52 protein-coding genes and 1 pseudogene (1 of these 53 running past the window's edge) are annotated in these 57,671 nt (G+C 58.0%); 20 read left to right on the top strand and 33 right to left on the bottom strand.

Features of this window, described 5'->3' with window-relative positions; genetic code table 11:
- The first annotated feature begins 354 nt into the window (after positions 1–354).
- On the top strand, positions 355–1,113 hold the full coding sequence (locus K5D32_RS04985) for a hypothetical protein (protein ID WP_221577525.1): 759 nt from the start codon (positions 355–357) through the stop codon (positions 1,111–1,113).
- Positions 1,114–1,163: 50 nt separating this feature from the next.
- On the opposite strand, the gene K5D32_RS04990 is transcribed toward K5D32_RS04985, so the two are convergent.
- Positions 1,164–1,646: a GAF domain-containing protein gene (locus tag K5D32_RS04990; RefSeq protein ID WP_221577524.1), complete on the bottom strand. Its 483-nt coding sequence runs from the start codon at positions 1,644–1,646 to the stop codon at positions 1,164–1,166.
- Entirely contained in the window at positions 1,643–2,533 is an 891-nt protein-coding gene (locus tag K5D32_RS04995; RefSeq protein WP_025261258.1) for an ATP-binding protein, read from the bottom strand. The genes K5D32_RS04990 and K5D32_RS04995 overlap by 4 nt, the downstream gene beginning before the upstream one ends.
- Before the next feature lie 87 nt (positions 2,534–2,620).
- On the opposite strand from K5D32_RS04995, the gene K5D32_RS05000 reads away from it, so the two are divergent.
- Complete coding sequence (locus K5D32_RS05000) at positions 2,621–4,981, top strand: ATP-binding protein (RefSeq protein ID WP_221577523.1); 2,361 nt, start codon at positions 2,621–2,623, stop codon at positions 4,979–4,981.
- On the opposite strand, the gene K5D32_RS05005 is transcribed toward K5D32_RS05000, so the two are convergent.
- Together K5D32_RS05005 and msrB are read right to left on the bottom strand one after the other, a co-directional pair.
- The gene (locus tag K5D32_RS05005) at positions 4,974–5,459 is read right to left on the bottom strand and encodes a glutathione peroxidase (protein WP_025261260.1); all 486 of its coding nucleotides are present in this window, start codon (positions 5,457–5,459) and stop codon (positions 4,974–4,976) included. The two genes, K5D32_RS05000 and K5D32_RS05005, sit on opposite strands and share 8 nt — an antisense overlap.
- A gap of 109 nt (positions 5,460–5,568) precedes the next feature.
- On the bottom strand, positions 5,569–5,964 hold the full coding sequence (gene msrB, locus K5D32_RS05010; protein WP_198726953.1) for a peptide-methionine (R)-S-oxide reductase MsrB: 396 nt from the start codon (positions 5,962–5,964) through the stop codon (positions 5,569–5,571).
- A 191-nt stretch (positions 5,965–6,155) separates the two neighbouring features.
- On the opposite strand from msrB, the gene K5D32_RS05015 reads away from it, so the two are divergent.
- From K5D32_RS05015 to K5D32_RS05025, 3 genes are all read left to right on the top strand, one after another.
- Positions 6,156–7,367 carry a pyridoxal phosphate-dependent aminotransferase gene (locus tag K5D32_RS05015; protein WP_198726956.1) on the top strand — a complete coding sequence of 404 codons (1,212 nt, stop codon included), beginning with the start codon at positions 6,156–6,158 and terminating at the stop codon, positions 7,365–7,367.
- Positions 7,368–7,621: 254 nt separating this feature from the next.
- Entirely contained in the window at positions 7,622–8,509 is an 888-nt protein-coding gene (gene htpX, locus K5D32_RS05020; protein WP_221599406.1) for a protease HtpX, read from the top strand.
- 170 nt (positions 8,510–8,679) lie between these two features.
- On the top strand, positions 8,680–9,447 hold the full coding sequence (locus K5D32_RS05025) for a class III extradiol ring-cleavage dioxygenase (RefSeq protein ID WP_221594487.1): 768 nt from the start codon (positions 8,680–8,682) through the stop codon (positions 9,445–9,447).
- Between the two features lie 70 nt (positions 9,448–9,517).
- Here the strand turns inward: K5D32_RS05025 and K5D32_RS05030 are convergent, their stop codons facing one another.
- Together K5D32_RS05030 and K5D32_RS05035 are read right to left on the bottom strand one after the other, a co-directional pair.
- Positions 9,518–11,221, bottom strand: a complete 1,704-nt coding sequence (locus K5D32_RS05030) for a DEAD/DEAH box helicase (protein WP_221577521.1) — start codon at positions 11,219–11,221, stop codon at positions 9,518–9,520.
- 415 nt (positions 11,222–11,636) lie between these two features.
- Entirely contained in the window at positions 11,637–12,398 is a 762-nt protein-coding gene (locus K5D32_RS05035; protein ID WP_221577520.1) for a spermidine synthase, read from the bottom strand.
- 161 nt (positions 12,399–12,559) lie between these two features.
- Here K5D32_RS05035 and K5D32_RS05040 point away from each other — a divergent pair, with 161 nt between their 5' ends.
- Positions 12,560–13,906 (top strand): class II 3-deoxy-7-phosphoheptulonate synthase, encoded by a 1,347-nt coding sequence (locus tag K5D32_RS05040; protein ID WP_221577519.1) that lies wholly within the window; start codon positions 12,560–12,562, stop codon positions 13,904–13,906.
- 499 nt (positions 13,907–14,405) lie between these two features.
- Here the strand turns inward: K5D32_RS05040 and K5D32_RS05045 are convergent, their stop codons facing one another.
- Both K5D32_RS05045 and K5D32_RS05050 read right to left on the bottom strand, forming a co-directional pair.
- Positions 14,406–15,608 (bottom strand): winged helix-turn-helix domain-containing protein, encoded by a 1,203-nt coding sequence (locus K5D32_RS05045; RefSeq protein WP_221599407.1) that lies wholly within the window; start codon positions 15,606–15,608, stop codon positions 14,406–14,408.
- Positions 15,609–15,673: 65 nt separating this feature from the next.
- Entirely contained in the window at positions 15,674–16,420 is a 747-nt protein-coding gene (locus tag K5D32_RS05050; RefSeq protein ID WP_221577516.1) for a sulfite exporter TauE/SafE family protein, read from the bottom strand.
- Between the two features lie 192 nt (positions 16,421–16,612).
- On the opposite strand from K5D32_RS05050, the gene K5D32_RS05055 reads away from it, so the two are divergent.
- The 3 genes from K5D32_RS05055 to K5D32_RS05065 all read left to right on the top strand — a co-directional run bounded on the left by K5D32_RS05055 (position 16,613) and on the right by K5D32_RS05065 (position 18,793).
- The gene (locus K5D32_RS05055; protein WP_025261269.1) at positions 16,613–17,086 is read left to right on the top strand and encodes a MarR family winged helix-turn-helix transcriptional regulator; all 474 of its coding nucleotides are present in this window, start codon (positions 16,613–16,615) and stop codon (positions 17,084–17,086) included.
- Positions 17,087–17,328: 242 nt separating this feature from the next.
- Entirely contained in the window at positions 17,329–17,748 is a 420-nt protein-coding gene (locus K5D32_RS05060; RefSeq protein ID WP_025261270.1) for an organic hydroperoxide resistance protein, read from the top strand.
- Positions 17,749–17,773: 25 nt separating this feature from the next.
- Positions 17,774–18,793, top strand: a complete 1,020-nt coding sequence (locus K5D32_RS05065) for an alpha/beta hydrolase (RefSeq protein ID WP_221577515.1) — start codon at positions 17,774–17,776, stop codon at positions 18,791–18,793.
- Positions 18,794–18,861: 68 nt separating this feature from the next.
- Here K5D32_RS05065 and K5D32_RS05070 read toward each other — a convergent pair whose 3' ends face one another.
- Together K5D32_RS05070 and earP are read right to left on the bottom strand one after the other, a co-directional pair.
- On the bottom strand, positions 18,862–19,431 hold the full coding sequence (locus tag K5D32_RS05070) for an elongation factor P (protein WP_025261272.1): 570 nt from the start codon (positions 19,429–19,431) through the stop codon (positions 18,862–18,864).
- A 99-nt stretch (positions 19,432–19,530) separates the two neighbouring features.
- The gene (earP, locus tag K5D32_RS05075; protein ID WP_221599408.1) at positions 19,531–20,664 is read right to left on the bottom strand and encodes an elongation factor P maturation arginine rhamnosyltransferase EarP; all 1,134 of its coding nucleotides are present in this window, start codon (positions 20,662–20,664) and stop codon (positions 19,531–19,533) included.
- 117 nt (positions 20,665–20,781) lie between these two features.
- On the opposite strand from earP, the gene K5D32_RS05080 reads away from it, so the two are divergent.
- The 4 genes from K5D32_RS05080 (at position 20,782) to K5D32_RS05095 (ending at position 22,768) form a co-directional block, all read left to right on the top strand.
- On the top strand, positions 20,782–21,168 hold the full coding sequence (locus K5D32_RS05080) for a hypothetical protein (RefSeq protein WP_221577513.1): 387 nt from the start codon (positions 20,782–20,784) through the stop codon (positions 21,166–21,168).
- Between the two features lie 3 nt (positions 21,169–21,171).
- Positions 21,172–21,654 carry a transcription elongation factor GreAB gene (locus K5D32_RS05085; RefSeq protein ID WP_221577512.1) on the top strand — a complete coding sequence of 161 codons (483 nt, stop codon included), beginning with the start codon at positions 21,172–21,174 and terminating at the stop codon, positions 21,652–21,654.
- A 110-nt stretch (positions 21,655–21,764) separates the two neighbouring features.
- Positions 21,765–21,971, top strand: coding sequence for a hypothetical protein (locus tag K5D32_RS05090; protein WP_025261276.1), 207 nt, complete (start codon positions 21,765–21,767; stop codon positions 21,969–21,971).
- Positions 21,972–22,228: 257 nt separating this feature from the next.
- On the top strand, positions 22,229–22,768 hold the full coding sequence (locus tag K5D32_RS05095) for a PaaI family thioesterase (protein WP_221577511.1): 540 nt from the start codon (positions 22,229–22,231) through the stop codon (positions 22,766–22,768).
- An 80-nt stretch (positions 22,769–22,848) separates the two neighbouring features.
- Here the strand turns inward: K5D32_RS05095 and K5D32_RS05100 are convergent, their stop codons facing one another.
- Entirely contained in the window at positions 22,849–24,126 is a 1,278-nt protein-coding gene (locus K5D32_RS05100) for an aromatic amino acid transport family protein (RefSeq protein ID WP_025261278.1), read from the bottom strand.
- Positions 24,127–24,331: 205 nt separating this feature from the next.
- The gene (locus K5D32_RS05105) at positions 24,332–25,822 is read right to left on the bottom strand and encodes a DASS family sodium-coupled anion symporter (protein WP_221599409.1); all 1,491 of its coding nucleotides are present in this window, start codon (positions 25,820–25,822) and stop codon (positions 24,332–24,334) included.
- Between the two features lie 256 nt (positions 25,823–26,078).
- Here K5D32_RS05105 and K5D32_RS05110 point away from each other — a divergent pair, with 256 nt between their 5' ends.
- Positions 26,079–26,615, top strand: a complete 537-nt coding sequence (locus K5D32_RS05110) for an RNA polymerase factor sigma-70 (RefSeq protein ID WP_025261280.1) — start codon at positions 26,079–26,081, stop codon at positions 26,613–26,615.
- Positions 26,616–26,839: 224 nt separating this feature from the next.
- Positions 26,840–27,406: a TetR/AcrR family transcriptional regulator gene (locus K5D32_RS05115; protein ID WP_221599410.1), complete on the top strand. Its 567-nt coding sequence runs from the start codon at positions 26,840–26,842 to the stop codon at positions 27,404–27,406.
- Between the two features lie 88 nt (positions 27,407–27,494).
- Here K5D32_RS05115 and K5D32_RS05120 read toward each other — a convergent pair whose 3' ends face one another.
- The 14 genes and pseudogenes from K5D32_RS05120 to mtnA form a co-directional block, all read right to left on the bottom strand.
- Complete coding sequence (locus K5D32_RS05120) at positions 27,495–27,827, bottom strand: ComEA family DNA-binding protein (protein ID WP_221577507.1); 333 nt, start codon at positions 27,825–27,827, stop codon at positions 27,495–27,497.
- A gap of 174 nt (positions 27,828–28,001) precedes the next feature.
- Positions 28,002–30,005 carry a nucleoside-diphosphate sugar epimerase/dehydratase gene (locus tag K5D32_RS05125; protein WP_221599411.1) on the bottom strand — a complete coding sequence of 668 codons (2,004 nt, stop codon included), beginning with the start codon at positions 30,003–30,005 and terminating at the stop codon, positions 28,002–28,004.
- 102 nt (positions 30,006–30,107) lie between these two features.
- The gene (locus K5D32_RS05130) at positions 30,108–31,124 is read right to left on the bottom strand and encodes a glycosyltransferase family 4 protein (protein ID WP_221594478.1); all 1,017 of its coding nucleotides are present in this window, start codon (positions 31,122–31,124) and stop codon (positions 30,108–30,110) included.
- 55 nt (positions 31,125–31,179) lie between these two features.
- Positions 31,180–31,266 (bottom strand): annotated as a pseudogene (locus K5D32_RS26220) (NAD-dependent dehydratase); the annotation flags it as partial.
- A gap of 50 nt (positions 31,267–31,316) precedes the next feature.
- Positions 31,317–32,747, bottom strand: a complete 1,431-nt coding sequence (locus K5D32_RS05135; RefSeq protein ID WP_221577504.1) for an MBL fold metallo-hydrolase RNA specificity domain-containing protein — start codon at positions 32,745–32,747, stop codon at positions 31,317–31,319.
- Positions 32,748–33,168: 421 nt separating this feature from the next.
- Positions 33,169–33,411 (bottom strand): lipopolysaccharide assembly protein LapA domain-containing protein, encoded by a 243-nt coding sequence (locus K5D32_RS05140; protein WP_025261286.1) that lies wholly within the window; start codon positions 33,409–33,411, stop codon positions 33,169–33,171.
- A 24-nt stretch (positions 33,412–33,435) separates the two neighbouring features.
- Positions 33,436–33,732 carry an integration host factor subunit beta gene (gene ihfB, locus K5D32_RS05145; protein WP_003369729.1) on the bottom strand — a complete coding sequence of 99 codons (297 nt, stop codon included), beginning with the start codon at positions 33,730–33,732 and terminating at the stop codon, positions 33,436–33,438.
- Between the two features lie 321 nt (positions 33,733–34,053).
- Positions 34,054–35,739: a 30S ribosomal protein S1 gene (rpsA, locus tag K5D32_RS05150; RefSeq protein ID WP_025261287.1), complete on the bottom strand. Its 1,686-nt coding sequence runs from the start codon at positions 35,737–35,739 to the stop codon at positions 34,054–34,056.
- A 122-nt stretch (positions 35,740–35,861) separates the two neighbouring features.
- Positions 35,862–36,551 (bottom strand): (d)CMP kinase, encoded by a 690-nt coding sequence (gene cmk / locus K5D32_RS05155; protein WP_117164029.1) that lies wholly within the window; start codon positions 36,549–36,551, stop codon positions 35,862–35,864.
- Entirely contained in the window at positions 36,548–38,788 is a 2,241-nt protein-coding gene (locus tag K5D32_RS05160; protein ID WP_221599412.1) for a bifunctional prephenate dehydrogenase/3-phosphoshikimate 1-carboxyvinyltransferase, read from the bottom strand. The genes cmk and K5D32_RS05160 overlap by 4 nt, the downstream gene beginning before the upstream one ends.
- Before the next feature lie 96 nt (positions 38,789–38,884).
- The gene (pheA, locus tag K5D32_RS05165; RefSeq protein WP_025261290.1) at positions 38,885–39,979 is read right to left on the bottom strand and encodes a prephenate dehydratase; all 1,095 of its coding nucleotides are present in this window, start codon (positions 39,977–39,979) and stop codon (positions 38,885–38,887) included.
- Positions 39,979–41,064, bottom strand: coding sequence for a 3-phosphoserine/phosphohydroxythreonine transaminase (serC, locus tag K5D32_RS05170; protein ID WP_221577502.1), 1,086 nt, complete (start codon positions 41,062–41,064; stop codon positions 39,979–39,981). Before serC ends, pheA begins: the two co-directional genes overlap by 1 nt.
- 135 nt (positions 41,065–41,199) lie before the next feature.
- Entirely contained in the window at positions 41,200–43,980 is a 2,781-nt protein-coding gene (gyrA, locus tag K5D32_RS05175; RefSeq protein WP_221594476.1) for a DNA gyrase subunit A, read from the bottom strand.
- Between the two features lie 235 nt (positions 43,981–44,215).
- Entirely contained in the window at positions 44,216–45,292 is a 1,077-nt protein-coding gene (mtnA, locus tag K5D32_RS05180; protein WP_095067485.1) for an S-methyl-5-thioribose-1-phosphate isomerase, read from the bottom strand.
- Between the two features lie 123 nt (positions 45,293–45,415).
- Between mtnA and K5D32_RS05185 the strand changes: the two genes are divergently transcribed.
- The 5 genes from K5D32_RS05185 (at position 45,416) to K5D32_RS05205 (ending at position 50,104) form a co-directional block, all read left to right on the top strand.
- Positions 45,416–46,744 (top strand): TRZ/ATZ family hydrolase, encoded by a 1,329-nt coding sequence (locus K5D32_RS05185; RefSeq protein WP_221599413.1) that lies wholly within the window; start codon positions 45,416–45,418, stop codon positions 46,742–46,744.
- A 69-nt stretch (positions 46,745–46,813) separates the two neighbouring features.
- Positions 46,814–47,512 carry a bifunctional 2-polyprenyl-6-hydroxyphenol methylase/3-demethylubiquinol 3-O-methyltransferase UbiG gene (ubiG, locus tag K5D32_RS05190; RefSeq protein WP_025261295.1) on the top strand — a complete coding sequence of 233 codons (699 nt, stop codon included), beginning with the start codon at positions 46,814–46,816 and terminating at the stop codon, positions 47,510–47,512.
- A 3-nt stretch (positions 47,513–47,515) separates the two neighbouring features.
- Positions 47,516–48,187, top strand: coding sequence for an N-acetylmuramic acid 6-phosphate phosphatase MupP (gene mupP, locus K5D32_RS05195; RefSeq protein WP_221594473.1), 672 nt, complete (start codon positions 47,516–47,518; stop codon positions 48,185–48,187).
- 34 nt (positions 48,188–48,221) lie between these two features.
- Positions 48,222–48,962, top strand: a complete 741-nt coding sequence (locus K5D32_RS05200) for a YciK family oxidoreductase (RefSeq protein ID WP_221577496.1) — start codon at positions 48,222–48,224, stop codon at positions 48,960–48,962.
- Between the two features lie 215 nt (positions 48,963–49,177).
- Positions 49,178–50,104 carry a GGDEF domain-containing protein gene (locus tag K5D32_RS05205; protein WP_221599414.1) on the top strand — a complete coding sequence of 309 codons (927 nt, stop codon included), beginning with the start codon at positions 49,178–49,180 and terminating at the stop codon, positions 50,102–50,104.
- Between the two features lie 114 nt (positions 50,105–50,218).
- Here K5D32_RS05205 and K5D32_RS05210 read toward each other — a convergent pair whose 3' ends face one another.
- The 7 genes from K5D32_RS05210 to K5D32_RS05240 all read right to left on the bottom strand — a co-directional run.
- On the bottom strand, positions 50,219–51,004 hold the full coding sequence (locus K5D32_RS05210; RefSeq protein ID WP_221594471.1) for an iron-containing redox enzyme family protein: 786 nt from the start codon (positions 51,002–51,004) through the stop codon (positions 50,219–50,221).
- Positions 51,001–53,499 (bottom strand): EAL domain-containing protein, encoded by a 2,499-nt coding sequence (locus K5D32_RS05215; RefSeq protein ID WP_221599415.1) that lies wholly within the window; start codon positions 53,497–53,499, stop codon positions 51,001–51,003. Before K5D32_RS05215 ends, K5D32_RS05210 begins: the two co-directional genes overlap by 4 nt.
- 141 nt (positions 53,500–53,640) lie before the next feature.
- The gene (locus tag K5D32_RS05220; RefSeq protein ID WP_221594500.1) at positions 53,641–55,458 is read right to left on the bottom strand and encodes an ABC transporter ATP-binding protein; all 1,818 of its coding nucleotides are present in this window, start codon (positions 55,456–55,458) and stop codon (positions 53,641–53,643) included.
- Positions 55,451–56,083 carry a DsbA family protein gene (locus tag K5D32_RS05225; RefSeq protein ID WP_221599416.1) on the bottom strand — a complete coding sequence of 211 codons (633 nt, stop codon included), beginning with the start codon at positions 56,081–56,083 and terminating at the stop codon, positions 55,451–55,453. Before K5D32_RS05225 ends, K5D32_RS05220 begins: the two co-directional genes overlap by 8 nt.
- A gap of 3 nt (positions 56,084–56,086) precedes the next feature.
- On the bottom strand, positions 56,087–57,040 hold the full coding sequence (locus tag K5D32_RS05230) for a rhodanese-related sulfurtransferase (protein WP_409372857.1): 954 nt from the start codon (positions 57,038–57,040) through the stop codon (positions 56,087–56,089).
- A gap of 147 nt (positions 57,041–57,187) precedes the next feature.
- The gene (locus tag K5D32_RS05235; protein ID WP_221577490.1) at positions 57,188–57,481 is read right to left on the bottom strand and encodes a BolA family transcriptional regulator; all 294 of its coding nucleotides are present in this window, start codon (positions 57,479–57,481) and stop codon (positions 57,188–57,190) included.
- A 15-nt stretch (positions 57,482–57,496) separates the two neighbouring features.
- Positions 57,497–57,671: the 3' end of a DUF2059 domain-containing protein gene (locus K5D32_RS05240; RefSeq protein ID WP_221577489.1), read on the bottom strand. Its footprint extends 353 nt past the window's final position; only the last 175 of its 528 coding nucleotides appear in the window; the start codon falls outside the window, past its right edge; its stop codon occupies positions 57,497–57,499.

Consider the following 57,671-nt stretch of genomic DNA (forward strand, 5'->3'; position numbering starts at 1 on the left):
CCCTAGGGGACTCGAACCCCTGTTACCGCCGTGAAAGGGCGGTGTCCTAGGCCACTAGACGAAGGGGACACACGTACAACATTCACTACTTACTGCGCTTTGCTGTGTGCTTTACGCTGTAAGTGGCGCGCATTCTATGGATGGTTTGGCAGGTCGTCAACCCCCTTCTGAAAATTTATTTAAATCAATGACTTCGCCCCTCTTTAAGGTTCACGCCGTTGGCCGGAAAACTCTTGTCTCAGGAGAAAATTTAGTTGCAATGTCCGACGGAGGCATCTATGCGCAATAGTGCTTAGCCACTACACTCGCACAATAATTTATGGAAAAAATGAGGTTTGCGCAGTGACACCACTCATGATCACGTTGATGGTAGTAGCTGGTATCGCGCTGCTTATAGCGATTGGCTACCTGAACCATGTCGCTGAAAACAGCAAACTGGACAAGGCTCGTGCAAAGGTAGAACTCAACGACCGACTACGTCGTTGCAGTGAAATCAGCGAGACATTCCCCGGCCAGCTCATGTCGCCAGCCCTCAAGCTGTTGCTGACCCGCCTGGAGCTCAATGTCGTGCAGCGCATGCTTGGGCTGGAAAAAGGCAACGCACAGCTCAAGACCCGTGTGACCGAACTGGAAGAGCTGGTGGCACAGGGCGACCGTATCCAGGTCACCAACGCCGTCAGCCCGATCCAGACCGAAGCCAAGGCCAAGGACATTCGCTTTCTATTGGAAGCGCTGCATGGCCAGGTCACTCGCGCCGCTCATGACGGTTTTCTGCCAACCAGTGAAGCCAAACACTGGATTCGCGAAATCCGCACCATCCTGGTGAACCTGCATATCGAGTTTTTCAATAACCTCGGCCAGCTTGCGCTATCTCAAGAGCAGCCAGGTCAAGCCCGCCTGGCCTTCGAGCGCGGCGTACAGTACCTGCGCAACCAGCCGGACCCTGTGACCTATCAACAACAGTTGCAGGCCATGGAAAAACAACTGGCACGCGCCAACTCCATGGTGCTGACCAATACAGCACCTACCGATGATGACGACAACGCCCTGACCGAAGGTCTGAAGGCAGACGAAGTCGAATCGGAATGGAAGAAGAAGGTCATCTACGATTGATGACACACCGCCGTTGCGCTGCACTGCGCAACGGCGGACAGGCTCCCGGCTCAGCAGTCGGTGGACGCCAGAAAGATAGCCGCCAGACGCTCGATCCCCTCCTGATCCTCCTCCTTGAATCGCCCGACTTGCGGGCTGTCCAGATCCAGCACGCCGATCAGACGCCCTTCCTTTATCAACGGAATGACCAGCTCGCTATTGGAGGCGCTGTCGCAGGCGATGTGCCCGGCGAAGGTATGGACATCTTCAACCCGCTGGGTTTGCCGGCTTTGGGCGGCAGCACCGCACACACCACGCCCGAACGGTATGCGCACGCAGGCGACCTGCCCCTGGAACGGCCCGAGCACCAGCTCTTCGTTGCGATTCAGATAAAAGCCCGCCCAGTTCAACTCCGTTATCTGGGTATAGAGAAACGCAGAAAACTGCGCGGCGTTGGCAATGAAGTCACGCTCATCGGCCAGCAGCGCCTGTAACTGTGCCGCCAGCAGGTCATAACCTTCCTGGCCCGCACCCACGTCTTGTAAATCGATCATGCCTGTTGCTCCAACAATTTCAGGCCTACCCAGTAACGCGCAAACTGGTAGGCACAACGACCATTACGATTACCCCGCCCGGTCGCCCAACGGACAGCCGCCTTGTCCAGCTCTTCATCGCGCTGCCAGGTCAGGCCGGCCTTCTGCGCCAGCTGGGTAATCCAGTGTTCCACCACATTCAGGAAGTGCTCCTGAGTGAACGGATAGAAAGACAGCCACAAGCCGAAGCGGTCCGACAGCGCGATCTTGTCTTCCACCGCCTCGCTGGGATGCAGCTCGCCTTCTACATGCTTCCAGTTTTCGTTATCGCTCTCCTTCTCCGGCACCAGATGGCGACGGTTGGAAGTTGCATAAAGCAGCACATTATCCGGTGCCTGTTCGAGCGAGCCATCGAGCACGCTCTTGAGTACGCGATAGTCACCCTCCCCCGACTCGAAGGAAAGATCGTCGCAGAACAACACAAAGCGCTGGGGAAGTTTCTGCAGTTGCTCGACCACTCGCGGCAGGTCGCCCAGATGGTCGCGTTCGATTTCGATCAGGCGCAGGCCTGCACCGGCATACTCAGCCAGCAAGGCCCGAATCAGCGAAGACTTGCCGGTGCCACGCGAGCCCCACAGCAACGCATGGTTGGCAGGCAGACCATCAATGAACTGGCGAGTATTGCGTCCCAACTGGTCTCGCTGCCGATCAACACCGATCAGGTCCGACAGGCGCATGTCCAGGCTGACTTCAAGGGGCAGCAGATAACCGCTGCGCCCTTCTCGCACCCAACGCGCCGCCAGAGTCGCGGACCAGTCCAGCGGCTCGCGAACGGCAGGCAACAAGGGCTCCAGACGAGTCAGCACGGCATCGGCGCGCTCCAGAAAAGCCATCAACCGAGAATCCACGAAACCTCCTTATATTTAACTGATTAACCACAAGGCCCGATCGGCTATGCTTGCCCCGCAATGGGCATCAGAAGTGACTGAACTTCCATGGATATATCGTTCACCAACAGGTTGTCGTTCAAGCAAGCCAGAATGGCCGTCCTGATCGGTTTCATTCTTGGAACCTTGCTCAGTCTGCTCCAGATTGCCCTCGATTATGCCAGCGAAGATGCTTCCATCGATCGTGAAATTGGCTCCCTGATGGAAATCAGCCATAACCCGGCATCGCGCATGGCGTACAACATCGACGCCGAACTGGCTCAGGAGCTGACCCTGGGCCTGCTGCACTCCCCCGCCGTGGTCAGCGCCAGACTGACCGACAACAACAATATGGTGCTCTCCAGCGTCGAACGTCCCATGGCCACCGGACGCTATCGGGTACTCAGCGACTGGCTGTTCGGAGAAAGCCGGCATTTCGAAGAAGTCCTGCATCTGGACCATATGCCTACCGAGGTCATCGGCACCCTGAGCCTGACCGTCGACACCTTCGCCTTTGGCAGCCACTTCCTGCAGCGGGCCGAGATCACCCTGCTCAATGGCTTCGTGCGCAGTCTGGTGCTGGCCGGGATCCTGACCATGCTGTTCTACGCGACCCTGACCAAGCCGCTGGTGAACCTGATCCGGGATTTGAGCCGTCACGATCCGCGCAGCCCGATCCAGAAAAAAATGACCTGCCCGCCCAATCATGAAAACGATGAAATCGGCGTACTGGTCAAGACGTTCAACCTGCATATCGAAACCATGAGCACCGAGTTCGCCAGACGTCGCGAGGCAGAGGACCGGCTTACCAATCACCTGAACGAGCTGGAAAACATCGTTTCGGCACGCACCAACGAACTCAAGGCCAGCAACATTCGCCTCAGCCAGTCCAACGAGGAATTGCAGATCGCCCGCAGCACCGCCCTGGACATGGCCAATGCCCGCACGGCCTTCCTGGCGAACATGAGCCATGAGATCCGCACACCGCTCAATGGATTGCTGGGCATGCTGGCCCTGTCACTGGACGGTCCGCTCAGTGCCGAGCAACGCCAGCAACTGATGATTGCCCATGACTCGGGCAAAGTGCTGGTGGAACTGCTCAACGATATTCTCGACATGTCCAAGTTCAATGCAGGACAACTGGAAATCGAGCGCATCCCTTTCGATCTGGGCATGCTGGTCGAAGACACCGCTAACCTGCTCTCGCAGAACGCTGCCCCCAGCGTGGAACTGACCTGCCTGATTGCTCCGGACTTTCCGCCACTGGTGATCGGCGACCCCACGCGGGTCCGGCAGATCGTCAGCAACCTGCTCTCCAATGCGCTCAAGTTCACCCGTTTCGGGCGCGTGGATGTGCGCCTTTCCTGCGCGCAGGATTCTGAAACCGGGGAAAACCGGGTGCGAATCGAAGTCCGGGACACTGGAATCGGCATCCCCAAGGAAGCCCAGGAGCGGATCTTCCAGCCCTTCACCCAGGCCGAAGCAGCGATCACCCGGCAATTTGGTGGCACGGGGCTGGGCCTGTCCCTGACTCACAACCTGTGCGAAGCCATGAATGGCCGCCTGAGCATCCAGTCCCAGTCAGGTCTGGGCAGCCTGTTCTGCGCCGAACTGCCGTTGCCGGTACATCTGAAAGCGGTGACACCACCCGCGCTCAAGGGCCGTGTGACCGTGATCAGCAAGGCGGGCAGCGGTCTGGTGGAACTGCTTGGCACCCTGCTGCCCAGTTGGGGAGTCGCCTTTAATCGCCGGGGCATCGATGACCGGACCTGCGAGCAGCAACTCGACCCCGATACCGACCTGGTGATTACCGATTGCCCGGAATGCCTGTTTTCTATTCGCCCGACCACACAAGTGCCCATCCTGCTGGTCACGGCCTATGGCAACTTCATGCCCGTCGAACAGGTCAGCGCCCTGGCACCCTTGCAGCAGCAGGCTCGGCCGCTGGCCCGTAACGCGCTCTACAACACCTTGCGCCGCGCCCTGCACATGGAAGAACCCGGGATAAGCGAAACCTCTCCCGAAGAGCTGGCGACCCAGCGCCCGGCACGCATCCTTCTGGTGGAAGACAACCCGGTCAATCAACTGGTCGCCAAAGGCATGCTCAGCAAGCTGGGCTGTGAAGTGATTGTCAGCGCCCATGGCGCAGAGGCCATCGAGCAACTGGAGCACAGCAACTTCGATCTGGTCCTGATGGACTGCAACATGCCGGTCATGGACGGTTACGAGGCCAGCCGCCAGATCCGCAGCAGCGGGCGCTGGCCCGGCCTGCCTATCGTAGCCCTGACCGCCAATGCCATGCCCGAAGAGCGCGAACGTTGCAGGGCAGCCGGCATGAACGACTATCTGGCCAAGCCGTTCCGCCGAGCAGAACTGGTCAGCATGCTGGACCAGTGGATTGCGCTCACACCGAGCAACCGTGCTATTTGAGCAAGGCCTCGATCTCGCCGGTCAGCTCTTCAGGCTTGGTGCGTGGGGAAAAACGTTTGACCAGTTTCCCCTCCTTGTCGACCAGAAACTTGGTGAAGTTCCACTTGATACCCTGGGACCCCAGAATGCCCGGCGCCCGCTTCTTCAACTGCACGAACAGCGGGTGGGCGTTACCGCCATTGACGTCGACTTTCTTGAACAACGGGAAACTGACGCCGTAGTTCAATTCGCAGAACTCCGAGATAGCACCTTCATTGCCGGGTTCCTGCTTGCCGAACTGGTTGCAGGGAAAGCCCAGAACCACTAGCCCGCGGTCGCGGTATTGCTGCCATAGCGCTTCCAGCCCCTTGTATTGCGGGGTGAAACCACACTTGCTTGCCGTATTGACCACCAGCACCGCCTTGCCGGCGAAATCGGCCAGGGTCTTCTGCTCGCCCTTGATCGTGGTGCAAGGAATGCTCAACAGGTTCTCGCTCATGACGATGCCTCATAAAAATGAATGTTGAAGTTAGCCTGCAATTGAATGACACATGCATTCAATTTCCCCTGTTGATAGAGGCTGATAAGCCAGACCACGCCAATGACGGCTAAACCCGTGGCACCAGATCCAGACACACCGAATTGATGCAGTAACGCAGGCCGGTGGGTGGCGGACCATCGGGAAATACATGCCCCAGGTGGGCGTCGCACTTGGCGCACACCACTTCGGTGCGAATCATCCCGTGGCTGATGTCCCGCACTTCGACCACCGCACTGCCTTCTATCGGCGCGTAGAAACTCGGCCAGCCACAGCCGGAATCGAACTTGGTGGTGGAATCGAACAGCGCTTCGTTACAGCACACACAATGATAGACACCCTCGGTCTTCGTGCCGTTGTACTTGCCGGTAAAGGGGCGCTCGGTCGCTTTCAGGCGACAGACGTTGTACTGCTCTGGATCGAGCATTTGCTTCCACTCTTCGAGCGTCTTGTGCAACTTGTCCACAGGTACACCTCCGAATCTGAAAAAGCCCGATCTGTGTCTTTTCCACGGATCGGGTGGCACGTATGATTGCGTCTCATCAGATGTCAGTCTGTCACCCGCGTTTGTCGCATACAAACCCATTTTCATCGGGTCATGTCCAGCGACCTTCGTTGCAAGCCGGCAACAACTCGTCCATTTTCGGGATCAATCACATGCAGTTCAGCAAATCGAACAAGCTCGCAAACGTCTGCTATGACATTCGCGGGCCAGTGCTCAAGCACGCCAAACGTCTGGAAGAGGAAGGCCATCGCATCCTCAAGCTGAATATCGGCAACCCGGCACCGTTTGGTTTCGAGGCGCCGGACGAGATCCTGCAAGACGTGATCCGCAACCTGCCGACCGCTCAGGGCTACAGCGACTCCAAGGGCCTGTTCAGCGCCCGCAAGGCCGTGATGCAGTACTACCAGCAGAAGCAGGTCGACGGCATCGGCATCGAAGACATCTACCTGGGCAACGGCGTCTCCGAACTGATCGTGATGTCGATGCAGGCGCTGCTCAACAACGGCGACGAGGTCCTGATCCCGGCCCCGGACTATCCACTCTGGACTGCCGCTGTCAGCCTGGCAGGCGGCAACCCGGTGCATTACCTGTGCGACGAGCAGGCCAACTGGTGGCCTGACCTGCAGGACATCAAGGCCAAGATCACGCCGAACACCAAGGCCATGGTGATCATCAATCCGAACAACCCCACCGGTGCCGTGTATTCGAAGGAAGTGCTGCTGGGCATGCTGGAACTGGCCCGCCAGCACAATCTGGTGGTGTTCTCGGACGAAATCTACGACAAGATCCTCTACGACGAAGCCGTACACATCAGCACCGCCTCCCTTGCGCCAGACCTGCTGTGCCTGACCTTCAACGGCCTGTCCAAGTCCTACCGCGTTGCGGGCTTCCGCTCCGGCTGGGTCGCCATTTCCGGCCCCAAGCACAATGCCCAGAGCTACATCGAAGGCATCGACATCCTGGCCAACATGCGCCTGTGCGCCAACGTACCCAGCCAGCACGCCATCCAGACCGCTTTGGGCGGCTACCAGAGCATCAACGACCTGGTTCTGCCTCAGGGACGCCTGCTGGAGCAACGCAACCGTACCTGGGAATTGCTCAACGACATTCCCGGCGTAAGCTGCGTCAAACCCATGGGCGCGCTGTACGCCTTCCCGCGTATCGACCCCAAGATCTGCCCGATCCACAACGACGAGAAGTTCGTCCTCGACCTGCTGCTTTCGGAAAAGCTGCTCGTTGTGCAAGGCACCGCATTCAACTGGCCATGGCCTGACCACTTCCGCGTGGTGACCTTGCCGCGTGTCGACGACCTGGAACAGGCCATCGGACGCATCGGCAACTTCGTCAAAGGCTACAAGCAATAAAACCACAGAGTCCCCTGCCCCGACTCCGGTTCGGGGCAGTTCCTGCAATACCCCCTCCCCGCCTTCTTGCATCCCTCTCAAGTCTCCCCAGGACGCCCGCAGCCATGGCTCAGGTGCCGTTCAGGTTGGCAGGATTAACATCGAATACGACAAAACGACACAGTTTGAAATAGTCCCCCTGTTGAATAGCAGCGGGCATCACCTTATATACCCGGCATCACGTTGCATTTATTCCCCAGGAGAACGTTTCGACCATGATGCGCATTTTGCTGTTTTTGGCCACTAACCTTGCGGTCGTGCTGATTGCCAGCATCACCTTGAGCCTTTTTGGCTTCAATGGGTTCATGGCGGCCAATGGGGTTGATCTCAACCTCAATCAGCTGCTGGTCTTCTGCGCCGTGTTCGGTTTCGCCGGCTCGCTGTTCTCGCTGCTCATCTCCAAGTGGTCGGCAAAAATGAGCACCGGCACGCAGATCATTACCCAGCCTCGCACTCGCCATGAGCAATGGTTGCTGCAGACCGTGGAGCAACTGTCCAGGGAAGCCGGTATCAAAATGCCGGAAGTCGGTATTTTCCCTGCCTACGAAGCCAACGCCTTCGCCACAGGCTGGAACAAGAACGACGCGCTGGTCGCGGTGAGCCAGGGTTTGCTGGAGCGCTTCTCGCCCGACGAAGTCAAGGCCGTACTGGCCCACGAAATCGGTCACGTCGCCAATGGCGACATGGTGACACTGGCGCTGGTACAGGGCGTAGTGAACACCTTCGTGATGTTCTTTGCGAGGATCATCGGCAACTTCGTCGACAAGGTGATCTTCAAGACTGAAAACGGTCAGGGTATCGCTTACTACATCACCACGATCTTCGCTGAACTGGTCCTGGGTTTCCTGGCCAGCACCATCGTGATGTGGTTCTCGCGCAAACGCGAATACCGGGCTGACGAAGCCGGCGCCCGACTGGCCGGCACCAGCGCAATGATTGGCGCACTGCAACGCCTGCGCTCCGAACAGGGCGTACCGGTCAACATGCCGAGCACCATGAGCGCATTCGGCATCAACGGTGGCCTCAAGCACGGTCTGGCTGGCCTGTTCATGAGCCACCCGCCACTGGAAGAGCGTATCGAGGCGCTGCGCCGTCGCGGTTGATCCAGGGCTATAACCGGAAGGGCGACGCGAGTCGCCCTTTTTTGTGCCTGCCTGATTGATGCCCCGGCAAAGCTTCAGGAATTTCGATCAGAATACCTAAGAACTTATATTGGATTCCGATCAATGCCCTGCCCCAAGATAGGCGCATCCCAGACACTCAGGACCTCATCATGTTTCCCAGCCTGTTCATCTCCCACGGCTCTCCCATGCTGGCTCTGGAACCCGGCGAAAGCGGTCCGGCGCTGGCCCGCCTGGCGAGTGAAATGCCTGCCCCCAAGGCCATCGTGATTGTTTCAGCCCATTGGGAAAGCAACGAGCTGATCGTCAATGCCAACCCGCAACCGGAAACCTGGCATGACTTCGGCGGCTTCCCGGCAGCTCTGTTCGCCGTCCAATATCCTGCAAGGGGTTTGCCGAAGCTGACCGCTGAAGTGGTCGAACTGCTGGCCGCAAACGGATTGCCCGCCCGGACAGACAGCCGACGCCCTTTTGACCACGGTGTGTGGGTACCGCTGTCGTTGATGTATCCACAAGCCGATATCCCGGTGGTGCAGGTTTCCCTGCCAAGCCGCCAGGGTCCGGCCTTGCAGACTCGCGTCGGCCAGGCACTCGCCAGCCTGCGCGAACAGGGCGTGCTGATCATAGGCTCCGGCAGCATTACCCATAACCTGCGCGAACTGGACTGGAATGCCGGCCCTGAAAGCATCGAGCCTTGGGCGAAAGCATTTCGAGACTGGATGATCGAACGGCTGGAAAGCAACGACGAGTCTGCACTGCACAATTACCGGACCCTGGCACCCCACGCTGTGCGCAGCCATCCGAGCGATGAGCACCTGCTGCCCCTGTATTTCGCCCGCGGAGCTGGCGGCAGATTCAGCATTGCGTATCAGGGCTTCACCATGGGCGCACTGGGCATGGATATCTACCGCTTCGACTGAGCAAATCCCGGACAAAAAAATCCCCGAACCAGTCGGGGATTTTTTATCTGCCGATCAACTCAAGAGTCGATCAGTCTTCGCGATAGCGACGCAGCTTCAACTGCTTGCCTGCAACGCGGGTGTCCTTGAGCTTGGTCAGCAGACGCTCAAGGCCATCTTCCGGCAGTTCGACCAGACTGAAGCTGTCACGAACCTGGATACGGCCGATCGCTTCGCGGGCCAGGCCGCCTTCGTTGAGGATTGCACCCAGCAGGTTCTTGGCAGCGATACCATCACGCGCACCCAGCGCGGTACGGCAACGAGCGCGGCCTTCGGCCAGAGGCATCGGAGCACGACGCTCGCGCTCTGGACGGTCACCGCGATCGCTACGCTCGCCACGATCAGCACGCGGAGCGTTGTTCGGAACCAGTGGACGCTCACGCTCGATGGCAGACAAGGTCAGAGCCTGACCATTGGTGGCCTTGCGCAGCAGGGCCGCAGCCAGGGCACGCGGCGTGCAACCGATGTCGGCAGTCAGACGATCAAGCAGATCGCCATGGCTCGCTTCTGCATCGGCAACCAGCGGCGACAGGCTGTTGGTCAGTTTCTTGATGCGGGCATCCAGGACGGCCTGGGAATCCGGCAGGCGGACTTCCACGACTTTCTGGCCAGTTACGCGCTCAATCACTTGCAGCATGCGGCGCTCACGTGGAGTCACCAGCAGCAATGCACGACCTTCGCGACCGGCGCGGCCGGTACGGCCGATACGGTGAACGTAGGACTCAGGATCGTAAGGCATGTCAACGTTGAACACGTGAGTGATGCGCGGAACGTCGAGACCACGGGCAGCAACGTCGGTCGCCACAACGATGTCCAGACGGCCATCCTTGAGGGAGTCGATGACGCGCTCACGCTGGTTCTGGGCGATGTCGCCGTTCAGTGCAGCAGCCTTGTAGCCTTTGGCTTCCAGGGCGCTTGCCAGATCCAGGGTCGCCTGCTTGGTACGGACGAACATGATCAGGGCGTCGAAATCCTCGACTTCCAGCAGGCTCAGTACGGCAGAGGTTTTCTGGTCAGCGTGAACCAGCAGGTGAGCCTGCTCGATCGCGGTAACGGTCTGGGTCTTGGTCTGGATCTTGACGTGCTTCGGATCGCGCAGATGGCGTTCGGCGATGGCACGGATCGACTGCGGCAGGGTAGCCGAGAACAGAACGGTCTGACGGCTTTCCGGCATGGCCTTGAAGATGACTTCCAGGTCATCCATGAAGCCCAGCTTGAGCATTTCGTCCGCTTCGTCGAGAACCAGATGATTCACGGTAGCCAGGACTTTTTCGTCACGACGCAGGTGATCGCACAGACGACCCGGCGTGGCGACAACGATCTGCGCGCCATTGCGGATAGCCTTGAGCTGCGGACCCATAGGTGCGCCGCCGTAGACGGCAACGACCGTCACGCCCGGCATCTGCTTGGCGTAGGTTTCAAATGCGGTGGCAACTTGCAGTGCCAGCTCGCGGGTTGGAGCGAGAATCAGTGCTTGCGGCTCACGCTTGCTCGGGTCGATACGATGCAGGATTGGCAGGGCGAACGCGGCGGTTTTACCGGTGCCAGTCTGCGCCTGGCCGATCATGTCGTGGCCGGCAAGAATAATCGGGATGGACTGCTGCTGAATGGCCGAAGGCTCTTCGTAGCCGGTCGCGATGACGGCTGCAACAATACTCGGATGAAGGTCGAGAGCGGCGAAGCCGCCGATTTCCTGGGTCATGGGTCTGCCTCTGGTGCATCCGCAAAGACCCATGCTTCAAAGCTGCGCGTGCCGTGTACGACCTTGAGGTCACCCTGGCTGCTTTGTCGGCGGGGATTTGCGAAAACGTATTGATGAATGGATCGTCAAGAATAGTCCGCAATGCGGACAAGTTACCGAAGCAGGCTTCGGGTAACTGCAATACCTGACGAGGGCCTCTTAAGGCCGGCGCGCACTATACCGGAATTGCGTTTGAAAGTGAGGGTTTTTTTACAAAATATTGGCGGTTGAAGCAGAGTTTGCAGGCATCACGCAACGGAACAAACCGGCCGCAATGCCTTGAGAGCCCGGTATTGCGGGGGTAATCACTTAAACGTTTCACTCTTTCATGCATATGAATATGGTTGCGCCCTGCACGGTGCGGCGAAATGTCTCACTCCAACCTCTCGCCACACCCTCTTGTCGCTCCTCAGGTCGCTGAACGAATATCCCTGATCAAAGGCAGCAAGGAGTAACCCAGTTGCGGCGCAAGCACTTCGGCACGCGAGGTAAGCGACTCCACATTCAGGGTCTGTTCCAGATCGGCCGGGACAATGAGGATGACATTGCCCTCCTTCACCGGCAGCTCCCAGTAGTGCCTGTGATAAAGCCCGCGCAGCAACGCAGCGCCCAGAGGCTTGCCGTCATCGGTGGCCCACTGGTTGATGATCAGCCAGCCGCCAGGGTTGAGGCGCTGCTGGCAGTCCTGGAGAAAATTCCAGGCCAGATGCCCGGCCCCAGGCCCGACATCGGTATAGAGGTCGACGAAAATCAGATCGGCCGTTTCGGCGCTGTCGAGCAGTTCGAGGGCATCGCCGATGCGTATATAAAGACGCGGATCATCATCGAGCCCCATGTACTCGATTGCCAGACGCGGAACATCCGGGCGCAACTCGATGACTTCCACGTCTTCCAGAGGCAGAAACTTCATGCAGGCCTGAGTCAGGGTTCCGGCACCCAATCCGAGAAACAGTGCGCTCTCGGGCGCTTCATGGCACAAGGCGCCGATCAGCATGGCCCGGGTGTAGTCGTACTCCAGCCAGCTGGGGTCGGCCGTGAAGGTACAACTCTGTTCGATGGCATCGCCAAATTCGAGGAAGCGATAATCATCCACCTCAAGGACGCGAATCATCCCGAAGTCATCATGGACTTCGGCAAGAATCCGTTCTTCGCGCTCACGCTCTTCAGTCATTACCTTTCCCGGTTGGCCATCGCGCCGAGCGCAAAGGGCGAATTGTCAGCCAAGCGAGAGCATTTGTCACAACTATCGAGCCAGCTCGTCCCCCACTCGCTCGCAGCTCGACAATGAACTGTTACCATGCGGATTCGATTGCACATCCCCAAGAGCCAACAATGAGCCAACCCTGGAGCCCCGACAGCTGGCGGGCATTACCTATTCAGCAACAACCCCGATACCCTGACGCCGCACATCTGGCAGAAGTCGAACAACGCCTGGCCAGCTATCCGCCACTGGTGTTCGCCGGTGAAGCCCGGGACCTGCGTCGCCAGTTTGCCGAAGTCTCCCAAGGCCGTGCCTTCCTGCTGCAAGGCGGCGATTGCGCCGAAAGCTTCATGGAGTTTTCGGCGGCGAAGATCCGCGACACCTTTAAAGTGCTGCTGCAGATGGCCGTGGTGATGACCTTTGCCGCCGGCTGCCCGGTGGTCAAGGTCGGGCGCATGGCCGGACAATTCGCCAAGCCGCGCTCGTCCAACGACGAAACCATCGATGGCGTGACATTTCCCGCCTATCGTGGCGATATCGTCAACGCCATCGGTTTCGACGAAAAAAGCCGTGTGCCGGACCCGGAGCGCCTTCTGCAGGCGTATCACCAGTCCACGGCCACCCTGAACCTGCTGCGCGCCTTTGCCCAGGGCGGTTTTGCCGATCTGCATCAGGTCCATCAGTGGAACCTGGACTTCATCGCAAACTCGGCACTGGCGCAGAAATACAGCCAATTGGCTGACCGAATCGACGAAACCCTGGCATTCATGCGTGCCTGTGGCATGGACAGCTCGCCACAACTGCGGGAAACGAGCTTCTTCACCGCACACGAAGCCTTGTTGCTGAACTACGAAGAAGCCTTCGTGCGTCGCGACAGCCTGACCAACGACTACTACGACTGCTCGGCCCACATGCTGTGGATCGGCGATCGCACCCGGCAACTGGATGGCGCCCACGTTGAATTCCTGCGCGGGGTCAATAACCCGATCGGGGTCAAGGTCGGCCCGAGCATGGACACCGATGACCTTATTCGCCTGATCGACATCCTCAACCCGGACAACGACCCGGGCCGCCTGAACCTCATCGCCCGCATGGGCGCGAACAAGGTCGGCGAGCACTTGCCACAACTGATCCGCGCCGTGGAGCGCGAAGGCCGCAAGGTGCTGTGGAGCTCCGACCCGATGCATGGCAATACCATCAAGGCCAGCAGCGGCTACAAGACCCGCGACTTCGCGCAGATTCTTGGGGAAGTGAAACAGTTCTTCCAGGTGCATCAGGCCGAAGGTACTTATGCAGGCGGTATCCATATCGAAATGACCGGCCAGAACGTCACCGAATGCATCGGCGGCGCGCGCCCGATTACCGAAGATGGATTGTCGGATCGTTACCACACCCATTGCGACCCACGGATGAATGCCGATCAGTCGCTGGAGCTGGCGTTTCTGATTGCCGAGACATTAAAGCAAGTGAAACGCTGAAAAAACCGTAGGAGATCACCCGCCGCCTTGGCACCGCGCTGTCGCGCAGCAACATGGGCCATGTGTTTGCGGATTAAGGGTTCGGCTGTGTTCTCACAATTCGTGTAGGAGCGAATTTATTCGCGAATGAATTCGCTCCTACCGGGATGAGCAGAGATATTCCAGACACCGCCGATTGCGACGTTGGTGACGGCCGAGTGGAGGTATTGCGTAGTGGGTTGCGAGGCAGGACGCCGAGCAAGCGCCGCAGGGCCATGGAAGGCCCGTCGGCGCGTACCCACGGAGCAATGCCGGAGCGAGGGAACCCCGCCACAAGGCGGGGCCGAACCGGAGCGGATGGTTTTCCCCCCTTTTGCCGAAACAAAAGGGGGCCGCCGTAAAGGCGGAACCAGTAGGACCAGCACATGCAGATAATGGATATGTACGCCGGATAACGTTTTTATCCTACATAAAATACGTTCTAATTCATGATCTTGCGTCTTTTTTGATGAGAGCTAATTCATTCGCGAAGGCCGATATTCGCGACTGAAGTCGCTCCTACGCTTCGTATATCTGGAAGCCCCAACCAGTCGGCCAACTGGCGCAGGTTTCGGGTCAACGCTTCCCTGCCCTCTTCGTCCAGTCCACGCTCCTCTTCATGCACGGCATGCACCGCCAGACACCCTGACGCCCGCTCGGAACGAAGGTCGACCCGTGCGGCAATACGCTCGTTGTGCAGGAACGGCAAGACGTAATAGCCGTAGACCCGTTTGTGCTGTGGCGTGTAGATCTCCAGGCGATAGCGGAAGTCGAACAGCCGCTCGGTACGCGCACGCTCCCAGATCAGGGAGTCGAATGGTGACAACAAGGCGCTGGCCGACACTTTCCGAGGCTGCGGGATATCCGGCAGACAAAACGCAGGCTGCTTCCAGCCTTCAACCCTGACCCGTTGCAACGCGCCCATCTCGACCAGTTCCGCCAGAGCCAGACGACTGGGTAGCGGATCCTGACGGAAATAATCCCGCAGGTCCTTTTCCGTACCGACGCCCAAGGCTTTTACCGCATGCAGCAACAGACCACGCTGAGCCTGAGCTTCATCGATTTGCGCATGATTGAGGATTGCTGCGGGAAGCACTCGCTCCGGCAAATCATACAAACGCTCGAAACCACGACGTCCTGCCACAGTGACTTCACCCGCAGCAAACAACCATTCCAGCGCCAGCTTTTCCGCACTCCAGTCCCACCAGGGTCCTGCGCGCTCCTGCCGAGAACCGAGGCTGCCAGCCCCCAATGCGCCCCGGTCGCGAACAGCCTGCAAGACCCTTTCGATAACCGGTTGCTGCTCACGACCAAAGCGCGCCAGTTGCTGATAGATACCTTCGCCCTGGGCGGCACGCTGCATTCGCCAGCGCATCAGCGGGTAAAGTTCGATGGGCAGCAGCGACGCCTCGTGCCCCCAATACTCGAACAACGTGCGATGTCGTCCCTGGCTCCAGGCAGCCTGATCCAGCAGCGTTTGCGAATAATTGCCCAGCCGTGAATACAGCGGCAGGTAGTGAGAACGCACGAGTGCATTGACCGAATCGATCTGCAATACGCCGAGCCGCCGGATCAGTTGCGTGACGTGACTGGCCTTGATGGTGGCAGGCGGCTGACGTCCGGTGAAACCCTGAGCGGCCAGCGCCAGACGACGTGCTTGTTTGAGGGACAGTTCTGCTGACATTCAAGACTCCCGGCTGAGCCTGCAACGCTAGCCGATTATGCGGCGCTCTGTCAGCGATTCCAGCGCTAGAGCTTGAACATCAGGATCACGGCACAGAACACCAGAAACAGGCAAAACAGATAACGCAGCAGGCGCTCTGGCATCGAGTGTGCGAGCCTCACACCCCAACTGACGCTGGCCAGACCACCAACTGCCAGGGGAATGCCCATGGACCAGTTCACATGGTCATGCAATGCATAGGTAAACAGGGTAATTGCCGTGCTCGGCACTGCCAGAGTCAGGGCAAGTCCCTGGGCAACAACCTGAGTCGCGCCGAACAGACTTGTGAGAATCGGCGTGGCAATCACACCGCCGCCCACCCCGAACAATCCGCCAGTGACGCCGGACCCCACTCCTAACAGCCATAGCCAGTTGACGTGACGCAACTGCGTACTGGCCTGCCCTTTGCGCAAGAACATCTGAGCAAGGTTGAAAATCGTCAGCAGGATCAGAAAAGCCACGAATCCGAGACGCATGTGCTGTGGATCGACCCTGACTGCCAGCAAGGACGTGAGCCATGCCAGAAAGAAGCTTGGAACAATGAGCATCAACGCATTGCGCAACAACACACGGTTACGCTGGTTATAACGCCACAAGGCCAGCAGGACATTAGGCAACACCATCAGCAGTGCAGTCCCCTGCGCCAATTGCTGATCGAGACCGAACAAAACCCCCAGTGCCGGGATCGCGACCAGACCACCACCAATCCCGAACAGCCCACCCAGGGTACCCATCGCGGCACCCATCAGCACAAACATCACAACTTCAATCACACCACGTCCCCAGTCAGCCCACAGGCGTGAATGCTACGCAGTCTTGTCCCGCAGGCATACGGCCAGTAGCAACATATCGTGCATGGTCACTCAACGACTCGTATCCTGTACCCGTGAACGCCCGGATTTATCTGGCGCATTAAAGATCACGACACTAAATTAGATGAACGCCACCACTCACGAGGACCGCCCATGAATGCCGAAGACCGTCTTGAACCCGAGACTTCTGCCGATTGCGACTCGTTGCTGCTGGATAACCAACTGTGTTTCGCCCTCTACTCCACCTCGCTGATGATGACCAAGGTCTACAAACCTTTGCTCCAGGCGCTGGGACTCACCTATCCGCAATATCTGGCCATGATGGTGCTGTGGGAAAAAGACGGTTTGACCGTCGGCGATGTCAGCACACGCCTGCTGACCGATCCCGGCTCATTGACGCCACTGCTCAAACGTCTGGAAGCAGAAGGCTTCATCAGCCGTACCCGCAGCAAGGAAGACGAGCGCGTGGTCCTGCTGCACCTGACAGAACAAGGCCGTGCCCTCCAGCAAAAAGCCAGAGATGTTCCTGGCTGCATCCTCTCCTCAAGTGGCCTGACACTGGACAAGCTGCGCGTGCTGCAGAGCGCGTTGCTGGACCTTCGTACCCACCTGCAGGACAGCCTGTAGGCTGAGGGCAAACCCTCTCATGCCCTGCGGCACTCTCCCGACGAACGGTAAAACCCTTTCAAACCATTGTTTTAAATAGATTTAAATAGCTGAAAAACTCCGCACGGCCATTTCTCAAGGGTCGGGAATTTCAGATTCCCAACAATTAACTTGCGCACTAAATATTTGCGCTATAAATTTACAACTACTTACTTAGCGCACAAGATTTTTGCGAACAATCAACCAACCTGCGAGGCAATACCATGAACACTCTCTATACCGCTGTTGCAACTGCTACCGGTGGCCGTGATGGTCGTGCTGTTTCCAGCGACAAGATCCTCGACGTCAAACTGGCAACCCCTAAAGAACTCGGCGGTGCCGGCGGCGAAGCCACCAACCCTGAGCAACTGTTTGCAGCCGGTTACTCGGCCTGCTTCATCGGCGCCCTGAAATTCGTCGCTGGCCAGAGCAAACGCAGCATTCCGGCAGACGCCTCGATCACCGCCCATGTCGGCATTGGTCAGATTCCGGGCGGCTTCGGTCTGGACATTGACCTGCACATCAGCCTGCCGGGCCTGGAACAAGCCGATGCCCAGCAACTGGTCGATGCCGCTCACCAGGTCTGCCCTTACTCCAACGCTACCCGCGGCAATGTCGACGTGCGCCTGCATGTAACTGTCTAAAAACCGCCCGGCACAGGAGTCGAACATGAAAACCTTCAGCAAGGTCTTGACCGGTACTCTTCTGGCACTGTCCGTTGGCAGCGCCTTTGCAACTGACAGCACAGACATCGAGCACAACACCCAGGCCTTTCTGGATGCCTTGAACTCAGGCACCGGAAAGCCCATAGAGCAGTTGTCGCCCAAAGAAGCCCGTGCGGTATTGGTCGGCGCTCAAGCCGGGGTCAAGCTGACACTGCCCAAGGCCGAAGTCAGCGAGAAAACCATCAAGGTGGACGGCCAGTCCATCAGCCTGAACATCATGCGCCCTGTCGGTGTGAAGGGAACCTTGCCGGTTTTCATGTACTTCCACGGTGGCGGCTGGGTTCTGGGGGACTTCCCGACTCACGAACGTCTGGTTCGTGACCTGGTAGAAGGTTCGGGAGCTGTGGCGGTCTTCGTCAACTACACACCATCACCGGAGGCGCATTACCCGACTGCGATCAACCAGGCTTATGCGGCGACCAAGTGGGTCGCCGAGCATGGCAAGGAAATCAATGTCGATGGCAAGCGCCTGGCCGTTGCGGGTAACAGTGTCGGCGGCAACATGGCGGCAGTGGTTGCCCTGATGGCCAAAGACAAAGGCACTCCGGCGCTCAGGTATCAGGTGCTGCTGTGGCCTGTCACGGATGCGAACTTTGATACCGGTTCCTACAACCAGTACGCCGAAGGACACTTCCTGACCCGCAACATGATGAAGTGGTTCTGGGACAACTACACCACCGATGCCGCACAACGTAACGAGATCTATGCCTCGCCGCTGCGTGCCTCGGTCGATCAGTTGAAAGGCCTGCCACCAGCACTGGTGCAAACGGCAAGTGCCGACGTGCTACGCGACGAGGGTGAAGCCTATGCCCGCAAGCTGGATCAGGCTGGAGTGGCGGTCACGTCTGTGCGTTACAACGGCATGATCCACGACTACGGTTTGCTCAACGTGGTCAGTCAGGTTCCTGCTGTCCGTTCAGCGATGCTGCAGGCATCTCAGGAGCTGAAAACGCATCTGAAGTAAAACCGGCAGACACAAAAAACCCGCATCGCTGCGGGTTTTTTGCGTATCGGAGGGTTACAAAACCATGCTTATTTGGCACGACCTTTGTAGGAACCACCGTCACGGGTATCGATCTCGATCATGTCGCCGATTTCGATGAAGTCAGCAACGCTCAGCTCGGTACCGTTTTTCAGTTTGGCAGGCTTCATGACCTTGCCCGAAGTGTCGCCACGAGCAGAACCTTCGGTGTAGTCGATCTGACGAACGATGGTGGTCGGCAGCTCTACGGAAACCAGACGCTCTTCGAAGAACACGGCTTCGCAGACGTCGGTCATGCCTTCTTCGACGAATGGCAGAACGGCTTCGATGTCTTCGGCGTTCAGTTCGTACATGGTGTAGTCAGTGGTGTCCATGAACGTGTAGGAGTCACCGCTGATGAAAGACAGGGTGGCTTCCTTGCGATCCAGGATCACGTCGTCCAGCTTGTCGTCGGCGCTGTATACGGTTTCAGTCTTGTAACCGGTCAGCAGGTTCTTCAGCTTGGTCTTCATGATTGCGCTGTTACGACCGGACTTGGTGAACTCGGCCTTCTGGACCAGCCAAGGATCGTTGTCGATACGGATCACGGTACCGGGTTTCAGCTCTTTACCAGTTTTCATTGCATATATCCGAATTTGGATTGAAATAGCCAAAGGCTCTGTACGAGAAATAGCCTGCGCAGGCACTTTTCGTACAGAGCCTGATATCAAGGCCGCGTATCATAGCGAATTTCGACAAAACTGTACCAGCGCCGCGGCAAGATCGGTTTGCGAGGCCTGTTCCAGACACCAGCGACCGGCATGTTTTTCGAGCTCTGGCCAGTGAATGCCCAGCGACTGCCAGCTTGCATCGAGATCACGACCGGCATTCCAGCCCTGCCACAGCTCATTCAGTGCGTGCCCGGCCTCGGACGAAAGCCCGGCGAGATAGAGTTCCAGAAAGGCATCGAGCTTGGGCAGATGGGCATCGCCTTCCTGCTGATAGATGTGCCACAGCATCGGACGCCCGGCCCATTGGGCCCGCACAAACGAATCCTCGCCCCGCACGACATTGAAATCACAGCACCAGAGCAACCGGTCATAGTCCTGCTGCCTGACGAACGGCAAGACCTGGATGCTGAGGGCACCACGTTGTTTCAAGTCTCCAGCCTGCAAGGCATCGATCCCGAGCCAGCGCTGGATGTCGCCCAGCACGCGACCTTCAGGCACCAGCAAATGAGTCGGCCGCTCATCCTTGGCCAACAGTTCGAGCCAACTGCCAATACCGGGGTTCTCGTAGGCGAACACCGAGATCAGGCGAGCACCGGCACAGGGCTCGATACCCAGTTGCTGCAGGAATCCTTGCTGCGCCGATCTGTCTTGCTGAAAAGCCTGGCGCTGTTCGATCAGCGCGTGTTCACGCAGCAGGCCGCCGGTCGTCTCGCGGAAGCCGGGAAAGAAAAAGAACTTCTTCAAACCACTGGACTGCAAAGAAGGCAGGCCGTGGCAGCCGGTGACCCACTCTTCGGCGCTGAGATAGTCCAGGTTCAACCACACAGGCCGTGGCGAGCGTGGCAACATCGCTTCGGTGTAAGCAGGCGGCAGACGGCAGGCGAAGGCCTCGATCACCACATCGGCAACATCAGTGGCCACCCAGCATTCAGGCCAGTGACAGATGCTCACGCCCTCCTGCCACTGCTGCGCCGCTTCGGTACTGGCCTGGGGATACAGGCGAACGAACGCCGACAGGTCATCGATCCACAGACGCACATTCAGATCATGCTCGGCCACCAGTTGCCGGGCCAGGCGCCAGGTCACGCCGACGTCACCATAGTTGTCGACGACGCTACAAAAAATGTCCCAAGAGGCTTTCATCCCGGCTCCCTGAGGCTGGATTTCGAAAAACGCTGATTGTCCTTCAGAACAACAGGTTTCCACCAGCGCCAGCCATGGCACAATTGCCACTGTCGCCCACGCCTGGAGTCCAGAGCCATGCCGTCCTATCCGAATCGTCGCGAACTGTATGTTTCCCTGAAACTGATTCTCTGCATCGCGCTGGGCATCTGGCTGGGAGCGATGGCAGTGGTTCTGACAGGCTTTGTGTTCTACAAGAATCTGCCCCCGGCACAGACACAGGTGCTGGAAAAGGCCGCGGCCCAGTTGCGGGCACCCGCTTCGCCCCAGGTCGAGCCGGAAAACACCATGTTCCAGAAGTACGAGCAGAGCCTGCGTGAAAGCGAAGCCCGTCAGGCCCGCGAACAGGCGCAGGAACAGCAGCAGAAAAACTTCAGTCGCTCGAAATGCGACTTCTGGATGCAGCAGGACCGCACGGCCCCCAGCGAAAAAAGCCGTGCGGGCATCAATCAATACTGCGGATAACCCATGAACAAGGCAGATGTCCTGCAACAGATTATCGACAGATTGAAAATCGATCTGGATATCGCTCTGCGTGCCGCGCAGACGGCTTATGAAACCGCAACCCACGAAGAAAACATCGCAGAAAACAAATACGACACTTTGGGCCTGGAGGCCTCATACCTGGCAGCGGGCCAGGCACGACGTGTCGAGGAGATACGCCAGTCACTGACGCTTTACCAGAGCTGGGCACTCAAGCCATTCGATGAATCACTCGGCATTCAGACGGGTGATCTGGTTGCCCTTGAAGCCTTGAATGGCCAGGAGCAATACCTGTTCATCGGTCCGGATGCGGCCGGCCTGAAGGTCAATTCAGACAATCAGCCGATTACCGTGATCACGGCTCGTGCTCCTCTGGGACAGAATCTGTTGGGCAAATTCGAAGGCGACAGTGTCGAAATCATCATCAATGGCAACCGTCAATCCTTCGAAGTCACTCAGGCTGTGTGACACGCCCATCATTTTCAGGGTTCCCGCCCAGAGTTTTTGTGGGTAATGTAAACCGTTGTTACTCAGGGACTACATCGCAGCAAGCAAGGACTCAATCAAGGAGATATTTCATGACGAACGTCGTCGCCTTTCCTGACGCCCATGAACGTGATCGCCTGAAGTCCAGCGAAGAACCGGCGTTGAGGTATTTGAACAAGAAAGAGCGGCTGTTGATCGATCAATTGCGTTCGACCAGCCATGCAGGACGCCAGTATGTGTATGACTACGCGAGTATCATGCACCTGTCCAAACCTCTGTATCCGGAGCCGGTGGACTAAACCGCCAGCCCGTCAATGACACTGCCTGACATCAGGCAGCATTGCACTGCGCATTTGGGGCATTCATCTTTCGTGAAGCCCCGATAGCGAACCTCTGTACGCGCGCGTTACAGCCCTCTCCTGCTGCTCTCTATCTCCTGATGCCTTTGCCCGGACAGGCGCCATCCTTTTGCGCACTTTACATTGCGATCGCAATCAACAAATATTATGGCAATAATATTTTCGCCAATCCCAGTGCCATCCAGGAGTAAAGCGCCATGCAAAACCTATCGCGTGATGAAAAACTTGCCTTGTGGCATGAGGAAGAAAGGTACATGCGGGCGCGCCTTGGCCCGGTGGGTACCACAAGCCTTGCCGAAGTGGCCGCACTGGAACCTGTGGATTTTCTGGAAGGCATCGGCCGGGGCGAATTTCCATCCCCGCCGATTGGTGAGCTGATGGACTTCATCCCGTTGCAGTGGCTGCCCGGGCTGTTCATCTTTCAAGGCACCCCCGACAGTCGCCACTACAACCCGCTGGGGAGCGTGCATGGCGGATATGCCGCGACCTTGCTGGACTCATGCATGGGCTGCGCTATCCATACCCGGCTCAAAAAGGGCCAGGGTTATACCACCCTCGATTTACGGGTCAGCTATGTTCGTGCCTTGAGCGACAAGGTCGGGCCAGTGCGGGCCGAAGGCAAGGTCATCCATCTGGGGCGTTCGACGGCGCTGGCCGAAGGACGTTTGTATGACGTGGATGATCGCCTGTACGCAACCGCCAGCACGACCTGCATGATTCTGGACATGAACCGGTAGGTTCGTCGCATCCCGGGGATCGGGAAGAGAGAGGCGAGCCTTCCACAGAGTCAGGGCAGACTCTGTGGAAGGTCGATTGCTTACTGCATCAACGAGTAGACCAGCGCGGTAATCGCTACGATACCGGCCATCACCACAAACACGTTGGACAGCTTGCCCGAATACTGGCGCATGGCAGGAACCTTGCGGATCGCATACATCGGCATCAGGAACAGCAACGCCGAGATGATCGGACCGCCCAGGGTTTCGATCATACCCAGGATGCTTGGGTTGAGTGTCGCCACCAGCCAGCACACTACCAGCATGAAACCGGCGGTCATGCGGTCCAGAGTGCGAGGCGCCGGACGACGACCGGTTTTCACGATCAGACCTTTCAGGCCTTCACTGGCACCGATGTAGTGACCCAGGAAGGATTTGGCGATGGCCACGAAAGCAATCAGCGGCGCAACAAAAGCAATGGTCGGGTTGCTGAAATGGTTGGCCAGGTAGGACAGGATCGAAATGTTCTGCGCCTTGGCTTCAGCCAGTTGTGCCGGCGACAGGGTCAGCACGCAACTGAACACGAAGAACAGCACCATCACCACCATCAGACCGTGAGCGCGGGCCAGGATCTGCGAACTGCGCACTTCTGCATTCTTGCCATGCAGACGCTTCTGATCCACGGCAAAAGCCGAGATGATAGGGGTGTGGTTGAAGGAGAACACCATTACCGGAATCGCCAGCCACAGAGCCGGCAGGAACGCCGATGGCTCAGGCAAGGTGGTTGCCGTGCTCAGGATGCCGCCGGTCCAGTGCGGAATCAGGTACACCGACAGGAACAGCAGTGCCACGATGAACGGATACACCATCAGGCTCATGGCCTTGACGATCAGTCGCTCGCCACAACGCACCACCAGCAGCAGGCCCAGAATCATCACGAAGGCAAGCAGCGCTCGCGGCGGAGCCGGTACATGCAACTGGTGTTCGAGAAAACTGGTGACCGTATTGGTCAACGCCACGCTGTAGATCAGCAGGATCGGGAAGATCGCGAAGAAATACAGCAGCGTGATCATGGCCCCGGCGCTCTTGCCGAAATGCTGCTCGACCACTTCGGTGATATCCGCCCCGTCGCGTCCGGACAAGACGAAACGAGTCAGGCCACGGTGCGCATAAAACGTCATGGGGAAAGCCAGCAATGCCAGTGCCAGCAGCGGCCAGAAACCACCGATGCCTGCGTTGATCGGCAGAAACAGAGTGCCAGCACCGATAGCGGTACCAAACAGTCCCAGCATCCAGGTTGTATCGTGACGACTCCACGCAGCTACGCTCGCGTGTTCTGTATCCAGGCGTTCTACGACGCCGTTGGCCTGATCATTCATCCGGTCTGGTCTCCGTGGCCGGTTATTCAAATCGGGAGGGGCGTGTCGCAACTTGGCAGTCAAAGGCCCCTCCCGAAACAGGGGGCGCGATTGTCAGGGATCACGGAGAGAAATCAAAGAGTTATCAGACCGAACGCTCAATAGTCACGGGCAAATCCACAAAGATTTTCGAGACCGCCCCGAGCTGTCCCGGATATGTACCGCACTACATCCAGCCCAGCCACTTCCAGTAAGTCATGCCGAACACCAGCATCAGGGCATAGCCAATCAGGGTCATCGGGATGCCTACCCTGGCGAATTGCCGGGCATCGAAGGTTTCCGTCCCCAGGCAGACCATGTTCTGCGGCGCATTGATAGGCAGGATGAAACCGTAACTGACCACAAACCCCAACAGCATGGTCATGCCCAGCCGGTTGAAGTCGCCGGGCAGGGTTTGCAGCACCGCGATCAGGATCGGCAACAAGGCTGAGGTCAAGGCCGTTGCGCTGGCAAACCCCAGGTGAATCAGAATCAGGAAAGTACCCAGAATGGCGAAAATCCCCAGGGAGCCGAGTTGGTCGAGCCCGGTTCTGCTCACCACCTGGCCTCCCAGCCACTGACCGGCCTGGGTCGTCAGCAAGGCAGTCCCCAGGCTGATACCGACGCCGAATACGATCACGGTTCCCCAGGGAATGCGGGACTGCACATCCTTCCAGGTCATGACGCCCCAACGCGGCAGCAGCAGAATCACCAGACCTGCATAGGTGGTGGAGGTGGTATCGAAACTGTGCAGCTTGCCCTCGGTCGACCAGAACAGCAGCAACATTACGGAAACGCTCAGCAGCCGCTTCTGGGCTCCGGTCATCGGGCCTATATCGGCCAACGACTGTGCAACCGCTTCCTTGCCTCCGGGGATGCTGTCGCTTTCAGGCGGCAGCAGCTTGAGGACCAGCAGAATCAGAACGCCCGACATGATCAATGCCCAGGGCGCACCGGCTATAAGCCAGTCGATCCAGGAAACCCGCTCACCGAGCATCTTGTCCATGAAACCTGCGGTCAGGAGATTCTGTGCCGCCGCCGTCTGTATGCCGATGTTCCATACACTGGTGCCCTGGGCAACGATGATCATGATCGCCACAGCGATATTCGAACGCTTGTCGACGCCAAATGCTGCGATCACGCCCATCATGATGGGTACAACACACGCGCTGCGTGCCGTGGCACTGGGCACCACGAGACTGAGCAGGATTGTTACGGCAATGGCGCCGATCATGATCCGGCGAGTGCTGGTACCGATTCGCGACAGAGTGACCAGTGCAATGCGTCGGTCCAGCCCGGTGTGGGTCATGGCGGCAGCCAGAAAGAGCGCCCCGGTGACCAGCGCCAGTGCCGAATTGGAAAACCCGCTCAGGGCCATCGTAATGGCGGTCGATGACCCATACAGCACCGAAGGGTCTTGCAAGGTAGGTGCCGAGCCAATCAGAAACGCAATCAGCGAAGTGATCATGATGGCGCTGGCTTCGTAGGAAACAGCCTCGGTGATCCACACCACGACGGCAAAAGCCAGAATCGCCAGCATCCGGTGGCCCGCAACCGGCAAGTCATCGGGCATAGGCAAAAACAGCACGCCGACCATGACCAGAACACCGATCAACAGGCCCATGGGAATTTTCACCTTGCCCGGCGGTGTTTCAGGCGTCTCTACAGACAGGTTCATGCTGATTCCTGTGTCTCATTCCATCGAAATGCACGCTCGTACAGGCAAGCGCTACGGTCACGGCCATTTTGGGCACGGACCGGCCTCATGCCCTTGATATCGGTCAAGCCGCAATCAGATGGCCAGAGAAAACAACGAATGTCAGATATCTGAAATTAGTTACCACCTACAATTGACAATGATTATCATCCACACTAATTTGTTGCGCGATATGTCGGGGCTTCCCTGCAACCTCTATTGCTGCCAGGTGATTTACATGCCGGAACGACTAACCTGTGATACACCCCTGCTCCAGGCCTTCGTCGACAACCGTACGATCCTGGTCAAAGTTGCCACGCGCATCACCGGCTGCACCTCCCGCGCAGAAGATGTCGTGCAGGATGCATTCTTCCGCCTGCAGTCAGCCCCCGAAATCTCTTCGTCGATCAAGGCCCAGCTCAGTTACCTGTTTCAGATCGTGCGCAACCTGGCCATCGATCACTATCGCAAGCAGGCGCTGGAGCAAAAGTACTCGGGCAGCGAAGAAGAGGGGTTGAATGTGGTTGTGCACGGTGCATCCCCCGAAATCTCACACATCAATTTTGTGACCCTGGAGCACATCGCAGACGCCTTGGCTCAGTTGCCCAGCCGCACCCGCTACGCATTCGAGATGTACCGCCTGCACGGCGTACCGCAAAAAGAGATCGCCCAGGAACTGGGAGTGTCGCCGACGCTGGTCAATTTCATGATTCGCGATGCATTGATCCATTGCCGCAAGGTTTCACGCCAGGACCCGCCAACCCCGTCCCCGTGATACCACTCTGACGGGCGGTATCATCCTTTCGTAGTATGCCGATCGGCAGGTTCTACCTTGCGCAAAAAGACGTAGCATGAGTCCGTCTTGAACTTGCATTACGGAATGTGTCTAAGACCCGGATACTGTAAATGCGATTTAAGAAATCATCGCTGCATCGATTAACCTATCCATGTGAAAATACGCAGTAACAATTTACGAGCCATAGTCGGGAGGCTCACCGTATGCGTTATGCCCTGGATCACAAAGCTCAAACCCATGAGCGCATCATCAAGGAAGCGTCTGCGCGGTTTCGCCGTGACGGTATTGGTGCCACAGGCCTGCAGCCCTTGATGAAAGCGCTGGGCCTGACTCATGGCGGCTTCTATGCCCATTTCAAATCCAAGGATGACCTGGTAGAGCAGGCGCTGCGTTGCGCCGCGCAAGAAGCGGAAGAAACAATCAGCAAGTTCTTCGCCCTGGAAGACCCGATGTCAGGCCTCATTGACCTGTACCTCTCGGCTGAACACCGCGACACTCCCGAAGCAGGTTGCCCCCTGCCAAACATTTGTGCAGAACTTGGGCAGACAGGTAAACCCAGCCTGATCACCGATGAAATCATTCTTCACCTGACGTCGGCCTTTGCCCAGGCATTGCCAGGGGAAAACACTCAGGAAAGAAGCATCAGCATGATTTCGACACTGGTTGGCGCTCTGATCCTGGCACGCAGCACCCAGAGCAGCGAATTGTCGGAGCTGATTCTCAGCACCACCAACGCCAGACTCAAACAGGAAATAAAAGAACTTCGTTGATGGCAGCTCCAAAGGCTTTGAAGCTGCACGAGAATATTCCCGTGCAGAGGATGAAAGCCCGGCACCGGGCCGAACTTTCAAGGCGATATCACTCGACCGTCAACTTGTCACGATTCTTGTCCAGAATTGCCTTGCCAATACCTTTTACTTCGATCAGCTCTTCAACTGATGCGAATGCCCCGTTGGTGTCCCGATAGGCAACTATTGCCATGGCTTTATTCTTGCCAATACCCGTAAGTGATTTCTGCAACGTCTCTGCATCGGCCTGATTGATATTGACCCTATCGCTCTTCTGCTCATTGGCAACAGAATGAGGGGCCATGTTGTCAGTCATCACCTGGCCAGTCGGTGCAGCCGTAACGGCAACCGAGAAACTGGTAAGCAAGGCAAAGAGTAACGTGGAAAAAAGATCAGTTCGCATAGATAACGCTCCATAAGATTCAAAGGCAGCATTCCAAATGCTGCCCTCGCAATCTAAACCAGTCGCTATCGATGTCAATGAAGTAGAAAGTTTCTACTTGTTTCCCACTTAAAAACAAAATAATGAAACACTTTAATAATGAGAATATATATGCCGAATATGAAAAAATCCCGTTTAGTTGAAATCAGGCTCACGACGGCGTTCCTGATATATCCAGTCAACAATCTCACCTTCCGGGCTGTAGCCACTGACTGTTTCCCGCAGCAATTGGCGAACACTGTTGTAATCATCTTTATCCACGGCTTCAAGCAACGCCTTCAGTCGCCCCTTGAGCACATCCCATTGCAGATGATCTTCGTGGGCGCTCATGATCATCGGGTGCTCGGTGGCAACCACGTTTTCACCGATGAGCAATTCCTCGTAAAGCTTTTCACCCGGACGCAACCCGGTGAACTCGATGGAAATATCGCCTTGAGGGTTTTTCTCCGAACGAATGCTCAGGCCTGACAGGTGAATCATTTTTTCGGCCAGTTCGACGATCCTCACGGGCTCACCCATGTCCAGGACAAAGACATCACCCCCCTGCCCCATGGAGCCCGCCTGAATGACCAGTTGAGCCGCCTCGGGAATGGTCATGAAGTAACGGGTGATCTTCGGGTGGGTCACTGTCAGCGGCCCGCCGGACTTGATCTGCTTGTGGAACAACGGGATCACCGACCCCGAAGAACCCAGCACATTACCAAAGCGGACCATGATGAAACGGGTCTTGTTGACCTGATGGACATTGGCGACATCGCCCAGGATCACCGGCGCGGTTTCACGGCTCAGGGCCTGCAGGATCAGCTCGGCCAGGCGCTTGGTGCTCCCCATGATATTGGTGGGCCTGACAGCCTTGTCGGTGGAAATCAGGACGAAGTTGGAAACCCCTGCCTGCAACGCCGCCTGTGCGGTATTGAGCGTGCCGATGACGTTATTGGCGATGCCTTCTGCAATATTGTGCTCGACCATGGGCACATGCTTGTAGGCGGCGGCGTGATAGACCGTGTCGACCTTCCAGGTTTTCATGATATCCAGCAGCTTGGGATGATTACGCACGGAGCCGAGGATAGGCAGCAACTTGACCCGCAGAGACTCTCGCGTCACACGCTGCTCAAGCTCGCTGAGGATTGAATAGAGGTTGAACTCACTGTGATCGAGCAACAGCAGCTTGACGGGCCCCAGCTCCAGTATCTGCCGGCACAGCTCTGAACCTATCGAACCACCGGCCCCTGTCACCAGAACCGTCTGCCCCTTGATGCAGTGTTCGAGCAGGTTTTCCCTGGCGGGTACGGAGTCGCGCCCCAGCAGATCCGCAATGTCGACCTCTTGCAGATCATCGACCTTGACCCGCCCCGCAGCCAGATCCATGAAGCCCGGAACGCTTCGCACATGCAGAGGAAAGCCTTCCAGAAACCCGAGGATTTCCCGGCGGCGCCCGCGCGATACGGACGGAATCGCCAACAGGATTTCCTGGGCGCCGGTGACCTCGATCATGCGCTGAATATGTTTAGGTCTGTAGACCTGCAGCCCGGAAATCACTCGATTGGAGATCGACTTGTCATCGTCGATAAAAGCGACAGGGCGCATCAGCCTGCTCATTCGCAAGGCGGCTACCAGTTGATTGCCGGCAGCGCCCGCGCCATATATCGCAACCTTGGGCAGGCCATCGTCGCGATTGCTGAAAGGTATGTGCTGCCCGGCCACAAACCAGTCACCAAGAAAGTATTGGCGCATCGCCAGACGCAGGCCTCCGATCATGACCATGCTCAACCACCAGTAGTTGAACATGACCGAACGGGGAACCACGTGCTGATGGTTACTGTACAGATAGACCACGCAACCAAGAATGAGCGCGGAGAGTGTGACGGCCTTGATGATTGCGATCAGCGCATCGTTGCCGAAGTAGCGCATGACAGCGCGGTACATCCCGAAGCGGATAAACAACGGGATGGCAACGATCGGGGCACTGATGAAAAGCCAGGTGTGCTTCTCCAGAGGGTTAATCAGGTCTTCAACACCCAGGCGAACGACAAATGCCATCCACAGTGCGAACCAGACCAGAATGAGGTCGGCAACAACCTGAACTATTCGCTTTTTCCGCCGCGGCAGCGCCAGCAGGAAAGTTCGCAATCTGTTCATGCCCTTGCTACCCCTCGATCTCTACAGAACGTTACACCTGATATTCGAAGCAAATGCCGACATACAATGACTCAATCTATAGGGAAAACGCGAATACTCAAATCAATTGGACTCAAGCTGTCCTGCGTCGAACTTGAGAGCCAGGAGTACCAGCGGGACATAAGCAATCAGCAACCCGGTCAAACCGTCGCCATCGAATACACCGACCCATAGCGCCACAGGCAGCAGCCAGAAGATATTGATGAAGCCAACGGCCAGGGTCACGGGCAGGTGCTTGCCATAGCGACGCGACGCGAACTGGTAGGCGTGGCTGCGATGAGCTTCGTACACCTTGTCGCCACGCAACAGACGACGAGTAAGCGTCACGGTGGCATCGACGATAAATACTCCCAGCAGAATCAGCCAGGCCCAGAAAAGATGAGATGAAGCCCATGCTGCCTGCAAGGAGAGCACGCCTAGCGCGATTCCCAGAAATCCGCTGCCCGCGTCGCCCATGAATATCCGCGCCGGTGGAAAGTTCCAATAGAGAAACCCCATGACCGCGGCGGCCAGCAATACAGGCCCCCACAGCAACTGACCAAAATCGCCCAGTACGTAAATAAGGCTGATCCCGGCGCAGACCGTCACCGCCTCGATACTGGCGATACCGTCGATGCCGTCCATGAAGTTGTAGAGGTTGAGCATCCAGACGAGGTAAAAAGCGGCAAGGATATGGCCGATGATCCCAAGATCCAGGGTGAAGCCAAAGAAGTCGAGCGGTGCCAGCCCGCCCAGCCATGCCAGCGCCCATGCCGCCGCACTGAAATGCCCCAGCAGCCGCCAGCGAGCTGCGATGTGCCCGTGATCGTCCATGAAACCGATCACGGCAACCAGTCCGCCCGCGCCGAGAATGGCAATCAGGGCCGAAGACGGAATCCGGTCCCCGAGCCCCAGCAGTACAATGGCAAGCAAAAAGGCTACAACAATGGAAACCCCGCCGCCTCGCGGTGTAGGAATCTTGTGTGAGCTACGAGCATTTGGAACATCCATCAGGCTTCTGGACAGGGCGTACCTGCGAAGAACTGCCGTCAACCCCAAAGATAAGACCGCCACAGCGACTACAGAGAACCACTCAACCATTTTTGCGTTCCAGAAAAGACCGTACTGTTTTTTTCATTCTGTCATCCATCTTTCACGATGGTGCCCAATCGAGCATCGTACAGGTTTTGGAAATAACGGCCTGCAAAGAATCGCAAAGCTTTTGCGAAAAACACTTCTTGCCTGGGACTGACGACATGTGAACAGGATCAGACAGCCTTCAAAAGACCGGGCTCAAGGCACTACCAGCTCAAGACGTTTATTGGCCAGCGAGTACTTCCTGTTCAGAAGATTGGCCAGCGTCTTCTTCGCGCCAGCCTCGCCATGTACCAGCCTTATCTGGCCCGGCCACTCGGCCATCGAAGTTACAAACCTCACCAGCCCCTCCTGATCCGCATGGGCGGAATAACCGGCGACCGTCGAGATACCGGCACGAATATCAAAGCGTTCACGGTCAAGCTCGACATATCCGCCGACCGGACCATGCTTCTGGATCGCAGCGCCTGGTGTGCCCTTGGCCTGATAACCCACGAAAACCACATTGTGCCGCCGATCACCCAGCATGGCCTTCAGGTAATTGACAATGCGCCCGCCTGCACACATACCATTGCCTGCGATGACGATAGCGGGTCTGGCAGTGCTGGCCAGATAGTTGACCGTCTGCAAATGCCGCTCATGGGTATCGATGGTAATCAATTGAGAGAACCCCAGAGGCTGCCTGCCGCTCTTGAGACGCGCTTGTGCCTCGTCGTCCCAATAGTCTTCAAATGCCTGATAAACGCCCGTGAAGCGGCTTGCCAGGGGAGAATCGAGAATGATCGGCAATTGCGGCCAGTTCACCGGCAAGGCGCTCCCGTCAACTCCATCGGCAGGCTCGCCCAGCAAGGCCTTGCGTCGCAGGATATCTTCCAGCTCGTATAGCAGCTCCTGAGTACGCCCCATGCTGAAGGCGGGAATCAGGACCGTGCCATGATCTTCCAGCGCCTGATCGATGACTTGCTCAAGACGCAATTGCCGCGTGCTGCGGTCCTCATGAAGACGATCGCCATAAGTACTCTCAAGCACAAGAATGTCTGCACGCTCGGGGGATTTCGGAGCGGGAAGCATCGGCGCATCACCTGCCCCCAGGTCTCCCGAAAACACCACACGCTCCGTACGCCCCTCCAGCAGATACTGAAGATCGCACTCGACATAGGCAGAACCCAGAATATGGCCGGCACGTTGCAGGCGGACCCGGCAGACAAGTGCATCGGTATTGACCAAGGTAAACCAGTGATCGAAGGGCAAGGCAATGATGCGCTTTTCAATCGCTGCAAGATTTCGGTCTATCTGTTTGCGGTCATGGTGAAACTCGAGTTTCAGTTGATCCTCCATGACCAGAGGCAATAAATGCGCAGAAGGCTCACTGCACAACACAGGCCCCTGATAGCCTGAAGCCAGCAACGCTGGAATACGCCCTACATGGTCGGCATGTACGTGAGTAACAATGAACGCCTTGATATCGGCAGCAGAGAAACTGAACTTACCGGTTTCAGTACCCGGACTGTCCTGTTGAATAGCACCACAATCAATCAACAGACTATGAGCCGCATCCATACATAACTGGTGACAGGAACCGGACACACTTCGGGTTGCGCCATGATGAATGATTTCAGGGAAAGACATACAGCCACCTATTCAGCAAGTCCGGCTTTGCAAGAACACCGGAGCCTGACTTCCAACTTTAAAAGAGATGGCCTATTTTGCGCTGTAAAGGTTTATCTTCAAGTCTTGACAGGTGAGCACAAGAGCAGCAACAGAAACACTAACGCAAAGGAAGCTACAGCAAACGCCCTGAAATATGGGTAAGGCTCAAAGCATAACTAATAAGCCCACAAACAGAGGTAGCTATTCTTAATAAACAACAAGAAAGATCCTACAAAAAAATCCGACATGCAACTTTATGAGTGAACGAAGGAAATAGTCGGAAAGCCAGAAAACAACAAGCATGCATCAAGCACAGATGCCTGAAGCCCTGAGGGGGATACAAGGGAAAGCGGGACTGGACCTTTCGCACCACAGCAGGCAAAAGTGCCTGCTTCAGGCTCTAGACTGAACGAGCTGAGCGTACGCGCTTTTTACGCAAGCTTGCCAGCCATGCCAGGACAGGGCCAACCAGCATACCCAGCAAAAGAGCAAGAACCACAGGAACAGCCTGGGAAAGCTCGGGTGCCGACCAGCCGAAAAAGACCAGCGTAACAGGCTGCCGGTTTTCAAGCATGAACACCGCCGTTGCCAGAACGACAAGCAACGCAACGACGAGCACGATGATTCGTTTGAAGATGTGCATCCACTGATCCTCTGGTTATCGGCCTCAGAGGCCCTCTTCTTCATCCTCGTTGACTCGATCCCGCAACTCCTTGCCTGGCTTGAAGTGAGGAACGAATTTTCCGTCGAGGCTGACAGACTGGCCCGTTTTTGGATTGCGCCCTACCCGCGGTGCGCGGTAATGCAGGGAAAAGCTGCCGAACCCGCGTATTTCTATGCGGTCGCCTGTCGCCAGGCACTGGGACATTTGTTCAAGCATGGTCTTGATGGCCAACTCGACATCCTTGGATGAGAGCAGCCCTTGATGGGTGACAATTCGTTCGATCAACTCCGACTTCGTCATATTTTTCCCTTCTTTTTCAAGCAGCTAGATCAGCGCTCCGAAGGTTTTAGCATGACCGGACGAATTTGAACAGCCCATGTATTGACTTATGTGAACCCATCGCAACCAGGCATGAATCCATGGTCGGAGCATGACAGCAGGAAGAGGAATGGACGGCAAGGACAGTGACATCAGGCAGGGTGCGGCCTGCAAGGCACCTGGGGACGTTTAAAACGTTTAAAGCACCGGGACAGCGGCACACTGAACGCAGCGCTATAAGGCCCGAATAGCGCCCACAAAAAAGGGCGACCGAAGTCGCCCTTTTTAATGGTCAAGCAGAACTTAGTTCTGTTTTTCCATTTGCGCACGCAGCAGGTCACCAATAGTGGTTGGACCAGTGCTTTCAGCAGCTTCAGGCTTGCTACGCAGGCTCTGGATAGCTTCTTTCTCGTCTTCAACGTCTTTCGACTTGATGGACAGGCTGATTACGCGGCTCTTGCGGTCAACGCTGATGATCTTGGCTTCGATCTCTTCGCCTTCTTTCAGAACGTTACGCGCGTCTTCAACGCGGTCACGGCTGATTTCGGAGGCTTTGAGGGTAGCTTCGATGTCGTCGGCCAGAGTGATGATGGCGCCTTTGGCGTCAACTTCTTTAACGGTACCGCGAACGATAGCGCCTTTGTCATTGACAGTGACGTACTCGGAGAACGGATCGCTTTCCAGCTGCTTGATACCCAGGGAGATGCGCTCACGCTCTGGATCAACAGACAGGATTACGGTGTCGAGCTCGTCGCCCTTCTTGAAGCGACGTACGGCTTCTTCGCCCACTTCGTTCCAGGAGATGTCGGACAGGTGAACCAGACCGTCGATGCCGCCGTCCAGACCAATGAAGATACCGAAATCGGTGATCGACTTGATGGTGCCGGAGATTTTATCGCCCTTGTTGAACTGGCCAGAGAAATCTTCCCATGGGTTGGATTTGCACTGCTTGATGCCGAGGGAGATACGACGACGCTCTTCGTCGATGTCCAGAACCATGACTTCCACTTCGTCGCCAACCTGAACGACTTTGGATGGGTGGATGTTCTTGTTGGTCCAGTCCATTTCGGAAACGTGTACCAGGCCTTCCACGCCTTCTTCCAGCTCTGCGAAGCAGCCGTAGTCGGTCAGGTTGGTTACACGCGCGGTAACGCGGGTGCTTTCCGGGTAACGAGCCTTGATAGCAACCCATGGGTCTTCGCCCAGTTGCTTCAGGCCCAGAGAAACACGATTGCGCTCGCGATCGTACTTCAGGACTTTTACATCGATCTCATCGCCAACATTGACGATTTCCGATGGATGCTTGATACGCTTCCAGGCCATGTCGGTGATGTGCAGCAGGCCATCGACGCCACCCAGATCGACGAATGCGCCGTAATCGGTGAGGTTCTTAACGATACCTTTGACTTGCTGGCCTTCCTGCAGGGACTCGAGCAGTGCTTCGCGCTCTGCACTGTTCTCGGCTTCCAGGACGCTGCGACGGGAAACGACAACGTTGTTGCGCTTCTGGTCCAGCTTGATGACCTTGAACTCGAGCTCTTTGCCTTCCAGGTGCGTGGTGTCGCGCACTGGACGGACGTCAACCAGAGAACCTGGCAGGAACGCACGGATGCCGTTAACGTCGACAGTGAAGCCGCCTTTAACCTTACCGTTGATAACGCCCTTGACCACTTCTTCAGCTGCGAAAGCCGCTTCCAGAACAATCCAGCACTCGGCGCGCTTGGCTTTTTCGCGGGACAGCTTGGTTTCGCCAAAGCCGTCTTCTACCGCGTCCAGCGCGACGTGAACTTCGTCACCGACCTTGATGGTCAGCTCGCCAGCATCGTTGTAGAACTGCTCGAGCGGGATGACGCCTTCGGACTTCAGACCAGCGTGTACAGTTACCCAATCGCCGTCGATGTCGACAACGATACCGGTAATGATAGCGCCCGGCTGAAGGTTCAGGGTTTTTAGGCTTTCTTCAAAAAGTTCTGCAAAGCTTTCGCTCATTTTAATTCCTGTTGATCAAGGGCGAAGAATACGCCCATCTGCCACGTCCCAGAAAACGTGGGTTTCGTTCATGTAAAAGGAAGCTGTCAGGACTGAATCTGGTCGCCTGTGCAGCTCCTTGATCACCCGGCGATATCGCGTAGCGCGACCTCACTCAGAATGCGTTCCAGCACCTGCTCGATGGATAATTCGGTGGAATCCAGCTGTATGGCGTCATGCGCCGGCTTGAGCGGGGCTACCGCTCGCTGGGTGTCACGCTCGTCGCGCGCACATATCTCATCTAGCAGACTCGACAGACTAACATCATCACCCTTCGCCTTCAACTGCAAGTAACGACGGCGCGCACGCTCCTCGGCACTGGCAGTGAGAAAAATCTTCAGGGGCGCGTCGGGAAATACCACCGTTCCCATGTCGCGGCCATCGGCCACCAGCCCGGGCTCTTCCTGAAACGCACGCTGGCGCTGCAGCAAGGCATCGCGAACGGCAGGCAAGGAAGCGACCTGGGAAGCGCCGCTGCCGATCTGCTCGTTGCGGATGGCATGGGTAACGTCCTCGCCTTCGAGGATGATGCGCTGGCCCTGACCGCCGGAAGCCGTCTCGAACTGCACATCGAGATGCGCAGCCAGCAGCTTCAGGGCTTCTTCATTGGTCAGGTCGACACCATGATTGCGCGCCGCAAAGGCAAGCAGACGGTAAAGAGCCCCGGAATCGAGCAGACACCAGCCCAGATGCCTGGCCAGCAAGCCTGCAACAGTGCCCTTTCCAGAACCGCTAGGGCCGTCGATGGTAATAACAGGTGCTTTGATTTTCACTTTTTATCCTCTTGCGCGACACGCATACCGACTTGAGCGCACAGCGCCAGAAAATTGGGAAACGATGTGGCGACGTTCGCACAATCGTGAATACGGATCGGTGCCGATGCCCGCAGTGATGCAACGCTGAATGCCATTGCGATGCGGTGATCGCCATGAGCATCGATCTCGGCACCGCCCATGGAACCGCCCTCAATAATAATGCCATCCGGCGTGGGCTCAACCTTGATACCCAACGCCAGCAGACCATCAGCCATGGCCTGAATCCGGTCCGACTCCTTGACACGCAACTCCTGCGCACCGCGCAGGACAGTACGGCCCTGAGCGCAGGCCGCAGCAATGAACAGCACAGGAAACTCGTCGATAGCCAACGGCACCAGTGCCTCGGGAATCTCGATCCCCTTCAGGGAGGCCGAACGGACCCGCAGGTCCGCAACCGGCTCGCCACCGACTTCCCGGGGGTTTTCCAGAGTGATATCACCGCCCATCAGGCGAAGGATATCGATAACACCCGCACGTGTCGGATTGACGCCCACATGCTCGAGCAACAACTCGGAACCTTCGGTAATGGATGCCGCCACCATGAAAAACGCGGCCGAGGAAATATCGGCAGGCACTTCTATACGGGTCGCCAGCAGCTTGTGCCCGGACTCCAGCGAAACGGTGTTGCCCTCGGCAGAAACCGGGTAGCCGAAGCCACGCAGCATGCGCTCGGTATGATCACGAGTGAGCGCCGGCTCGCTGACTATAGTCTCGCCCTCGGCATATAGCCCGGCCAGCAACAGACAGGATTTGACCTGGGCACTGGCCATCGGCGTGTCATAAGCCTGACCTGCAAGCTTGCCGACAGCATGAATGGTCAGCGGAGGACGACCATCGGCCGCCGTTTCGATGACCGCGCCCATGGCCCGCAAAGGATCGACCACACGACTCATGGGACGCCTGGACAACGAGGCATCCCCCGTCAGGGTGCTGTCGAAATCCTGCGCCGCCAGCAGACCTGCCAGCAGGCGCATGGAGGTTCCGGAATTGCCCAGGTAAATCGGACCGGGCGCAGCCTTAAGGCCACGCAAGCCGACACCATGAATGATCACGCGACCATGGTGCGGCCCTTCGATCACGACCCCCATGTCACGGAAGGCCTGCAAGGTCGCCAGCGCGTCCTCGCCTTCCAGAAAGCCTTCGACCTCGGTAACGCCTTCAGCCAGAGAACCCAGCATGATCGAGCGATGGGAGATGGATTTGTCCCCTGGCACGCGAATACTGCCACTGACAATACCGCCAGGGCTGGCGACAAAAACCAGATCATCTGCGCTGACAGGCTCTACATAGGCACGACGAGCCAGAATCTTGCCGAAGTGCTCCCGGGCAACCCGCGCACGGGTAAACACACCCAGCAGTTGATGCCCGTCGCCGGTATCTACCGCTTCACGCAGGGCATCCAGATCACTGCGGAACGTATCCAGAGTGCGCAGAACGGCTTCGCGGTTGGCCAGGAAGATGTCGTGCCACATCACCGGATCACTGCCCGCGATGCGGGTGAAGTCACGGAAACCGCCCGCCGCGTACCTGAAGATCTCCAGGTTTTCGTTACGCTTGGCCAAAGAATCCACCAGACCGAATGCCAGCAGATGCGGCAGATGACTGGTTGCAGCCAACACCTCATCGTGACGCTCGACCTGCATGTGCTCGACATCGGCACCCAGCACCGACCAGAGACGATCAACCAGTGCCACGGCATCGGGATCCGTCTCGGCCAGCGGTGTCAGGATCACCTTGTGACGTCGGAACAAGTCGGCGTTGGACGCCTCGACGCCACTCTGCTCGGAACCGGCAATCGGATGCCCCGGCACGAAGCGGGTTGGCATATGGCCGAAGGCAAATCGTGCAGCCCGCACCACATTGCCCTTGGCGCTACCGACATCCGTCAGGATCGCATCGCCAAGGTCCAGAGGCGCCAGCAGGCCAAGGAGCTTTTCCATGGCCAGGATCGGGACAGCAAGCTGAATGACATCTGCGCCCTGACAAGCGGTCGCCAGATCCGCCTCACAGCGGTCCACAACACCCAGTTGAACGGCCAGTGCGCGGGATTTCGGGTCAAGATCGACCCCCACCACTTCACGACACAGACCACTTTCGCGAACACCTTTGGCAAAAGAGCCGCCGATCAGGCCCAGACCGACGACCACAAGCCGACCAATGACAGGTCGAGGGGATATCTGCGCGAAATCAACCACGCGCAGAAACCTTGTGGCTGACACCCGCGCAAGGCGAATCTGTTTGCACGCCCGGCAGCGCCGGGGTGAGGAAATGGCTGCTCATGTATCGTCCCTTCAAAGAACCGCTTTCGGGTAGGAACCCAGTACCTTCAAGGCAACGGCTTCATGACTGATTTTCTCCAGCACCGCCTTGACCAGCGGATCCTGGTGATGCCCTACGAAATCGATGAAGAACACGTAAGTCCACTTGCCACTACGCGACGGACGGGTTTCGATGCGGGTCAGGTCCAGGCCATTCTCATGGAACGGCACCAGCAGTTCATGCAAGGCACCCGGTTTGTTGCTCATCGACACAATGATCGAGGTCTTGTCGTCACCGGTCGGTGGTACTTCCTGACTGCCGATGATCAGGAACCGCGTGGAGTTGTCGGGACGATCTTCGATCTTCTCGGCCAGACGGGTCAGGCCATACAGGTCTGCCGCCATATCCCCGGCAATCGCCGCGGAATTCCACTCGCTCTTGACCCGCTTGGCTGCTTCGGCGTTGCTGGCAACCGCCACGCGCTCGACATTCGGGTAATGAGCGTCCAGCCACTTGCGGCACTGGGCCAGCGACTGGGCATGGGAATAGATGCGGCTGATGCTTTTGGTCTTGGTGCTTTCACCGACCAGCAAATGGTGGTGAATGCGCAGCTCGACTTCGCCACAGATGACCATGTCATGTTCGAGGAAGCTGTCGAGGGTGTGGTTGACCGCACCTTCGGTGGAGTTCTCCACCGGCACGACGCCGAAATTCACGGCACCGGCAACCACTTCACGGAACACTTCATCGATAGCCGCCATAGGCAGGCTGATGACAGCATGCCCGAAGTGCTTCATGGCCGCAGCCTGGGTAAAGGTCCCTTCCGGGCCCAGATAGGCGACCTTCAGCGGCTGCTCCAGCGCCAGGCAGGAAGACATGATTTCGCGAAACAGACGCGCCATCTCTTCGTTGCTCAGCGGACCGCGATTGCGGTCCATGACACGCTTGAGCACCTGGGCCTCACGCTCAGGGCGATAGAACACAGGCACTTCGCCTTCCGCCAGCGAGGACATTTTTACCCGCGCCACTTCCTGCGCGCAGCGTGCGCGCTCGCTGATCAGTTCCAGAACCTTTTCGTCCAGGCTGTCGATGCGGACTCGCAGCGCCTTGAGTTCTTGCTCGGACATCAGCCGTGCTCCTTCTCGAAGTCTTTCATGTAGGTCACCAGCGCATTGACTGCATTGATGTCAACAGCATTGTAGATGGAAGCCCGCATGCCACCGACCGAGCGATGACCCTTGAGGTTGAGCAGGCCATTGGCATCGGCACCTGCCAGGAACGGCTTGTCCAGACGGTCGTCGGCCAGACGGAACGGCACGTTCATCCAGGAGCGGTCAGGCTTGTTGATCGGGTTGCTGTACAGCTCGCTGGCATCGATGAAGTCATACAGGGTGCGCTTTTTGACTTCATTGAGCTTGCCGATGGCCTCGACGCCGCCCTGCTCCTTGAGCCACTCGAACACCAGACCGGACAGGTACCAGGCCAGGGTCGGCGGCGTGTTGTACATCGAGCCGTTGTCGGCGGCGACCTTGTAATCGAGCATGGTCGGGCAAAGCGCACGGGCACGGCCCAGCAGGTCTTCGCGAATGATCACGACGACGATGCCGCTCGGGCCGATATTCTTCTGGGCACCGGCATAGATCATGCCGAAGCGCGAGACATCCACCGGACGGGAAAGAATGTCGGAGGACATGTCGGCAACCAGCGGCACATCGCCCGTTTCCGGAATCCAGTCGAACTCCAGGCCACCGATGGTTTCGTTCGGCGCGTAGTGAACATAGGCAGCGTCCCTGGACAGCTTCCATTCGTTCTGGCCGGGAATGGCGAAATAGTCGTATGGCTTGGCGCTGGCGGCGACATTGACCGTACCGTAGCGCGAGGCTTCTTCAATGGCCTTCTGCGACCAGATGCCGGTGTCGATGTAGTCGGCCTTGCCGTTTTCCGGCAGCAGGTTCAGGGCAATCTGGGCAAACTGCTGACTGGCGCCGCCTTGCAGGAACAGCACCTTGTAGTTCGAGGGGATGGTCAGCAGGTCGCGAAGATCCTGCTCGGCCTTGGTGGCAATGGAGACGAACTCATCGCTGCGATGGCTCATTTCCATCACGGACAGGCCCTTGCCATGCCAGTCCAGAAGCTCCGCCTGGGCACGCAACAGAACCGCTTCGGGAAGCGCAGCGGGACCTGCGCAAAAGTTAAAGGCTCGCTTGCTCATATCCACTCTCGTCAAATGCGTTGGGTCTTACGCGCTGCTTTTCCGGTCTACTGACCGAATGTCGCAAGGGCCGACCCGCCTGCAATGCATACGCACTCACAGACGAGCCAGCCCTTGCCGGATTTACGTTACCGCTCAGCCTTGTGTTTCGTCATCGTCCGCTGCTGCATCGGCATCGACTTGCAGATCGTCGCCATCATCTGCCTCGACAACGACGCCATCCACGATTTCACCGTCAAGCTCGTCATCTTCGACTTCCGATGGCTCCTGGACACGCTCCAGACCCACCAGGGTTTCGTCGGTGGCCAGCTTGATCAGGGTGACACCCTGGGTGTTGCGATCCAGACGGGAGACTTCGTCGACCCGGGTGCGCACCAGCGTACCCTGATCGGAAATCAGCATGATTTCCTCGCCTTCCTGAACCTGCACAGCGCCGATCAACTTACCGTTACGACCTTTGGTGACCATTGCGATAACGCCCTGACCACCACGACCGCGACGCGGGAACTTGCTCAACAGGGTACGCTTGCCGAAACCACGCTCGGAAGCAGTGAGAATCTGCGCGCCCGACTCGGGGATCAGCATGGAAATCAGTCGACCCTTGCCGATCTTCATCCCGCGCACACCGCGAGCGCCGCGGCCCATCTGACGAACATCGCTCTCGGCAAAACGGATGACCTTGCCGGCGTCGGAGAACAGCATGACTTCCTTGGCACCGTCGGTAATCGCAACGGCAATCAGGGTGTCGCCTTCCTTGAGCTTCAGGGCAATCAGGCCGCTGGAGCGAGGACGGGAGAACTGTGCCAGAGGCGTCTTCTTGACCGTACCGAAAGCCGTGGCCATGAAGATGTAGGCGCCGGTTGGCTCTGCAACCAGTTCCGGCGTATCGCCATCTTCTTCCTCGACTTCCTCGGCCTCGACCACTTCACCTTCGATCACCGAATCTTCGGCATCTTCCAGCTCGTCATCGGCCCCCGAACTCTGCTGCAGTGCCTCAAGATCGATCGGCAGCATGGCGGTAATGTATTCACCTTCGTCCAGTGGCAACAGGTTGACCAGCGGACGGCCACGAGCGGCACGGGACGCCTCCGGAATCTCGTAGGTCTTGAGCCAGTAGACCTTGCCCTTGCTGGAGAACATCAGCAGCGTGGTGTGGCTGTTGGCGACCAGCAGGTGAGCAATGTAGTCCTCATCCTTGATGCCGGTAGCCGATTTGCCTTTACCGCCACGACGCTGAGCCTGATAGACCGCCAATGGCTGGGTCTTGGCATAGCCGCCGTGGGAAATGGTGACAACACGCTCTTCTTCGGTGATCAGGTCGCCCAGGGTCAGGTCAAGGCGCGCATCGAGAATCTCGGTACGGCGCACGTCGCCATATTCGGAGCGAATCAGTTCCAGTTCTTCGCGGATCACTTCCATCAGGCGCGTGGCGCTGCCCAGGATGCGGATCAGCTCGCCGATCTGGCCGAGGATTTCCTGATACTCGGTGAGCAGTTTTTCGTGCTCAAGACCGGTGAGGCGATGCAGACGCAACTCAAGAATCGCCTGCGCCTGTTCCGGCGACAGGAAATACTTGCCATCACGCAGACCGTACTGCGGATCGAGGTTCTCAGGACGGCAGGAATCGGCACCGGCACGCTCGACCATTTCAACCACAGCGCTGGATTCCCAGGGCGTGCTGATCAGTGCTTCCTTGGCTTCGGCCGAAGACGGCGAAGCCTTGATGAGGGCGATGACAGGGTCGATGTTCGACAGCGCAACGGCCTGACCTTCGAGAATATGCCCGCGCTCACGGGCCTTGCGCAGTTCGAAGACGGTACGGCGGGTAACCACTTCACGACGGTGACGCACGAATGCTTCCAGCAGATCCTTGAGGTTGAGGATCCGCGGACGACCGTCGATCAACGCAACGATGTTGATGCCGAATACGCTTTGCAGCTGGGTCTGGGCGTAAAGGTTGTTGAGGATGACCTCTGGAACCTCGCCACGACGCAACTCGATGACCACGCGCATACCGTCCTTGTCGGACTCGTCGCGCAGCTCGGTGATACCTTCGAGCTTCTTCTCTTTTACCAGCTCGGCGATTTTCTCGATCAGGCGAGCCTTGTTCAACTGGTACGGCAGCTCGGTGATGACGATCTGCTGACGACCGCCCACCTTGTCGATGTCTTCGACGATGGAGCGGGCACGCATATAAATGCGGCCACGGCCGGTGCGATAGGCTTCGATGATGCCGGCACGGCCGTTGATGATCCCCGCCGTCGGGAAGTCCGGGCCGGGAATGTATTGCATCAACTCATCGACAGTCACTTCGGGATTGTCGATCAGGGCCAGACAGCCGTCGATGACTTCACCGAGGTTGTGCGGCGGAATGTTGGTCGCCATGCCCACGGCAATACCGCTGGAACCGTTGACCAGCAGGTTGGGAATACGGGTGGGCATGACCGCCGGGATAAGCTCGGTGCCGTCATAGTTGGGCACCCAGTCCACGGTTTCCTTGTGCAGGTCGGCCAGCAGCTCGTGAGCCAGCTTGGTCATGCGCACTTCGGTGTATCGCATGGCCGCGGCATTGTCGCCGTCGACCGAACCGAAGTTGCCCTGACCGTCTACCAGCAGGTAGCGCAGCGAGAAGGGCTGTGCCATACGAACGATGGTGTCGTAGACAGCGGTATCGCCATGCGGGTGGTACTTACCGATTACGTCACCAACCACACGAGCGGATTTCTTGTACGGCTTGTTCCAGTCGTTACCCAGCTCGCTCATTGCGTACAGCACGCGCCGGTGCACGGGCTTCAAGCCATCGCGCGCATCCGGCAGTGCACGCCCGACGATTACGCTCATTGCGTAGTCGAGGTAGGACTGCTTCAGCTCGTCTTCGATATTGACCGGGAGGATTTCTTTGGCCAGTTCGCCCATGAGAAGCCTGATTCCTTTTTCTGGTGAAACCTCGTACATCCATACGGGATAGACGAAGCTCGCCGCTGCCGGCATTTGCCAGGCAACGACTTACGACAAATCAACGAGTTATGCCATGGATCTGCGCAGTAAGGGCGACTACTGATAGCGCCGTTGGAAACCGCCGGATATTACCACAATCGCTGTCACGCTCCTATCCTTTGAAAGCGCTGAAAACGGGCCGCCCGCAAAACCATCAATGCAGGTGCTTGCGACTCATGAGCAAGGCCATCTTGGCGGTATCCGGCCGTTCGACGATGCCCTTTTCGGTCACGATGGCGTCGATCAGGTCCGCAGGCGTCACATCGAATACCGGATTGAAAGCCTCGACATCAGCACCCACCCGATGACCGCCCACTTCCAGCAGCTCGCGACCGTCACGCTCTTCAATGACGATGTCTTCACCGCTGGCCGTGTCCATGTCGATCGTGGAACTGGGCGCCACCACCATGAAGCGCACACCATGGTGCATGGCCGCGACTGCCAGTTGATACGTGCCGATCTTGTTGGCCACGTCGCCATTGGCGGTAATGCGGTCGGCACCGACAATGACCCAGGTGATGCCTTTGGTGCGCATCAGGTGCGCAGCGGCAGAGTCGGCATTGAGAGTGACCGGAATACCCTCGTTGGCCAGCTCCCAGGCCGTCAGGCGCGAGCCTTGCAACCATGGCCGGGTTTCATCGGCGTAGACGTGTTCGATCATGCCTTCCAGATGCGCAGCCCGGATCACGCCCAGCGCAGTGCCAAAGCCGCCCGTGGCCAGGGCGCCGGTATTGCAATGGGTCAGGACCGCCTGAAGATTGCCCTGATGCTTGCGAATCAGATCCGCACCCAGTTGCGCCATGGTCAGGTTGGCTTCACGGTCGCTCAGGTGAATCGCAACGGCTTCGGCTTCCAGAACAGTCAGAGGGTTATCCCCTTCCTTGAGCCGTTGCAGGCGATCGCGCATCCGGTTCAGCGCCCAGAACAGATTGACGGCCGTAGGACGCGAGTCCGCGAGCAGAGAGAAATCCGCTTCAAGCGCCGCCAGCCAGTCACCGCCCGCCGCGAAACGGGCGCGAGCACCCAGCACAACGCCATAGGCCGCCGCTATACCGATGGCAGGCGCACCACGCACCACCATCGTGCGAATGGCCTCAGCCACTGCCGCAGCGCTGCTGTAAGCATGCCAGGTTTCCTCGAACGGAAGCACACGCTGATCCAGGAGATACAGAGTGTCATCTCGCCAATCGATGGCCTTTACTTTCTCTGCAGCCAATAGCCGATCGCGCATTACCACCCACTCCATCTCGAAAACCCACAGCCCGGAATCAAAAGGGGACGATTATAGCGAGCCGACCGCGAAGGTGCTCGGGTATACTTCGCCATTACTGCAATAAGCTCTGGAAGCCTTGTCATGCCGAACGCCACCGCACCGCTCGACCTTCTGCTCCTGCCCACCTGGCTGGTGCCGGTCGAGCCCGCAGGCGTGGTACTCAAGGAGCATGGGCTGGGTATCCGTGACGGCTGCATCGCCTACATTGGCCCGAGGGCCGAAGCCTTGAAGCAGAATGCCCTGCACGTACAGGAACTGCCTGGCATGCTGCTCACTCCCGGCCTTGTAAACACCCACGGCCATGCGGCAATGACCCTTTTCCGCGGCATGGCCGACGATATGCCGCTGATGACCTGGCTGCAGGACCATATCTGGCCGGCCGAGGGCAAATGGGTCACCGAGGACTTCGTTCGTGATGGCACGGATCTGGCCATCGCCGAGCAGATCAAGGGCGGCATCACCTGTTTCTCGGACATGTACTTCTACCCCAAGGTCGCGGCCGACCGCGCTCACAACAGCGGGATCCGCGCCCAGATCACCGTGCCGGTGCTGGACTTCCCGATCCCTGGCGCCAGAACCACCGATGAATCCCTGCATATCGGCGTCGAGCTGTTCAACGACCTGATTCATCACCCGCGCATCAAGGTTGCCTTCGGCCCCCATGCGCCCTACACCGTCAGCGACGAAAACCTGGAAAAGGTCCGGGTCATTGCCGACGAACTCGACGCCATGATCCAGATGCATGTGCATGAAACCGCCTTCGAGGTGGAACAGGCCCTCGAACAACGCCAGGAGCGCCCATTGGCGCGCCTGAACCGTCTCGGCCTGCTGGGCCCGCGTTTCCAGGCCGTACACATGACGCAAATCAGCGACGATGACCTGGCATTACTGGTAGAAAGCAACTCCAGCGTACTGCATTGCCCGGAATCCAACCTGAAACTGGCCAGTGGCTTTTGCCCGGTGGAGCGTTTGTGGCAGGCCGGTGTCAACGTAGCTGTCGGTACCGATGGCGCGGCCAGCAACAATGACCTGGACCTGCTGGGCGAAACCCGTACCGCCGCCCTGCTGGCCAAGGCTGTCGCGGGCTCGGCTACGGCGCTGGATGCCCATCGGGCCTTGCGCATGGCGACCCTGAATGGCGCACGCGCCCTGGGTATCCAGGCAGAAACCGGCTCACTGGAAATCGGCAAGGCGGCGGACATGGTTGCGTTCGATCTTTCCAGGCTGGAGCAGCAACCGATCTATGATCCAGTATCACAGCTTATATATGCCACCGGTCGCGATTGCGTGAGCCATGTCTGGGTGGCAGGCAAGCAATTGCTCGACAACCGCCGCCTGACCCGCATGGATGAACAGGCGCTACGCGAAACCGCCATTGCCTGGGGCAAGCGCATCAGCGGCGCAAACTGAATACATGAAGGCCTGGCTTGTTGATCGCCGGGCTTTCGAAACGAATTTCAAGTTCAAGAGGTAACTCCCATGAGCAACGTCGACCGCGCAGAAATCGCCAAATTCGAGGCACTGGCACATCGCTGGTGGGATCGTGAAAGCGAGTTCAAGCCGCTGCACGATATCAATCCGCTTCGGGTCAACTGGATCGACGAGCGGGTCAATCTGGCCGGCAAGAAAGTTCTGGACGTCGGTTGTGGCGGCGGCATTCTCAGCGAGGCCATGGCCCTGCGCGGTGCCACCGTGACCGGTATCGACATGGGCGAAGCGCCATTGGCCGTGGCCCAATTGCATCAGCTCGAATCCGGCGTGAGCGTCGAATACCGGCAGATCACCGCCGAAGACCTGGCTGAAGAAATGCCCGAGCAGTTCGACGTGGTGACCTGCCTGGAAATGCTGGAGCACGTGCCGGACCCGTCTTCCGTGATCCGCGCCTGCTATCGCATGGTCAAGCCCGGCGGCCAGGTGTTCTTCTCCACCATCAACCGCAACCCCAAGGCCTATCTGTTCGCCATTGTCGGTGCCGAATACATCATGGGCCTGCTGCCACGCGGCACCCATGACTTCAAGAAATTCATCCGCCCTTCGGAACTGGGTGCCTGGAGCCGTGATGCCGGCCTGCAGGTCAAGGACATCATCGGCCTGACCTACAACCCGCTGACCAAGCACTACAAGCTGGCTTCGGATGTGGACGTCAACTACATGATCCAGACACTTCGGGAGGCATGAGGCATGCGCTTGAGAGCGGTTCTATTCGACATGGACGGCACATTGCTCGATACCGCACCGGACTTCATCGCCATTTCCCAGGCGATGCTGGCCGATCGCGGTTTGCCAGCAGTGGCAGACAAGCTGATTCGCGATGAAATCTCGGGCGGCGCCAAAGCCATGGTCGCGGCCACCTTTGCCATGTCCCCTCAGGATCCGGCCTTCGAGGCCCTGCGCCTGGAGTTCCTGGAGCGCTACCAGCGTGATTGCGCAGTTCACAGCAAGCTCTTCGACGGCATGGCGGAACTGCTGGCCGATATCGAAAAGTCCGGCCTGATCTGGGGTGTTGTCACCAATAAACCGGTGCGCTTCGCCCAGCCGATCATGGAACAGCTCGGGCTGGCCGAGCGCTCGGCGCTGCTGATCTGTCCCGATCATGTGACCTACAGCAAACCGCACCCCGAGCCGCTGATCCTGGCTTGCAGCCAGCTTGATCTGGACCCGGCCAGCGTGTTGTTCGTGGGCGACGATCTGCGTGACATCGAGTCAGGTCGCGATGCTGGCACCAAGACAGCCGCCGTGCGTTACGGCTATATCCATCCCAACGACAACCCCGATCACTGGGGCGCCGATGTGGTCGTGGATCACCCGCTGGACCTGCGCAAGGTGCTGGACAACGCGCTGTGCAGTTGCTGACTTGAGCCTTACTCAATAGCTACAGAGGTTTCCCATGTTCGATTACTCCGCTCGCCCCGAACTGCTCAAGGACCGGGTAATCCTGGTCACCGGCGCAGGACGCGGCATCGGTGCTGCGGCAGCAAAGACCTATGCAGCCCATGGCGCCACGGTGTTGCTGCTGGGCAAGACCGAAGCCAACCTGACTCAGGTGTATGACGAGATAGAAGCGGCTGGTCATCCTCAGCCTGCGGTCATTCCATTCAACCTGGAAACCGCCCTGCCCCATCAATACGATGAGCTGGCGGCCATGATCGAAACCGAATTCGGCCATCTCGACGGTCTGCTGCACAACGCCTCGATCATCGGCCCGCGCACGCCCGTTGAGCAGTTATCCGGCGAAAACTTCATGCGGGTCATGCACATCAACGTCAATGCGACGTTCATGCTGACCAGCACCCTGCTGCCACTGCTCAAGCTGGCCGCCGATGCGTCGGTGGTATTCACCTCCAGCAGTGTCGGCCGCAAGGGCCGCGCCTACTGGGGCGCCTATGGCGTATCGAAGTTCGCCACCGAAGGCCTGATGCAGACCCTGGCCGACGAACTGGACACTGTCGCGCCGGTGCGCTCCAACAGCATCAACCCCGGCGCAACCCGTACCAGCATGCGAGCCCAGGCCTACCCTGCTGAAAACCCTCTGGACAACCCGACGCCCGAGGAAATCATGCCGGTCTATCTGTACCTGATGGGCCCAGACAGCACGGGCATCAACGGCCAGGCCTTCAACGCTCAATAAAGCCGGCGGCACAAAAGCCTGCCATGACGGAAATCCGTCACGGCAGGCTTATTTCATGAATATGCCGAGTCAAGGAAACGTCGGACAGCCTTGCCCGACTTCTTAATCGTGTTAAATAGTCCTTTATATTCAATCAATTAGATTAAAAATCCGTACATGGCACGACTTTCGCTCTGCCTCTCACAAGCCAGCAACGATGTGAGAGGAGTGAAGCCATGAGTTCTCCGACCGGTCCCAAGACAATTGATTTCGATACTGCAAGATTGCAAAGACAAGGCTCTTGCAATAGACCGGCGGCCCCTCTTCCTCCTGCTGATCTGCCCACCCTCATTCAGCAACTGAGCCAGCAGCTACAGAGCAGCCTGGAAGCTGAAAAGATTCTTGGCTTGTTCTTCCGTGGCATTCAACGCCTCATGCCGTTGTCCGCCCTGAGCTATGAACACTCCCGTAGTGACCTGAGCCTGCAACTGGGTCAAAGCGCGGAGCACAGTGCCAGTTACACACTGCGCCACATGAACGAATGCCTGGGGAATCTGGAATTCCAGCGCGACACGGCATTCAGCGAGCAGGAACTGGGCGAGCTTGAGTCACTGATCATCTGCCTGCTCTACCCCATGAAAAATGCGCTGCTGTATCGCATTGCCATGCAAAGCGCACTGCGCGACCCGCTGACCAATACCGGCAACCGGATCGCGATGGACCAGAACCTGATGCTGGAAATCGAAGTGTCGCACCGCCAGAAACAGCCGCTTTCCTTGCTGATGCTGGATATCGATTACTTCAAGAACGTCAACGACAACTTCGGCCACAAGACCGGCGACGAGGTGCTGCGCACCATTGCCCATACGCTCAAGACTCAGTTGCGCAGCGTAGACCGGATGTTCAGGTATGGCGGGGAAGAGTTTGTGGTCGTGCTTGCCAACACGGATCGCGAGTGTGCGGCCATGATCGGTGAACGTCTGCGCCAGGCGGTGCTGGAACTGAAGTTCCACGAAAGCAATACCGTGCTCAACACCACCATCAGCCTGGGCTGCTCGACGCTGCTGCCGGCAGAATCGGCCGACAGCCTGCTGCGCCGCGCCGACAATGCCTTGTATGTTGCCAAACGCGAAGGCCGCAATCGCCTGAACATGGCGGGTTAAGTGAGAGCTTCTTCGCGACTGAAGTCGCTCCCACAAAAAATGATGCTGCAGGAGCGAATTCATTCGCGAAAGGCCGCAGCCATCACCAGGAACTCACTCCTGCCCAGAGCGTGATCAGGCCCCGACCGCTGCCGCACGTTCCCGCGAAGGCTTGACCTTGTCCAGCTGCATGCAGCTTTCAAGAAACAGATACATGTAGTCATAGCTCTTGGTGGTCGCCTGACGCAATTCGGTCTGTAGCTGCACGCTGGGGTTATTGCCCGCCAGGGTGCAAATGATCTCCAGCGCTTCCCATGGGTGCGCATCATCATACTGAGCGTGCATCTTCAGCCATTTCATGGCGCGCTTGCGGGTTTCGCCGGGGAAGCCTTCGGCGTAGACATCACTGGAACAGACGACTGCCGCCCACTCACCCGTTGCACCTTCGATGGCATAGTTGGTGGCGGCCATGGCCACGGCCAGGGAATCCGAAGAGCTGGTCTGCCAGCACCAGTGGCTCAAGGCATGCAGCTCGGGCGCCACGCGCTGGGCGTGCAGGTCATCGACACTCACACCATGGGCGGCACACCAGTTCACCCAATAATCTGCATGGTTGAGTTCGACGCGGATATTGCGCATCAGCCAGCGACGCGCCATGTCCTCCCCAGGATGGCGGCCGAAACGGGTCTTGGTCAGGTTCTTGGCCATGTAGACAGCAAACTGCTCAACCACCGGCCAGCCGCCAATCAAGTAATGGCGCATGACCTGTGGGCTCAGGCGCCCATCACGCATTTTCTGATACAGCTCGTGTTCGACCACACGAGCCTTGGCGGCACTGCAATCCTTGATCAACTGTTGCGCCCATGCCGGATAACTGCTGGCTTCCATGAGCGGACCGGTTCTATTGAAAGTGTCGATCACTGTGCGGCTCCCTTTTTTGTTGGTTGTACCGAATTGGCTTGATACCCATGTGCCTCGGCCATCACGGAGGCCGGGCGTGCAGGCTGGGTGTACAGGCTTTCACACGTCAATAACTCTGGACGAGCTATCAAGTACCCCTGTGCAAAATCCACACCTATTTCCTGCAGAGCAGACTCAATCTGCGGGGTTTCAACAAACTCGGCAATGGTTTTCTTGCCCATGACGTGACCAATATGATTGATGACATCGACCATGGCACGATTGATCGGATTGTCGAGCATATCCTTTACAAAACTACCATCGATCTTCAGAAAATCGACCGGAAGATGTTTCAGGTAGGCAAAGGAGGACATACCAGAGCAGAAGTCATCAAGGGAGAACAGACAACCCAGAGCCTTGAGTTCATTCATGAAACGGATGGCGCTGCCCAGGTCTGCAATCGCACTGGTTTCGGTCACCTCGAAACAGATCATGCTCGGGGAAACACCATACGCCCGGAACTGCAGCTTCAGGTAATCCAGAAAGGCCTCATCACCAATACTGGAACCAGACAGATTGATGGCACAGATCGCCTGGGGCATCTGGTGCCTCGGGTCGTTCATGCACTGCGCAATGACCTGAAAGACATTCTGCACAACCCAGCGATCAAGTGTTGTCATCAAGCCATAACGCTCTGCTGCCGGTATGAAGCTGTCCGGTGAAACCATCCGCCCCGATTCGTCGCGCAGGCGCAACAGGATCTCGACATGCCTCACCCCGTCATCAGGCTGGTGAAGCGGTGCAATTTCCTGGGTATACAGGCAGAAACGGTTCTCACCCAGGGCCATGTGCAGGCGCTGGATCCAGGCCATTTCACCGGAGCGCGTGGAGAGCTGCGAATCGTCCGGGTGATAGACCTGAACCCGGTTGCGGCCCTTTTCCTTGGCCATGTAGCACGCCATATCCGCCGCTCGAAGGGAGGCCTCCAGCGTGGTCGGCGCATCGCCTATATGCACCAGACCAATACTGATCGTCGTGACAAAGGGCCGCCCTTTCCAGACGAAATGCATGCTCTGCACCATCTTGCGCAGGCTCTCGGCGATTTCCAGGGCTGTCTGCGGCGCACAATTACACAGCAGAATACCGAACTCGTCGCCCCCCAAGCGGGCGAGGGTGTCCCCTTCACGAATCCCCTGAGGCAACATCCGGCACAGATGCCGGAGCAGTTCGTCGCCTGCTGCGTGGCCATTGGTGTCATTGATCAGCTTGAACTGGTCCAGATCCAGAAACATCAGGCAATGGCTTTCATTCGAGGATTCGGAATCCGTGAGCAACTGCTCCAGGCGATACTCGAACTCGCTCCGGTTGACCAGGCCGGTCAGTGCATCATGGGCGGCCTGCCAGGAAAGGTTGGCCAGGTGCTGGCTTTCCTGAGTCATATCGTGCAACACCAGCACCGCGCCACTGACTGCCCCGTCGCTGTAGATCGGCGAACCGACCAGATTGACCATCACCGTGCTGCCATCCAGACGCTGGATCAGCTTGCAGTGCACGCTGCCGCCCTTGAACCTGCCGCTGAGGATATGTTCCATCAGCGTCAGGCTGTCCTTGTGGTCGTTTTCGTCCAGCAGATTGAACAGCGCAGCCAGCGGCAGCCCGATCGCCTGGCTGTTGCGCCAGTGAGTCAGCCCTTCTGCTGCTGCGTTCATGTAAACGATCGCACCGCTGACGTCCGTGGAGATAACCCCGTCACCGATGGACTCCAGCGTGATCTGCGCACGATCCTTCTCCAGTTGCAGCGCATGGGCAAAGACATGGCGCTGTTCGAGCAGCTTGCGCGCACGTAACAGTGCCAGAAGGATCAGTACCAGGGCCGTGACGGGATTGATGATCAGCAGCAGCCATAGAATGAATCTCGAACCCTCTCCCAGCGCATCGCTGAAAGCCTTGGCAACAGGGGTTACCGCTTCATTGATTGCATTGATCCGGGCGTGCCATTGCAAGGATTCATCCGGGCTCACCGCACCTTCGACGACCCGGTTGCGAATCGTGCGGGCCAGCTCATCGAGCCGGGCAAGATAGTCATCGCCGATGTTCCACCAGTAGATGGCCTTTTCCATGTAACTGAAGTCATGGAAGTTGCGGTACAGCCAGATGATGCCGCCGACATCATCGGGGTGGTTACCGCCCTGAAGAATGGCTTCTCTGGCATCCGTCAACGAGGGATCGGGCTGGTTCAGCACCTGGCGCAGGGCATGACCGCCCTGGGGAATGGCAATAGCCTGCTGGTACCTGGCAAAGTCGCGCTCATCATGACTGTCGACATAAAGCCCCAGGTAATGAATGGCGTCCTTCTGGCCCTTTGACCAGAGGCTTTCGCCAACGACATAGCTGCGTACGGCAGACAAGGTGTAAAGGCTCACGCATCCGAGCAGCGCCTGAAAAAGCGCGACGGCAACAAAAGGCCACACAATGCCCAAAAGACGAGGCTTTGAGAGAGACCGCGGCTGCTTCATGGGTTCACTTCACCACATGACTGATTGAACGTCCTGATCAGAGACTAGGCTAAATCCAACAAGAGAGACGAGTGATTTTCTCGGTTTTTATACAAGGTGCAACATTGCGCACAAAGCTGGCGTGATCAGTCGGCACTGCAATCAGACCTGCTGCAGATACCCATACAGCTTGGCGTAGAGCCCGCCCTCGGCGATCAGTTGCTGGTGATCCCCTTCCTCGGCAATACGCCCGCCGTCGAATACCAGGACCCGGTCGGCCTGTTTTACCGCAGACAGGCGATGAGCGATGATCAGGGTCGTGCGGCTGCGCAGAAAGAGTGCCAGCGCCTGATGCAGATTGTATTCGGTGGCCGCATCCAGCGCTGAAGTCGCCTCGTCCAGAATGACGACTTTGGGGTCCGACAGCACCATGCGCGCAATGGCCAGGCGCTGACGCTGCCCGCCGGACAAACGCACCCCGGAACGCCCGACAATGCTGTCCAGGCCATCGGGCAGCAGGCGGATGGTCGACTCAAGCTGAGCAACTTCCAGCGCCGCCCAGCAGGCTTCGTCCGTGCAATCGCGCCCCATGGTCAGGTTGGCGCGTATGGAATCGTTGAACAGTGCCGGGTGTTGCAGCACCACCGCCACCTGTTCCCGCACACGCTCCAGACCGATCTCCTGCAGGGTGGAACCACCAAAACGAATGGTGCCGGTCTGCGCGCTGTACAACCCCAGCAGCAGTTGCACCAGGGTACTTTTACCCCCACCGCTGGCACCGACAATCGCGACCTTTTCACCGGGCGCAATCGACAGGTTCAACTGATCCAGCACCAGGTCTTCGCCATAGCCGAAACTCAGACCACGCACTTCTATGCCAACGGTTTCCCGGCCCTTGAAAGGGTCGACAACACCGGGGTATTGCGGCTCGTCTTCACGGGCCAGCAGTTCATTGATACGGGTGAGCGCCCCGCCCGCCGCGTAATAGGCGTATTGCAGGTTCAACAATTGCTCCACCGGCGCGATCATGAACCACAGGTAACTGAATACCGCGAGCATCTGGCCAATGGAAAGATCCGAGAACAGCACTGTCAGCATCGCCGCAGCCCGGAAAATATCGATGCCGAACTGAAACAGCAGGCCACTGGCCCGGCCAGAGGCATCGCTTTTCCACTGGGAGTTCACGGCGTAATCGCGCACTTCCCGGGCACGCTGACCCAGGCGCCCCAGGAAAAAGCCCTGCCGATTGCCCGCCCGCACTTCCTGAATGGCATCCAGGGTTTCGCTCAAGGCCTGGGTAAAGCGCGAAGTACTGTCGTTCTCCAGCTTTTTGAGGTGTTTGACCCGCTTGCCCAGCCGCACGGTGGCAAAGATCACCAGCGGATTGAACAGCATGATCAGCAGCGCCAGCTTCCAGTGCATCCACATCAGAATGCCAGCCGTCCCCGCCAGAGTCAGGGTCGCCACGAGGAAACGGCTGAGGGTTTCGCCGACGAACTTGTCCAGCGTGTCCAGATCAGTGACCAGATGCGTGGTCACCATGCCACTGCCCAGGCTTTCATACTCGCGCAGGGAAATACGCTGGAGGCGCTCGATCAGGCGCAGGCGGATACGGTAGACAATGTCCTTGGCCAGACGCGCGAACAACCGCGCCTGCAGGACATTGAACAGCAAGGCGCCAAGCCGCAGGACCAGGGTCAGCACCAGCATCAGACCGATGTAGCCCACCGCCTTCTGCAGGCTGTCGGGCAAGGCATGGTCCATGATTTTCAGCGCAGCATCACCACGCCCCAGCAGCACTTCGTCCACCAGCAATGGCAGGAGCAATGGAATCGGCACGCTGCACAGCGTCGCCAGCACGGCCACACCGTTGGCGATCCAGAGGGCTTTCTTGTGACGCAATGCCAGCCGCCGGATCTCGGCCCAGCTCAATCTGTCGCCGGGAGATTCCGGCTGCCGGGAAGAAGGCTCTTCATGCACTGGCTGCACGCTCCAGCCATCGCCCGAGCAGTGGCGCCAGTTCGCTCAGGGGCTGATAACCATTGGTCAGCAACGCGAACTGCCCGTTGTGCTCGGCGAGCAGGGTCGGAAAACCGGCAATGCCAAGCCCCTGCACCCAGGCAAAGTCGGACGTCGTGGCCACTCGCTGCTCAACGCTGTCAAAAGCGTCCGCGAACGGCTGACGGGCCAGTCCCGCCTGCTCGGCCAGTTCGACCAGCAGCGGTGCATGAGTGACATCGCGCCCTTGCGTGTAAAACGCCTGCTGAATCAGTTTGACCAGCGCCCACGCCCCTCGGGGATCAAGATGGCGGGCAGCGGTCACGGCCCGGCAGGCGGGCGTGGTGTCGTAGACGAAACCCTCCGGCAAGGCACCTTCCAGACGAAATGGCTGCCCGGTGGCTTTCTCTACCGCATCCCAGTGTTCAAGGATGTAGCGCCGCGTGGAAGCGTCCAGCGCAGTGGTGCCGGAGCGCAAACCACCCATGACCAGATGCAGCGGCACGCCGCCCGCCTGTGCCTGTACTACAAGTGCCTCGGCCACCGGAGCGAAACCCCAGCACCACGAACACATAGGGTCCATTACGTAGATCAGGCGGGAGGACATGGCTCAGGCCTCGGATTGCGAACGGTAGTTGTGACCAATCGGGTGCGGCTGATTACGGGCTTTTGCCAGCTCGATCTGCTTCTGCCGGTCAATGGCGCTGCGGCGAGTCTTTTCGCTCAGGCTGTCCCAGCAGTGCGGGCAACTGACACCCGGCGAATAATGCTCGCTGGCGCGATCTTCGGCACTGATCGGAGTGCGGCAGGCATGACATTGATCGTAGTCGCCTTCGCTCAGGTCGTGACGCACCGTGACACGGTTATCGAACACAAAGCAGTCGCCACTCCACTTGCTCTCTTCCTGAGGGACTTCTTCCAGGTATTTGAGAATCCCGCCCTTGAGGTGATAGACCTCCTCGAAACCCTCGCCCAGCATATAGCTCGACGCCTTTTCGCAACGAATACCGCCGGTGCAGAACATGGCGACCTTCTTGTGGACGGCCGGATCGAAGTGCTCCTTGATGTACTCGGGAAACTCGCGAAAGCTGGTGGTCTTGGGGTCGATGGCGCCCTCGAAGGTGCCGATGGACACTTCGTAGTCGTTGCGGGTATCGATCAGCAGCACTTCAGGATCGGTGATCAGGGCGTTCCAGTCCTTGGGCTCGACATAAGTGCCGACGCTCTTGTTGGGGTCCACACCTTCGACGCCCAGGGTCACGATCTCTTTCTTGAGCTTGACCTTGGTGCGATAGAACGGCTGCTCGTCGCAGAACGATTCCTTGTGATCGATATCGACCATGCGCGGATCGTTCTTCAACCAGGCGAGCAGGCCATCGATGCCTTCACGGCTACCGGAAACCGTACCGTTGATGCCTTCCTCAGCGATCAGCAGAGTGCCCTTGACGCCATTGGCGATCATGGCCTGCAACAGAGGCTCACGCAGGGCAACGTAATCGCTGAGGGTCACGAATTTGTATAGCGCAGCTACGACGATCGGCTGAGTCATCGGCTCTTGTGTCATGTATCTCTCCAGGTGGTGACCCTCGTAAAGGGCCTACCGGGCAAAAAAAATCAGAACGAAAAACGCACCGGCCTTGCGGCGCGGTGCGGATTCTAGCAAAACAGGCGTTATCAGGATATTGCTTCGGGGCAGACCCCAGAGCTCAGGTCAGTGACCACCGGCACAGGTTGGCGAAGCGGGTGCCGCGCCGACCTTTGCCCATTCCTCAGGCGTGTAGGTATGCAACGCCAAGGCGTGAAACTCGCCCATCAGGCTACCCAGCGTGGCGTAGACCTTCTGATGCCGCTTGACCGAGTTCAGGCCTGCAAACTGCTCGCTGACCAGAATGGCCTTGTAGTGCGTCTGCTGGCCACGGCTGTGCATGTGGCTCTCGTCGAGCACTTGCAAGTGCTGCGGTTGAAGCAGCGCAAGCGTCGACTCGATTCGTTGTTGCATAGTCATGACGAGGCTCGCCTGTCAGGGTTTCTTGGGCGCAGCCGGGGCTGCGGCTTTGGCAGGCTCCAGCTCGGCGGTCATATCGGCGAGCAGCTTGTTGACCACCGGCACGGCGCTTTCCAGCTTGCTCTGGGTCAGTTGAGCCGATTGCTGAGCCAGCTCAGGCATTTTGGACATGACTTTCTTGCCCAGTGGC

The organism is Pseudomonas cichorii (genome assembly GCF_019719005.1).
In the GTDB taxonomy this organism is placed as follows: Bacteria; Pseudomonadota; Gammaproteobacteria; order Pseudomonadales; family Pseudomonadaceae; genus Aquipseudomonas; species Aquipseudomonas cichorii_E.

What these genes read in the sequence shown, in the direction of transcription:
- K5D32_RS05215 (WP_221599415.1), bottom strand. Translation starts at nt 53,499, where the DNA reads ATGAAGCAGCCGCGGTCTCTCTCAAAGCCTCGTCTTTTGGGCATTGTG.
- K5D32_RS05100 (WP_025261278.1), bottom strand. Translation starts at nt 24,126, where the DNA reads ATGAATGATCAGGCCAACGGCGTCGTAGAACGCCTGGATACAGAACAC.
- K5D32_RS05065 (WP_221577515.1), top strand. Translation starts at nt 17,774, where the DNA reads ATGAAAACCTTCAGCAAGGTCTTGACCGGTACTCTTCTGGCACTGTCC.
- K5D32_RS05030 (WP_221577521.1), bottom strand. Translation starts at nt 11,221, where the DNA reads ATGGGTCTTTGCGGATGCACCAGAGGCAGACCCATGACCCAGGAAATC.
- K5D32_RS05105 (WP_221599409.1), bottom strand. Translation starts at nt 25,822, where the DNA reads ATGAACCTGTCTGTAGAGACGCCTGAAACACCGCCGGGCAAGGTGAAA.
- K5D32_RS05035 (WP_221577520.1), bottom strand. Translation starts at nt 12,398, where the DNA reads ATGACTGAAGAGCGTGAGCGCGAAGAACGGATTCTTGCCGAAGTCCAT.
- ihfB (WP_003369729.1), bottom strand. Translation starts at nt 33,732, where the DNA reads ATGACGAAGTCGGAGTTGATCGAACGAATTGTCACCCATCAAGGGCTG.
- K5D32_RS05185 (WP_221599413.1), top strand. Translation starts at nt 45,416, where the DNA reads ATGCCGAACGCCACCGCACCGCTCGACCTTCTGCTCCTGCCCACCTGG.
- pheA (WP_025261290.1), bottom strand. Translation starts at nt 39,979, where the DNA reads ATGTCCGAGCAAGAACTCAAGGCGCTGCGAGTCCGCATCGACAGCCTG.
- K5D32_RS05110 (WP_025261280.1), top strand. Translation starts at nt 26,079, where the DNA reads ATGCCGGAACGACTAACCTGTGATACACCCCTGCTCCAGGCCTTCGTC.
- K5D32_RS05070 (WP_025261272.1), bottom strand. Translation starts at nt 19,431, where the DNA reads ATGAAAACTGGTAAAGAGCTGAAACCCGGTACCGTGATCCGTATCGAC.
- K5D32_RS05000 (WP_221577523.1), top strand. Translation starts at nt 2,621, where the DNA reads ATGGATATATCGTTCACCAACAGGTTGTCGTTCAAGCAAGCCAGAATG.
- K5D32_RS05130 (WP_221594478.1), bottom strand. Translation starts at nt 31,124, where the DNA reads ATGGTTGAGTGGTTCTCTGTAGTCGCTGTGGCGGTCTTATCTTTGGGG.
- K5D32_RS05095 (WP_221577511.1), top strand. Translation starts at nt 22,229, where the DNA reads ATGCAAAACCTATCGCGTGATGAAAAACTTGCCTTGTGGCATGAGGAA.
- mtnA (WP_095067485.1), bottom strand. Translation starts at nt 45,292, where the DNA reads ATGCGCGATCGGCTATTGGCTGCAGAGAAAGTAAAGGCCATCGATTGG.
- K5D32_RS05055 (WP_025261269.1), top strand. Translation starts at nt 16,613, where the DNA reads ATGAATGCCGAAGACCGTCTTGAACCCGAGACTTCTGCCGATTGCGAC.
- K5D32_RS05015 (WP_198726956.1), top strand. Translation starts at nt 6,156, where the DNA reads ATGCAGTTCAGCAAATCGAACAAGCTCGCAAACGTCTGCTATGACATT.
- K5D32_RS05080 (WP_221577513.1), top strand. Translation starts at nt 20,782, where the DNA reads ATGCCGTCCTATCCGAATCGTCGCGAACTGTATGTTTCCCTGAAACTG.
- K5D32_RS05040 (WP_221577519.1), top strand. Translation starts at nt 12,560, where the DNA reads ATGAGCCAACCCTGGAGCCCCGACAGCTGGCGGGCATTACCTATTCAG.
- K5D32_RS04985 (WP_221577525.1), top strand. Translation starts at nt 355, where the DNA reads ATGATCACGTTGATGGTAGTAGCTGGTATCGCGCTGCTTATAGCGATT.
- K5D32_RS05090 (WP_025261276.1), top strand. Translation starts at nt 21,765, where the DNA reads ATGACGAACGTCGTCGCCTTTCCTGACGCCCATGAACGTGATCGCCTG.
- K5D32_RS05200 (WP_221577496.1), top strand. Translation starts at nt 48,222, where the DNA reads ATGTTCGATTACTCCGCTCGCCCCGAACTGCTCAAGGACCGGGTAATC.
- K5D32_RS05060 (WP_025261270.1), top strand. Translation starts at nt 17,329, where the DNA reads ATGAACACTCTCTATACCGCTGTTGCAACTGCTACCGGTGGCCGTGAT.
- K5D32_RS05135 (WP_221577504.1), bottom strand. Translation starts at nt 32,747, where the DNA reads ATGTCTTTCCCTGAAATCATTCATCATGGCGCAACCCGAAGTGTGTCC.
- K5D32_RS05235 (WP_221577490.1), bottom strand. Translation starts at nt 57,481, where the DNA reads ATGACTATGCAACAACGAATCGAGTCGACGCTTGCGCTGCTTCAACCG.
- K5D32_RS05115 (WP_221599410.1), top strand. Translation starts at nt 26,840, where the DNA reads ATGCGTTATGCCCTGGATCACAAAGCTCAAACCCATGAGCGCATCATC.
- mupP (WP_221594473.1), top strand. Translation starts at nt 47,516, where the DNA reads ATGCGCTTGAGAGCGGTTCTATTCGACATGGACGGCACATTGCTCGAT.
- K5D32_RS05005 (WP_025261260.1), bottom strand. Translation starts at nt 5,459, where the DNA reads ATGAGCGAGAACCTGTTGAGCATTCCTTGCACCACGATCAAGGGCGAG.
- K5D32_RS04990 (WP_221577524.1), bottom strand. Translation starts at nt 1,646, where the DNA reads ATGATCGATTTACAAGACGTGGGTGCGGGCCAGGAAGGTTATGACCTG.
- rpsA (WP_025261287.1), bottom strand. Translation starts at nt 35,739, where the DNA reads ATGAGCGAAAGCTTTGCAGAACTTTTTGAAGAAAGCCTAAAAACCCTG.
- htpX (WP_221599406.1), top strand. Translation starts at nt 7,622, where the DNA reads ATGATGCGCATTTTGCTGTTTTTGGCCACTAACCTTGCGGTCGTGCTG.
- K5D32_RS05140 (WP_025261286.1), bottom strand. Translation starts at nt 33,411, where the DNA reads ATGCACATCTTCAAACGAATCATCGTGCTCGTCGTTGCGTTGCTTGTC.
- earP (WP_221599408.1), bottom strand. Translation starts at nt 20,664, where the DNA reads ATGAAAGCCTCTTGGGACATTTTTTGTAGCGTCGTCGACAACTATGGT.
- K5D32_RS05025 (WP_221594487.1), top strand. Translation starts at nt 8,680, where the DNA reads ATGTTTCCCAGCCTGTTCATCTCCCACGGCTCTCCCATGCTGGCTCTG.
- K5D32_RS05230 (WP_409372857.1), bottom strand. Translation starts at nt 57,040, where the DNA reads ATGACACAAGAGCCGATGACTCAGCCGATCGTCGTAGCTGCGCTATAC.
- serC (WP_221577502.1), bottom strand. Translation starts at nt 41,064, where the DNA reads ATGAGCAAGCGAGCCTTTAACTTTTGCGCAGGTCCCGCTGCGCTTCCC.
- ubiG (WP_025261295.1), top strand. Translation starts at nt 46,814, where the DNA reads ATGAGCAACGTCGACCGCGCAGAAATCGCCAAATTCGAGGCACTGGCA.
- K5D32_RS05125 (WP_221599411.1), bottom strand. Translation starts at nt 30,005, where the DNA reads ATGAACAGATTGCGAACTTTCCTGCTGGCGCTGCCGCGGCGGAAAAAG.
- K5D32_RS05205 (WP_221599414.1), top strand. Translation starts at nt 49,178, where the DNA reads ATGAGTTCTCCGACCGGTCCCAAGACAATTGATTTCGATACTGCAAGA.
- K5D32_RS05045 (WP_221599407.1), bottom strand. Translation starts at nt 15,608, where the DNA reads ATGTCAGCAGAACTGTCCCTCAAACAAGCACGTCGTCTGGCGCTGGCC.
- gyrA (WP_221594476.1), bottom strand. Translation starts at nt 43,980, where the DNA reads ATGGGCGAACTGGCCAAAGAAATCCTCCCGGTCAATATCGAAGACGAG.
- K5D32_RS05085 (WP_221577512.1), top strand. Translation starts at nt 21,172, where the DNA reads ATGAACAAGGCAGATGTCCTGCAACAGATTATCGACAGATTGAAAATC.
- K5D32_RS05225 (WP_221599416.1), bottom strand. Translation starts at nt 56,083, where the DNA reads ATGTCCTCCCGCCTGATCTACGTAATGGACCCTATGTGTTCGTGGTGC.
- K5D32_RS05120 (WP_221577507.1), bottom strand. Translation starts at nt 27,827, where the DNA reads ATGCGAACTGATCTTTTTTCCACGTTACTCTTTGCCTTGCTTACCAGT.